This is a genomic window from Bacillus sp. FSL R9-9497 (assembly GCF_038005805.1).
GTDB lineage: Bacteria > Bacillota > Bacilli > Bacillales > Bacillaceae_G > Bacillus_A > Bacillus_A cereus.
Window position 1 is genome coordinate 357672 of sequence record NZ_JBBOTY010000001.1, and the last position, 57671, is coordinate 415342.

A 57671-nucleotide genomic window follows, 5' to 3' on the forward strand; every position below is an offset into this window, starting at 1 on the left:
AATAAGAGCCTGAAATAATGGCACCAGCAACCATTGGAGCTGGGATTCCCATACTTAGGCCAATTCCCATTCCAGCAACACCAATTGTTCCCATTGTAGACCAAGAGCTACCAATTGCTAATGCAACGATAGAACAAATGACGGTAATGGAAACTAAAAATAGTGATGGAGTTAAAAGTTTTAAACCGTAATAAATCATCGTTGCGACGATTCCACCGCCAATCCAAGCACCAATTGTTAAGCCGACAAGAATAATAATGACGATAGCGGGTAATGCAAGACGAATCCCTTTATACATTGCTTCTTCAAGATCATTCCATTTGTAACCGTAACGCCAAGCGACAATAGAAGCAACGGTTGTACCGATAATAAGTGGAACGTGAGGGGTTTGTTTTAATACAACAATTGTAACCATCATAACTGCAACGGTAATGATAATAGGGATAAGCGCTATTCCAAAAGGTATTTCTTTTTTCATAAAGTTCCTCCTTGTTACGTATGTTTGTTTGTATTTTTAGAATTGTCGTAAAATAGACGTTTATTAGGTTATGATAACTAAAAGTTTATGTAAGCGTCAACATAAAAAAACAGAAAATAAAGAATGTTCTAGTTGTTTGTTTAGTTTGTAATATAAGTGCAGAGTAAGGTTTTTAAGTATTTAAAAATAAACAATTGACTTTTTTCTTAAAATTCAATATGTTCATAAAAACATCTGTTTTTCATAAGTATAATTAACCCGAATCGTTTGTAATGTGGGAAGGAGACTGGAACGTTGAAAACATTAGAACTACAAGAGCGCTTAACGGAGATTTTTCAGCATTTACACGAAAACCCTGAAGTAAGTTGGAAAGAATATGAAACGACAGCGTATATTACTGACTTTTTAAAAGAAGAAGGAATTTCATATAGAACATTTGATGATTGTCCAGGTGTAATTGCTGAGATTGGAGGCGGGAATCCAGTTATTGCGATTCGTGCTGATATGGATGCACTTTGGCAAGAAGTAAATGGAGAATTTAAAGCGAACCATTCATGTGGCCATGATGCTCATATGACCATTGTAATGGGACTTATTTTACAATTGAAAAATATGAGATGGAAAAGTGGTACGGTTAGATTTATTTTTCAGCCAGCAGAAGAGAAGGGGAATGGTGCTTTAAAGATGGTGGAGAAAGGTGCTGTAGATGATGCTGATTTCTTATTTGGCGTCCATCTAAGACCAATTGAAGAACTATCTTTGAAACAAGCAGCTCCATCTATTCGTCATGGAGCAGCAGGATTTTTAGAGGGGATGATTCATGGGGAGGATGCACACGGGGCAAGACCACACCAAGGTGTGAATGCAATTGATGTCATTTCTATGATTAATATCGGTTTGAAAAATATTTGGCTGCCACCGCAAAGTTCTTATTCAGTAAAAATGACGAGATGCCAAGCTGGTGGTGATAATTTAAATATTATTCCGGGAAATGGTCATTTCAGTTTAGATGTAAGAGCAGAGAGTAATATACTATTAGAAGAATTAAAGAAAAAGATTGAGCATGTAATAGAATCAGCTGCATCGATGGGGTCGAAAACTTCATACGAATGGATGGATCTTGCACCAGGAGCAGAGGTTTCCGAAGAAGCAGAGCGCTTTATGCGTAAAGGTATTCTCGAAGTGTATGGGGAAGAGAGATGCACAGGGCCTCTCTATACGACAGGAAGCGATGATTTCCATTACTATACAGTGAAAAGACCACATTTAAAAGCTGTCATGCTTGGACTAGGAGCAGACCTACAACCTGGATTACACCATCCGTATATGAGGTTTGATCATAGTTGTATTATGGATGGGGTAGAAATATTGAAACAAACTGTATTGAAAGTGTTAGAAGACAGGGGCTAAAGAGCTCCTGTTTTTTTGTCGTGAATTGTCGGTAAATCGATATATTTGAAAAATCGTTGATATATTTGAAGTTACGATAGATATATTAAGAAAATCGTTAATATAATTTCACATATCTATTAATTTGATGAAAAATGAGCCTCCAGTACATGGTGTATAATAATAAGTACCATTTTTTAATAGGAGAAAACGAATGAACGAACAATATTACGATGCAGTTTTACATATAAAAACAGTCGGTGAGCAAAAAGGATTTAACAAATCTATGCATTATCACCGTTATGAACCGACGCCGTATAGCGGATTAGATGAGTTACTGAATCAATATGAAATAAAAAGTAGTGACCGAATTGTAGACTTTGGGTGCGGAAAAGGGCGATTAAACTTTTATATGCATCATAAATGTGGGGCTTCAGCAGTTGGAATTGAAATGAATGAAGAGTTTTATAAAGAAGCGATCGATAATCGAGATCGTTATGCCCGAAAGGCACGAAACAGTAAGGGGAAAATTCAATTCCAATGTTGTTTAGCGCAGGAATATGAGATTGATCCACATGATAATAGGTTTTATTTCTTTAATCCGTTTTCTGTGCAAGTGTTTATGAATGTAGTAAATAACATTTTGTTTTCAGTAGAAAACACGGGGAGAGAAGTGGATATTATTTTATATTATCCTTCTGAGGACTATATTTTCTTCTTAGAAAATCAGACTGCGTTTGAGCTGAAGAAAGAAGTTAGATTGCCAGGTGCTTATGAGAAGAATGGGAATGAGAGGTTTTTAGTTTATACATTAGGGTAATAAAAAACAGGTGCCAAGGCACCTGTTTTTATTAGTTACGGATTAAGTAATCAAATGCACCTAAAGCTGCGTTTGCACCTGAACCCATAGAGATGATGATTTGTTTGTACGGATTATTTGTACAGTCACCTGCAGCAAACACTCCTGGTACGTTTGTAGCGCCGTGCTTGTCTGTTACGATTTCACCGCGAACGCGTTCAACTGTTTCGCCTAACCAGTCTGTGTTTGGCACAAGACCGATTTGTACGAATACACCTTGTAATTCAACGTGATGAACTTCTTCAGTTTCACGATCGATGTAAGAAATACCATTTACTTTATCAGTACCAGTGATTTCTTTCGTTTGAACGTTTTTCAGAACAGTTACGTTTGGTAAGCTGTTAAGACGCTCTTGTAATACAGCATCAGCTTTTAATTCTGGCATGAATTCAAGAACAGTTACGTGCTTAACGATACCTGCTAAGTCGATAGCTGCTTCAATACCAGAGTTACCTCCGCCGATAACTGCTACGTCTTTTCCAGTGAATAATGGACCGTCACAGTGTGGGCAATATGCTACACCTTTATTTTTGAACTCAGCTTCACCTGGTACGCCAACATTACGCCAGCGAGCACCTGTAGAAACGATTACGCTCTTACTTTTCAGAATAGCGCCGTTTTCAAGTTCCACTTCAATAAGTTCTTTTTTCTCTAAACGTTTCGCACGTTGTAGATTCATTACATCGATGTCGTATTCTTTTACGTGTTCTTCAAGGCTTGCTACTAGCTTAGGACCTTCAGTCTTTTTTACGCTGATGAAGTTCTCAATGCCCATAGTATCCATTACTTGACCACCGAAGCGCTCAGCAACGATACCAGTGCGGATGCCTTTACGTGCTGCGTAAATTGCTGCACTTGCACCAGCAGGGCCCCCACCAACAACAAGAACATCGTATGGATCTTTATCAGAAAGCTCTGATGCATCTGGACCGTTACCCATTTTAGCTAAAATTTCTTCAAGTGTCATACGGCCGCTTCCGAAAGATTCGCCGTTTAGGTAAACAGTTGGTACTGCCATGATGTCTTTGCTTTCTACTTCCTCTTTGAATGCAGCGCCATCAATCATAGTATGTGTAATACCAGGGTTAAGAACGCTCATTACGTTAAGAGCTTGTACAACATCAGGACAGTTATGACAACTTAGGCTGATATAAGATTCAAAATGATATTCGCCTTGAATGTTTTTAATTTGATCGATTAATTTTTGTTCAACTTTTGGAGCGCGTCCACTTACTTGTAGTAAAGCTAACACTAATGATGTAAATTCGTGTCCTAATGGAATACCAGCGAATACGACACCAGTGTCTTCACCAGGGCGGTTTACGCTAAAGCTTGGTGTTCTCTCTAATTCAACTTTTTCTACTGTAATCTTAGATGACATAGTAGCTAATTCGTCTACTAGAGCTAACATATCTTTAGATACGTTATCGTCTCCTGCGCTTACCTTAAGTAAAATATCGTTCTCCATTAATTGAAGGTATTGGGATAGTTGTGTTTTTATATCTGCATCTAGTATCATTTTGATCGAACTCCTTAGATTTTGCCTACAAGGTCAAGGCTTGGTTTAAGTGTTGCAGAACCCTCTTGCCATTTAGCTGGGCAAACTTCACCTGGGTTGTTACGTACGTATTGAGCAGCTTTAATTTTGTTAACAAGAATGCTTGCGTCACGGCCGATACCGTCAGCATTGATTTCCATAGATTGGATAACGCCGTCTGGATCGATGATGAATGTACCACGAGCAGCAAGACCTTCTTCTTCCATTAAAACGTTGAAGTTTGTAGTGATTGTGCGAGTTGGGTCACCAATCATGATGTACTCGATTTTGCCGATAGTTTCTGAGCTATCATGCCATGCTTTGTGAGTGAAGTGAGTGTCTGTAGATACAGAGTATACTTCAACGCCTAAGTCTTTTAGAGTTGCGTATTGGTTTTGTAAGTCTTCAAGTTCAGTTGGGCAAACGAATGTGAAGTCAGCTGGGTAGAAACAAACTACACTCCATTTTCCTTTTAAACTTTCGTCAGTAACTTGGATAAATTCTCCATTATGGTAAGCATTAGCTTTAAACGGTTTTACTTCTGTGCCGATTAATAACATGTTAAAATTCCTCCTAAATGTTGGTTTTGAGCATCAAAAAATAGTGTGCTCATAAAATATATTTTTTAATTAACTATAATAATTCTAATTCGATATTAATTATCATATAGAAGTGGTTATTTTGTCAAGAGAATAAACCAACTTTATACCAATTTAATTAATATTTATTCTCAATTAAGGCTAACAGGGAATGGAAAGGTAACTTTAAGTCTATAAATTTTCAATGATTGTTTGAAAGAGTAGTGTGTATGTTAGAAATATGGTGTAAGTGTAAATTCTTAGGAAGGAAATATTTCTTAGAAGTTATGTATTTGAAAAGGAACTGCTTATTTCTATTTTACAAAGAATTGTGCGATAAATAAAATAAAATGAATCGAAATCTTTTTGAACAATTTTTGTCATCTCAAATATATAATTAGGAAGTATATATTTGAGATGACAGTTAGAAACATTGACTCAAAATGCTAACAAGATATAATAAAACCTAGATATACCTTTCAAAAAGAAGAATACATATTTATAGGATGAAAAAATTCAACCTATTATTTTTTATAGCTTTTGGAAAACGCTTACAATTGGTGTGGAGGGGAAACCATGTCTAAGTTCACAAAGTATTTTTTAATGGAAGCTAGCGATGTGATTGCATATGTGAAAGAGAAATTATCTAAGTTTGAACATGCAAAGGGGCTAAAGTGTAAAGAAATAGGTGATGGCAATTTAAATTATGTGTTCCGCGTTTGGGATGAAAAAGAGAACATGTCTGTCATCGTAAAGCAAGCTGGGGATACAGCTCGCATTTCAGATGAGTTTAAGTTATCGACGAATCGTATTCGTATAGAATCAGATGTTTTGCAGTTAGAGCATGAGTTAGCACCTGGACTTGTTCCTAAGGTGTATTTATTTGATAGTGTGATGAACTGTTGCGTAATGGAAGATTTATCGAATCACACAATATTACGTACAGCACTTATAAATCATCAAATATTTCCGCAGCTTGCTGACGACTTAACTACTTTTATGGTAAATACACTTTTATTAACATCTGATGTTGTAATGAATCATAAAGAGAAGAAGGAACTTGTGAAGAATTATATAAATCCTGAATTATGTGAGATTACAGAGGACCTCGTATATTCAGAACCATTTACAAATCATAATAAGCGTAATGAGTTATTTCCTTTAAATGAGGGATGGATTAGGGAGCGTATTTATAGTGATAAAGAGCTTCGTATGGAAGTAGCGAAACGTAAATTTTCTTTTATGACGAATGCACAGGCATTGCTTCATGGTGATTTACATACTGGTTCTGTTTTTGTAAGAGATGATTCTACAAAGGTTATTGATCCTGAGTTTGCTTTTTATGGACCTATGGGATATGACGTCGGGAATGTAATGGCGAATTTAATGTTTGCTTGGGTGAATGCAGATGCAACGATGCTACCTGGAGCTGAGAAAGATACGTATATGGATTGGTTACAAACTACGATGGTAGAGGTAATTGATTTATTTAAGAAGAAGTTTTTAGATGCTTGGGATATTTATGTGACCGAGATTATGGCGAAGGAAGAAGGCTTTAACGAAGCCTATTTACAATCTGTATTAGAGGATACAGCTGCAGTGACAGGTCTTGAATTAATCCGCCGTATTGTTGGATTAGCGAAAGTAAAAGATATTACTTGTATTGAGAATGAGGAAGCACGTGCTAGAGCGGAGCGAATTTGTCTTCAAGTAGCGAAGAGTTTTATTTTACGAGCGAATCAATATAGAACGGGTACAAGTTTTGTAGCAACGTTAAAAGAACAGTCAATGCACTACGCGGAGTAAGGGGAGAATATGATGGAAGAGCAATTAATACCAATTCAGTGGAAAGATGATGCTTTAGTTTTGTTAGATCAAACGTTATTACCGAATGAAATTGTTTATGAATCTTTTAAAACAGCTGAAAGTGTGTGGGATGCCATTCAAGTAATGAAAGTACGAGGTGCACCAGCGATTGGTGTTTCAGCAGCTTATGGAGTGTATTTAGGGATAAAGGAATTTGCTGAAGGTACGGAAGAAGGATTTATGGATGAAGTAAGAAAGGTATGTACATACTTGGCGACATCAAGACCGACTGCCGTAAATTTATTTTGGGCACTTGAAAGAATGGAAAGTGTAGCGACAGATAATATTCATTTATCAATCTCACAGCTGAAAAATAGATTACTAGAAGAGGCAAAAGAGATTCATAGAGAAGATGAAGAAATTAACCGTCAAATTGGAGAACATGCATTAACATTATTCCATGATGGAATGGGAGTATTAACACATTGTAATGCTGGTGCGTTAGCGACGACTAAGTATGGTACTGCGACGGCTCCAATGTACTTAGCGAAAGAAAAAGGATGGGACTTAAAAATCTTTTCGGATGAAACACGTCCAAGATTACAAGGGTCAACGTTAACGGCATTAGAACTACAGCGAGCGGGAATTGATGTTACTGTCATTACGGATAATATGGCGGCTATGGTCATGTCACAAGGGAAGATTGACGCTGTAATTGTTGGATGCGACCGTGTGGCAGCGAACGGTGATATAGCAAATAAAATTGGAACATTAGGCGTATCTATTTTAGCGAAATACTACAACATTCCGTTTTATGTAGCGGCACCAACGCCGACAATTGATTTAAAGACATCGACAGGAAAAGAAATTCCGATTGAAGAAAGAGATGCTTCTGAAGTGATTAATCGCTTCGGACAATATTCAGCTCCGAAAGAAAGTAAAGTATATAATCCAGCATTTGATGTTACTCCACATGAAAATGTAACAGCGATTATTACAGAAAAAGGGATTGTAAAGGCACCGTTTACGGAGAATTTAAAAAAGCTATTTCAATAAGTAGATAAATGTAAAAGTCAGTCATCATAAGCTTCATACTTAGGGGGATGTATATGTTATTACCAAAAGAAAGAGAAGAAATTGTAGCGTATGGAAAGAAAATGATTTCTAGTGGTTTAACAAAGGGAACGGGCGGTAATATTAGTATCTTTAATCGTGAACAAGGTCTTGTTGCGATTAGCCCAAGTGGTTTAGAGTATTATGAAACAAAGCCTGAAGATGTAGTTATATTAAACTTAGATGGTGAAGTAATAGAAGGAGAGAGAAAACCATCAAGTGAATTAGATATGCACCTTATTTACTATAGGAAGCGTGAAGATATAAATGCGCTTGTGCATACACACTCTCCTTACGCGAAGACGATTGCATCATTAGGATGGGAGCTTCCGGCTGTGTCGTATTTAATTGCTTTCGCAGGACCGAATGTGCGCTGTGCACCGTATGAAACATTTGGTACGAAGCAATTAGCAGAGGCTGCTTTTGAAGGCATGATTGATCGTCGTGCTGTGCTACTTGCAAATCACGGTTTAATTGCTGGTGCAAATAATATAAAAATGGCATTTACTGTTGCAGAAGAGATTGAGTTTTGTGCTCAAATTTATTATCAAACGAAAAGCATTGGGGAACCAAAGCTATTGCCAGAAGATGAGATGGAGAATTTGGCGAAGAAGTTTGAAGGGTATGGGCAGCAGTAGAATGAAACAAAAACACCCTCAAGAAATCTTGAGGGTGTTTTTTAAGCTTTTTTAAGCAACAAATACATAAAGTAAGGAGCGCCAATTAAAGCAACGACAATACCTGCTGGGATGCCATTAGGCTCAACGATGTTTCGTCCGATTGTGTCTGCTAATAGCAATAGCCATCCGCCGATTAAAACGGCGATAGGCATGAAAATTTGATGTCTCGGACCTACTAAAGATTTTGCGATATGAGGAGCCATTAGTCCGATAAAGCTAATTCCTCCTGTTACAGAAACAGCTGCAGCAGCAAGCGCAACGGCTGCAACTAATAAGTATCTGCGTTCTTTTTCAATTTCAATTCCAACGCCGATTGCGACGGGCTCGTTTAATGCTAGAATGTTTAATCGATTTGCTTTATAGAAAACGAACGGAATGAATACGATTAACCATGGGAGCATTGCGAAAACGAAGATCCAGTCATCTCCCCAAATGTTTCCGGCAATCCACTTGGCGATAAAGTCTACTTTCATACGATCAGCGGATGAAATAAGGACAATCATCATTCCAGATAGTGCAAATGAAAAACCGATACCGGTTAATGTTAATCGCACCGGCTGAAGTCCAGTTGATTTACTATATGAAAATACGTAAATTAGAACAGCTGTCAGAAATGCTCCGATAAATCCAACGACAGGTAGTAAGTAAAGAAATGAACCTACATCTATTGGAAAGTATAAAAAGAAAATAGCAACAGCAACACCGGCCCCAGAGTTGATTCCGAGAATACCAGGTTCAGCTAAATCATTTCGGGTAATTCCTTGTAGGATAGCACCTGATAAAGCGAGAGCCATACCAGCTAATAATGTAATGACAATTCTAGGTAGTCGTAAAGAGTATAAAACAAACTCCTCTTTAAAAGTTCCTTGTCCCATTAATGTTGGGAGTAGTCGATCATAAGATAAAGATGCTGAACCAAGTCCCATTCCAACTACAATGGTTGTGATGATTACTATAAGTAAAGCGAGTATAATGAGACGCTGTTTTCTTAAAATAGATTGCATCATGAGAATGTTTTTCCTCCTTTACGTACAATGAATAGGAAGAATGGTAACCCTACAATCGCGACAATTGCCGCAACTGGTGTTTCGTATGGAGCGTTAATAGTACGTCCGATTGTATCTGCAAGTAGCATAAAGGAAGCTCCAGCAATTGCTGACATCGGTATAACAAATCGGTAATCTGGACCGACAATTGGGCGTACCATGTGAGGTACCATTAAGCCGATAAATGCCATATTTCCGACAAGCGCTACAGATGCACCTGCAAGTAAGATAATAATGATAAATAAAATGGTTTTAATAACAATAATTTTTTGACCTAGTCCAATAGCCACTTCCTCACTGAAACTAAGAACTGTCAATTTTTTTGCTAGTAAGATAGCGATAAAGATACTAATTGAAATGACTGGAATAATAATTTTTAATTGGCTCCAAGTTGTTCCGATTACGCCCCCAGCAGTCCAAAGTGATACATCTTGTGAAATTTTAAAGTAAATGCCGATTCCTTCTGAAATTGCGAGTAGAAATGCTGAAACTGCAGCACCCGCTAATACAATTCGAAGAGGAGAAAGGCCGCCTTTTTTCACCATACCAATTCCAAATACCATAATTGCGCCAATTGCAGCACCGATAAAGCAAGCTAATGTTAAGTAAAGATAGCTGATGGAAGGGTTGAAAGCAAGTGTCAGTGCAAGCGCAGCATTTGCTCCACCAGATAGCCCTAATAATCCAGGATCCGCAAGTGGATTTCGTGTTAATCCTTGCATAATTGCTCCAGAAACGGCTAATCCAGCTCCTACAAAAATAGCAGCAACTTCACGTGGTAAACGTATTTCTCGAATAATAGATATTTTGTCTCCTTTAGCGGAGGAAGTGAGTGCTGACCATACATCTTTTATCGAAGTATCTGCAGCACCTAATACCATTGCAACCATAAAAATAAGAAAGAATGCAATTAAGCTTAAAATTAGTTTGTATGTAAAAGCTATAGAACGTGGATTGTCATGATCTTTTGTCATTCGTTTCACATCTTTTCTGTTCATAGAATAAAGGAAGAGGAATTCTTAAATTAAGAATTCCTCATGTTTGTATTATTTACCAAGAAAGCTCTTCTTGAAGAAGTCTAGTTGGAAGTCTAATGTAAGTGGATCATTGAAATAGAATTCCATCATGTTTGCTTCATATACGCGATTATTTTTTACTGCTGGGATGTTTTTATATGATTCTGTCTCTTGGAATGAGTTATCAGTATCTTTGTTTTTACTTACGATTAAGTAATCACCAGCAAACTCAGGTAATACCTCAGTAGATAATGCGTAGTAACCTTCTTTTAACGCTTTTTCTTTTACTTTTTCAGGCATTTTTAATTTCATTTCTTGGTACAGAATTTCTGTTCCACGGCCCCAGTTTTCGCCGTATACATAAAGCTGTTTGTTGAAGTTTTCTACAACAGAAACTGTTGCATCTTCACCGATTTTTGCTTTAATTTCTTTACCAGCGTCTTGTGCACGTTTCTTGAAGTCATCAACCCAAGTTTTTGCTTCTTTTTCTTTGTTTAATAACTTACCGATTTCTAAATGCTGTGTTAAGTAATCAACTTTTCCGTAAGTGTATGTTACAGTAGGAGCGATTTTCTTTAACTTATCAACATTTTTAATATTTGATAAACCAATGATTAAATCTGGGTTTAGCTCAGCGATTTTTTCAACATTTTCATCTGATACTTCAGCAACATCTTTCAATTTGCTATCAAAACGTGGGTTTTGTTTAGACCATGAATCTACCCCAACAAGATTTACTCCTAATGACATTACGTTACCAGCGAATGATGATAAAACTACAACGCGTTTTGGATTTGCAGGCACTTCTACTTTACCATTTTCAGATTGGTATGTAATTGTTTCTGATTTACTACCTTTTGTATCGTTCTTTTTGTCTGTAGAGCCATTGCTACAAGCACTCATAACAAGAACGAAAAGAACTGTTAGTGAAATAAATAACTTTTTCATCGTCTTTCTCCTTTAACATAGATGATATGTGTATACAATAATTTGTTTAACTGTAATCTTTTTGAAAGAGTAGTGGTAATGCAAAATGTTTATTAAAAATCTTGAATGTGAGATTCTACAATATAGTATTAACCATATTAATAAAAGAAGATGTAATCTCAAATTTGCTAATTATTAACAAATTGATAATGATTATCACTATTGATTCATTAAATAATATAATTTTATCTAGTTGTATTGTCAATAGTAATTTTAATTGTAAATTTTGCAGAAACAGGTTATATTTTATTGAGAATGATAATCAATGATTAGTAGCTGAGGAGTGAAGGTTAATGAATAGAGAAGAATTGTTTGATGTAACCGTGATAGGCGGGGGACCTGCAGGGCTTTATTCAGCTTTTTATAGTGGACTCAGAGAGATGAAAACAAAAATAATAGAATTTCAACCACAGTTAGGTGGAAAAATACATGTGTATCCGGAAAAAATGATTTGGGATGTAGGAGGACTATTGCCAGTTACAGGTGATAAGTTAATTGAACAACTTGTACAGCAAGGGTTAACATTTAAGCCAGAAGTTGTATTAGATACAAAAGTGGAATCAATTATTCGTAATCAAGATGGTACTTTTACATTAAAAACAAGTACTGGGGAAGAACACTTTTCAAAAACAGTTATCGTCGCAACAGGAAGTGGTATATTGAAACCGCAAAAGTTATCTATTGAAGGTGCTGAGCGATTTGAAGTATCGAATTTAAATTATACAGTTAAATCTTTAAAGCGTTTCAAAGGTAAAACAGTTATTATTTCCGGTGGAGGCAATTCTGCTGTTGATTGGGCAAATGAATTGGAACCAATTGCGAAAAAAGTGTATGTAACGTATAGAAAAGAAGAATTATCTGGTCATGAAGCACAAGTAAAACAACTTATGAACAGCTCAGCGGAGTGTTTCTTTAATACATCGATTACAAAATTAATTGCTGGTGATAATCATGAAGCAATCGAATATGTAGAATTAACAAATCATGAAACAGGTGAGGTTTCTCATTTACCTATTGATGAAGTTATTATTAATCATGGATATGAACGCGACATTACATTATTAGAAAATAGTGAGTTAGACGTTGCAATTATAGATAATTATTATATTGCAGGTAATGCAAATAGTGAGTCTTCAGTAGATGGATTATATGCTGCTGGAGATATTTTAAAGCACGAAGGGAAACTACACTTAATTGCAGGTGCATTCCAAGATGCGGGAAATGCTGTGAATAAAGCAAAACAATTTATCCAACCAGATGCAAGTGAGTACGGAATGGTTTCTTCTCATAATGAAGTATTTAAGAAGAGAAATCGCGAACTGATTAAGCAGATGATGAAATAATAAGGAACAAGTACACCCCCACGTATTTCTCTATTCAAATGGATGAGAGATGTACGTGGGGGTTTTCCTGTTTACTATATTTTCTATCATTATAATGACACCGGTTTCATCAGTTCATATGATATGAACATTTTATTGGTAAAGCATCCTAGAAAACAATTTAGCTATGTTTTGCTTACGCAGAACATGGCTAAATTACGCTGTCCCTTTAGCGCGTTCATTAGGAAATGGCATATTTAGTATAGAAGCAATATACTGTTTTCCATGCATTCGAGCTAATGATTCTAATATTTGGCGAACACGTTTTGTAAGATGACCTTGTTTTTTGATGGCTTCACAATATGCGTCATAGAAGGCATATTTAGCCCAAAGGAAATCATCTTGTTGGAATAAGAAATGATTTTTGTACCATTCACCAATTGTATGATAACAATTGTTTTCATGTATTGCTGTGCTTTGAGAAAGAAAACGATCAGATAAAGATACATTCAAATGAGAAATTGTGTTTTCTGTTTCAACTTGTAGTGTTTTTTCTAACATTGTAATGATGTGACGAGTAGCCATATGTTAACTCTCCTTTGTGTAAATGGGTAATACCATTCTATATTTAAAAAATTCTTACTATATAATACTATACAATATATGGAATGCATCTACCTGCTTTTTGAACTGCATTTACAAAATCTTTTTTATTTGTTTACAAAAATAAAGTAAGATACAGTATAGATGAAAAAATAATAAAGGAATGAACGCATTGTATATAACAGTAGAAGAGACTGCGGAGTATTTGAATTTACCAAAATCGTATATTGAAGAGTTAATTCAGCAAAAGAAAATTCGTGCGCTATTCGATGGAGAGCAATATTTAGTAAATAAAGAACAATTTAATACACATTTAGAGCAAATGGAGAAATATAAGCAATTAGTGGAAGAAATATTGAACGAACCAATTCCAGAAGATATGGATGTTAAAGACGAAGATTAAACTATGGAAAATCCCTTATGAAGATATGCAGAAATGTATATTCATAAGGGATTTTTTGTTTGAAGATATCAAAAACATAAGGAGTTCTTAGCCTTTCCTCAAATTTTGATAGGTAGTAGTCTACCATGTTAAAAGCATATTTTTTTCTAGCTAGGACAAACATAGAGAACGTAACCTGTACAGATACATATACTATCAGTGCAAAAGCTTATAAATTAATGGAAGGGGTTTTCTCGTGAGTTTATTTCATTGTGATTTTCTGAAAGACTTAATTGGATCTTTTGTGAGAGTAAACAGGGGTGGTCCAGAATCTCAAAAAGGGACAATAGTCGCTGTATGTTCGGATTACTTTGTATTAAAGAATGAAAAAGGAGAGCTCTATTACTATCAGATTCGTCATCTGAAAAGTATTACAAAAAATGCGAAAGATTGTAAAGCAGATGATTGCAGATGGTTGGAATGTGAATGTGAAGATGACTTTGAAAAGTTACTTCAAAGCTTCAAATATTGCTGGGTGAAAATTAATCGTGGTGGCCCAGAGAAAGTTGAAGGTATTTTACAAGATGTTTCTTGTGAATTTGTGACACTAATTGTAAAAGAAGAAGTTATATTAGTTGCAGTATCTCATATTAAGAGTGTAACAGTACCTTGTAGAGAGAGCGAAGAAAGCGAAAGTGAAAGCGAAAGTGAAAGTAATAATTCAGGTCGAGCTCGCGCACAAAGACAGTCAAGAAGAGGAAGATAATAAGAAAGGAGGATATAAATTTGGAAAGTATATTATGCTGTGAACAAATTAAAGGCTTAGTCGGTGAGACTGTAAAAGTAAATCTTCGTGGACCAGAGAGTCGAGTGGGGGTACTTGTATCGTTAGGAAGAGATTACCTTACATTACAACTTCCTCTTGGTGAATTAGTATATTACCAATTGAAACATGTGAAAAGTCTAGTTAAGAAAGTGAAAGAAAGTAAATGTGGCGACGGCTATGTTTCATGTTTCTGCTCTGATGATGATACTTTTGTCGATGTATTATGTGACTTGAAGTATAAGTGGGTAAAGATTAATCGTGGCGGCCCAGAGTGTGTAGAAGGCTTATTAAGTGAAGTGCATGAAGAATGTATTACGCTAGTAAACGGTGATGAAGTTATTTATATCATTAATTATCATATTAAGAGTGTGAGTCAAGTAGTGAAATGTAAAAAGAATGAAGATGAATAATGTTTAATAAATAAGAGGGGCATTATGAGGGAAAGAGAAGAACAATTTCTTATTTCGATAGTATGAAAAGGAATTACTTACTATTAAGACAGAACATTGCCCTGATTTTTTTTTTGAAACGAAAGATAGGAAAGCTGAAATTCATAGGAAGGAGGATATAGATGAATGAGTTAAACAAAAGTATTGGGGAAAATATATATGTTAAATTAATCGGTGAAAAAAGGTTTAAAGGTATATTAATAGACGTAGGAAATGACATTATTGTTCTTTACAATGGACAAGACTATGTATATATATCTTTATATCATGTACAATACTATAAATTTTTAAGACCACATGACGAAGACATACTAAAACCAGATGTTGATTCTGTAATTAAGAGGGAATCCCCTTCAATTTCTTTGAGAAAAGTATTAAGTACTTCTAAAGGGATTTTTACAGAAGTTTATGTAGCAGGAAATGCTCCAATACATGGTTATGTTACAAGTGTGATGAACGACTATATTGTTTTTTATAGTCCGGTTTATAAAACGGTATATATATCTTTAAAGCATTTAAAATGGTTAATTCCGTATAAAGAAAACCAAGTACCGTATGCCCTCAATAAAAATGAACTCCCCGTAAATCCGTTAAATATTACATTAGCTAGAACATTTGAAGAGCAGCTTATTAAAATGACTGGGAAAATTATGGTGTTTGATTTAGGTGAGGAGTCCAATAAAATTGGAAAAATGGCGAAAATTGATGAAGGGCATATTGAAATATCAAAAGCACGTGATGCAAAAATGTATGTGAATATTCAACATGTAAAATCCGTCCATTGTCCGTAGATTAGTTGGAAGGGCTGACTTTTTCTTTTATATGCAGAAGAAAAGGTCGAGCCTATTTGTTTTAGTTTAATTTGAAGATGAGGGGAAAAATGAATTGAATATAAACATAGTATAGTGTGATTTTTTAAAAGGTAACTTTGCACTAACTTATAAAAATTGTGTACGAGCTATCTTTTTATGTATTCAATTTATTTTTTGAGGAGGAGTTGCTCAACTAATTTATTAAAGGGGTTTTGTTTGTGGAGCAGTTTCCGAATTCGTTATCAATTACATTGCTTGGTAGTGCTGGTGGAGCAGCAAAAGCAGTTTTAGCAATTTTAAATCAAGCGATAGCAAATGAAAAAGATCCAATTTATGAAGTATTAAAGAATGCCAAATTTCATTTAGTGGATATAAAACAAAAAGATAGGACTTATTATGATGAGTTGTTTTCGAATTTGAAAGGTCAATTATATTTATATGAGATAAACCTTCAAAATGTAGTGGAATTTAAACAACATTTAAAAGAAAAAAGTACGAGTGTTGTGATTGATGTTTCAGGGGCAGATACAATTAGAGTATTAAGCTGCTGTAATGAATTAGGAATTTGTTATATTAATTCAGCCTTGGAAAATGAAGCAGTAGATCAGGACGACAGCTTAATCGGCTTTCAGCTTACGGAAAGATATACAAGGTTTGAGAAGGAGAAAGAGAAATTTACAAATACAAAAGCGATTATAGGTTCAGGTATGAATCCAGGTGTTGTTCAATGGATGGTTGTTGAGCTTATGAAGGAACGACCAAATGAAAGGCCAAGAGCATGTTATATTGTAGAACATGACACGTCGTTTTTGCATGATACAGCACTTATAAAGCCACATACACTTTATGCTTCATGGGCAGTAGAGCGATTTTTAGATGAAGCAATCTGGAGTTATCCGATGTATATGAGTCATCATCGTCCTCTTTACTTTTATGAAGATGTATATGCTTCAGAGTATAAAGTGAAGTTAGGAGAAAAAGAATTCTATGGTTGTTTAATGCCACATGAGGAAGTATTAATTTTAGGGAAAAACTTCAATATGGAAGTTGGTTTTCTTTACCGAATTAATGAGTATACAACAAATATAATTAGACAGAACTTAGATCAAGTAGAAGATTTATGGAACTGGAATCGTAAAGTGTTTAATCCAGCGGAAGAAGAGGTTGCTGGAGAGGACTTGGTCGGTGTGTTACTCGTTTATGAAAATAGTGAGACATATATGTATAATGTAATGAATAGTAGCCAAGTTTTTCGTAAATATAAAACGAATGCAACGTATTTTCAGGTAGGGTGCGGGATTTATGCGGGCTTGTCTAGTTTACTTTTAGATCAATTTGAACAAGGCGCTTATTACGTCGAGGAGTTGTTATTAAATACAGAAAGTAAGTACGGTGAGTATTTAAATTTATATATGAAGGATTTTGTAATAGGGCATAATAATTTTACTGATGGATTGTTACATGATAGGGTAAGTTGGATATAAGTTGTTACTAAAAGGAAGGAGAGATCTCCTTCCTTTTAGTATTATAAGGTTAAATATTGCCCTGAAAGCAATTTCATACTTATACTTTAAGGAGATAACAATGAAAGTTTTTTGTATCGATCAAGGGGAGTTTTTATATGAACAAATACAAGAGCTTGATTTATGAAGAAAGAAGAGCCTTAAAGGTATTTATATTATTATTTTATATTATATTCTTTTTATATGACGCTATATATTATTTTGTATATCCTGCTATGAATATTAGTGGAACAGCGGTAGGGTGGCCAGAAGGTAGTCTTGGGATAGGTGTGCCTATATTTGTAATAGCATTATTTCCTATTTCTATATATCTTCAAAAAAGAGGGTATGTATATTCTGTAAAATATTTATTTTTATTTGGATACATGTTTATCAATCTTGTTAATAATTTAATGATTTATTTGCGAACGGATAGACCTTTTGAACATGGTAGTATGGTAGAAATGTTGTTAATTTTATTTGCCCCAGTTTTCGTGAATAGAAAATACTTTTATTTAGTTTCCTTTAGTGTAATTGGAAAGTACGTATTTTTCACATTGCTATTACAAGATTTAAAAGTGATAATTCCACTTGTTTTATGTGTATTTTATTTCATTATTTCACATTCTTTATTAAAACGATTTCAATCTTATGTAAGAACAGTGGTTGAAATGATGAACAATATGAAAGAGACGGAAAATTTAGCTGTGATTGGGACTATGTCTACAACAATTGCCCATGAAATTCGAAATCCACTAACAGCGTTAAAAGGGTTTACGCAAATGCAAAAAGAAAGAAATCCAACTGATACGATGAGCTACGACATTATGCTACAAGAAATTGAAAGGGTTAATGGATTTGTTAGTGAATTGATGTTGTTAGGGAAACCAAAACCAACAAATTATGAAAGGTGTAATATACGAGACACCCTTCTATATGTTGTGCATCTAATGGAAAGTTATGCAACGCAATATAGAGTTAAATGTAATTTACAAGTAGATGGAAATTTACCGGCTATAAACGGTGATGATAAGCAATTAAAACAAGTGTTATTAAATATCATTAAAAATGGAATAGAATCAATGCCAGAGGGTGGAGAAATTCATATCCGTGCATATCAAAAAACGCAAGGACATTTGTGTATTTCTGTTGAAGACCAAGGATGCGGTATAGAGAATGAGAAGTTAGAAAAAATCGGCAAGGCGTTTTACACAACAAAGGAGAATGGTACAGGACTTGGATTAATGATTACATATAAAATTATTAAGGAACATCAAGGGAGTATCACGATCCAAAGTAGTCTAGGAGTAGGAACGAAAGTAGAAATTTTTCTGCCGACCGTTTAATGTATTTGAGAAAAGATTTTTCAGAAAAGTGTTCTTGTTGTGTAAATATAAACATTTTATAAAATGTTTCAAGAAGGGTTTTTTTTATAAAATACTTCGTTTATAATGGAGGAAAATATCGACATGAGATTGATTGCTCATGTAACGGTTCAGTAGTGTTATGAAAAGATAAGAAGGGGTGCACGCGCATCCTTTTTTCTATGCAGATATTATGAAAGAGGTGGTATGATGGAATTAACATTAAATTCGACTGTATGTTTACACACGATTCAATTTCGAAAAGAGCAAAAGAATTATACTGTAAAAGACACAATTACAGGAGAAAAATATGAAATGCCGCCACTTTGGATTGATGCATTGGCAATGATGCGTGACGGTTTTTTATTGGGGGAAATTGAGGAGAAATTAAAAGAAGAGTATCCATCCGAAGAAGTGAATATGTTAGCATTCACGAAGCAACTGTTAGAACTAGAACTTGTTGAAATGGTAGATGGGGAAGAAATAGCTTGTACAAAGAAGAAAGAGAAGGATTATTTAGCTTGGTTACGTCCTCATGTTGAGCAATTCTTTCTTAATTTAAATAAAAAAAATAGAAGCAAAGGTCAATGATGATCTTTGCTTTTTTGTATAGTTTGTTTAAAAAATTACAGCAAATGCCCTTGCAAAAGCACCGTCGCTATCTTTAATTTTTAAAGGTGCTGCTGAGAAGAAGAAACGTTTCGTGTGAATGGCATCTAAGTTTGTTAAGTTTTCGATTAAATAAATATTATTCCCAAGTAGTATGTGATGAATTGGTGATGTTTCTGTCGTTACCTCATCAGGAGAAATAAAATCTAAACCGACAGATTTTACTTTTAATTGTACTAGTTCCTCGGCTAATTCTTCAGAAAGATAAAAAGCTTCTTTCTCATACGCCTCTGTGTTCCATTTAGTAGATAGATTGGAATGGAAAATAACAATATCTCCTTCTTTTATATCAGCATCGTGCAGTACTTCTTTAGGTAGTTTTCGTTCTTGTACGTGAGTTACATCAATAATAACAGCTTCACCTACAAATTGATCCAGCGGTAATTGATCGATGGTCGTTGCGCCTGAAATAAAATGCGCAGGAGCATCACAATGCGTGCCAACATGAACGACAGAATGAAAATCTGTAACTTGATAGCCTGATTCTTCAACACTTGTAACAGCTTCTAGTTGTATTTTAGGTGTTCCAGGAAATTGAGACATATTATTTTCAAATGTTTGTGATAAATCAATTACTTTCATTTTACATACCTCCAATATATGTTTTTCAAATAATAAAAAGCTCATCCTTCAGTATCAAGAAAGATGAGCTTTACATGCTAGTTGAGTTTTATCTTCCAAAATGCAATGCATTTTGCAGGAATTAGCACCTATTCAGTTCGTATAAACTGAGGTTGCTGGGCTTCAAAGGGCCGGTCCCTCTGCCTCTCTTGATAAAGAAGTATTCAGTTTTAAAATCTTAATTTTCTGATAGTTAAATTGTAATTCATTTCCTTTTTGTGTGCAATAGAAAATAGGTATTCACCCAAATAAAGCCGCTCGCATATTGTAGCTTATGTAAATAGAATGCTGCGAAGGAGTGAGTGCAGTGACAGGAAATGTATTGAATTATTATGCTGGTGGTAATACAGCTAGGGGATTTCACAATTTATACGAAGAGAATTTAAAAGGATTAGACAGGTTATTTATCTTAAAGGGTGGCCCGGGAACGGGAAAATCTTCTTTAATAAAGGCAATAGGTCGTGAATGGGTTGGAAAAGGATATGATATTGAATTTTTACATTGTTCTTCTGACAATAAATCGGTTGATGGTGTAATTATCCCACAATTAAAAGTAGGAATTGTTGATGGGACATCACCGCATGTTATTGAGCCAAAAATGCCAGGAGTTGTTGAAGAGTATATAAATTTAGGAATTGCTTGGGACTCAGATAAACTAAGAAAGCAGAAGTTAGAAATTGAAAGATTTGTTTCAGAAGCAAGCAAAGCTTTTCAGTCTGCTTACGCACGTTTTAAAGAGGCATTGGTTATACATGATGAGTGGGAGAAGATATATATTGATAATATAGATTTTAATAAAGCAAATGAACTAACCGATCAGCTAATCCAGAAATTATTTGCAGATAAAAGCGGGAGACAATCGCTTGTAAAACATCGTTTTTTAGGAGCTGCAACACCGAAAGGAGCAGTTGACTTTGTTCCTAATTTAACAGAAGGGTTACCACATCGTTATTTTATAAAAGGGCGCCCAGGCTCTGGAAAATCAACGATGCTCAAAAAGTTAGCTAAGGCAGCTGAAGAAAAAGGATTTGAAGTTGAAGTATATCATTGCGGATTTGACCCGCATAGTCTTGATATGGTTATCGTAAGAGAATTAGGCTTTGCAATTTTTGATAGCACCGCACCGCATGAATATTTTCCAAGTCGTGAGGGTGATGAAATTATTGATATGTATGCCCTTATTGTTACGCCAGGGACTGATGAGAAATATGCGAAGGAAATTCGTGATGTTTCCATTCAGTATAAAGCAAAAATGAATGAGGCAATGTCTTTCTTAGCGAAAGCAAAATCGGTTCGTGATAAATTAGAACGAATTTATATTGCTGCTATGGATTTTTCAATAGTAGATGCATATAAAGAGGAGATTCAAAAAGAGTTTGAACGAATTGCTGCTACTGTAATTGAAAAGCAACAATAGAAGTTTTATTAGGCTGTCAGTAATTTCTGACAGTTTTTTTAGTATGTAGTAAAATTAATAGTGTATTGTCGAATTTCCAAGGAAATAATCAAAAAATGGAGATGTTATGAAATGAGAGAGAAAATCGAGTTGGAGTTAGAAAGAATTGAAAAAGAGAATGATGTGAAAATTTTATTTGCGGTGGAATCAGGGAGTCGTGCTTGGGGGTTTCCATCGAAAGATAGCGATTATGATGTTAGGTTTGTTTATATACATCCGGTAGAATGGTATTTATCAATTCATGACAAACGAGATGTAATTGAATATCCAATTAGTGATGATTTAGATATAAGTGGTTGGGATATTAAAAAGGCGTTGCAACTATTCGCGAAGTCGAACCCAGCTTTACTTGAGTGGAATCGATCACCAATTTTTTATTCGAAAAACTCTAATTTTCCAGAACTACTTCAACAGATGAGTGAGAAGAATTTTGATCCAAAAGCAACGATATATCATTATTTACATATGGCGTCGAAAAATTATCGTGAATTTTTGCAAGGTGAGAATGTAAAGCTGAAAAAGTACTTTTATGTATTACGTCCTATTTTAGCTTGTAAGTGGCTAGAAGAGAAAGCAACTTTACCACCTGTAGAATTTGATCGATTGATTACAGAATTACCATTAGAAAGTAGTGTATTAGATGAGATTGAAAAGTTGTTAATAAAGAAAAAAGCAGGTACTGAATTAGATGTTGGATTGAAAATTAAGGTGCTAAATCAATTTTTAGAAGAACAAATTCATTACTATGGGCAATATGTAAAAGGAATTGAAAAGGGATCAGGGATCGATATTGAAATTTTAAATACACTATTTCGAGACATGTTGTTTGAAGCATATGAAAAAGAGCACAAGTAAGTTTGTGCTCTTTTTATTTTGTAGGAACGAAGAAAACAGATATAGCTGCGATAAGACCTGCAAAGGAGAATAAGTAAAAATTCCATGCTAAGTCATATTGCATTGTCATAATAATACCGATGAGAATAGGGCCAGCAATTGCACCAACTCGGCCAAGTCCCAGTCCCCAGCCTAAGGAGGTAGCTCGGATATGTGATGGGAAGTATTGTGTTACATATGCATTTAATATTTGAGTAATACCGACCGATCCAATACCAGCAAGGCCAATTAAAAGATAAATGATTGTAACAGATGGCTTGATTGTTAATAGTCCGATACATATGGCTGCCATAAGATAAGAGATGCTAATAACAATTTTTGCGCCTATACGATCAGCAATTGCTCCAGCGAATACCGCACCAACAGCTGCGGTAATATTTAGCATAAGTAGAAAAGACAGACTAGATCCAAGAGGATATCCCGCCTGGCGCATCATCTGTGGTAACCAAGTATTTAAACCGTATATTAAAAACATTCCCATTATATAAGTGATCCAAAAAAGTAGCGTTGCTTTTATGTATTCTTTTGAGAATAAAGTAAAAAATCCAGTTTTCTTTCGTATAGTAGATGGAGCTTGATGAGTTTTATTTTTTACATGAAATTCAATTTGAAAACGATTAAGAATTTGGTTCACTTCTTCTTGGCGATTACGTGATAATAAAAATTGAATGGACTCAGGTAAATAGCGAATAATGAAAGGAATGAGGAGTAGTGGAATCATTCCGATACCAAACATAATTCTCCATCCGAAATCTTCTAACATAAACATAGACAAAATAGCACCTAATACGATACCTAAAGGATAGCCAGTAAACATAAGAGCATAAATAAAAGATTGCCTTTTTTTTGGTGAATATTCAACAGTAAGTGCTGAAGCCGTTGGGATAACACCGCCTAATCCGATTCCTCCTATAAATCGAGATAATCCAAATAACTCAGGAGAAGAAGCGATAGCCGCTAAACCCATTGTGATAGAAAAAAGTGCTAAACAGCATATAAGCGTCCATTTACGCCCAATTAGATCTGTAATCGCTCCAACTAGAATAGCCCCAATAAACATCCCAAATAAAGCATAGCTTGCAATTGTACCAGCGTGCGCTGGTGATAGCGCCCAGCTTTTGTCTTCTAGGAGCTTTGGTAGAACGGCACCGTAAATACCTAAATCATATCCATCAGCTAAAATGGCTAGCCAACAAATAAAAACAACAAGTTTTGTAATAGAGCTTGAAAAGATAGTTTCTGTAGATTCTAGATGAGGTGGAGCTGAAGGTTGCATAATATTCACCCCTTTTAATTTGTAGATGAATATATTATTTTATTTAATGTTAATATTTCCCTCCCTGTGTCGAAATTTATCTGAAAAGATTTTATAACAAATAAAGAAGTACAACAGTAATTCTGTTGAACTTCTTTATTTGTTTACTCATTATCAACTCGTTTTAACGGTTGATCTGCTGGGCCTTCAAGAACGTCTCCCTCAATTGAAAAACGAGAACCATGGCAAGGGCAATCCCAAGTACAATCACCATTATTCCATTCAACTTCACAGCCGAGATGTGTACAAGTTGTATCGACGATATGTAATTTTCCTTCTTTGTCCTTATAAGCACCTGCTCGTTTACCGTTAACATGTACGACAGATCCTTCACCAACTTCGAGATCTTCTGGCTTACGTAATGCGGTTTCAATCTTTCCTTCAATTAAATGTTTCGCAACATCAATGTTTTGGGAGAGGAACGTTTTTATATCTGGATTTGCATGGAAGCGTGATGGTGCATACAGTTCTTTATAGGGACTGTGGACTTTTAGGATGGAGTCCTTCAGTAGGTGAGCGGCAGCAGTTCCAGTTGTCATGCCCCATTTGCGATATCCAGTTGCAACAAATATATTTGGATTTCTTTCGTTAATATGTCCGATATAAGGAAGCTTATCTAGAGTGATTAAATCTTGTGCTGACCATCTATAAGGAACTTCGTCTATTCCAAAAGTTGCTTCAGCAAAAGAATAAAGTGCTTCATAATGAAGCATCGTATTTATTCCTTGTCCTGTTTTATGACTCTCTCCGCCAATCAAAATTAATTTTTCTCCATTGTTTGTTATATAGCGTAAGGAGCGCTTTGGATCATCAATACTTAAATACATGCCACCTGGATAATCCGTTTTTGCTTTTATTGCAAGAGCGTAGGAGCGTTCTGCGTACATTCGCGTAAAGAAAAAGCTATTCGCATCATAAAAAGGAAAATGTGAACAAGAGACGACATATTCACAAGTGATATGATGGCCCTCTTTTGTAATTATTTGTGGATGATCTCCCTTTTCCACATCCATAGCTGTTGTTTGTTCGTAGAGCTTTCCGCCCATCTCCACAAACTTTTCTAAAAGTGTTTTTAAATAAAGAAGGGGATGGAATTGTGCTTGATTTTTCATTATAAGCGCAGATTGTACTGGAATAGGAATCGATAGAGATTGAACATAGTCACAAGGTATATTTAATTTTTGATAAGCTTCATATTCTTTCGATAAATTTCTTAATCCGTTATCGGTAGTTGTATATAAATATGAATCTTCATTTGAGAAATTACAGTCGATTTTATATGTTTGAACAGTTTCATTTATGAATTGTAGAGCCTGATTATTTGATTCATAGTAAAGCCCGGCCTTTTCTACACCGAAATGGTTTATTAATTCATCATAAATAAGATCATGTTGTGCTGTTACTTTCGCTGTTGTATGCCCAGTCGTTCCGTTTAAAATACGACCAGAATCAATTAAAACAACATCGATGCCTTCTTTTGCAAGTAAATAGGCAGTAGTAATACCTGTAATACCAGCACCGATAATAGCAACTTTCGTCTTTATATTTTCGGATAAACGAGGGAAAGTAGGAAGCTGAGTAGATTCAATCCAATAAGATAGCGGCAGTTGTGGAAATGTATCACTTGTCATTGCGGAAACCTCCTGATTTTAGAACAATTTTCCTTTTAATATTTCCATATTATATGAAATTTATGTGTGTTGTTTTAGAAGTAGTCTATTTTTATTAAAAGAGGTTATAAATTATTTTAATATAATTAATTAGGTGGGGCATTATGAAGTAGTAGGATTTATATAAAACTAAATTCAAGTGATTCTGTTTGTTGATTACATAGGGAGTTATTGAATGAGATAGAGTCTATGGCGTTTAAGAAAATGTCTATATAGAGTGGGTAAATCCTTATGGAATATATACATTTTCTTTAGTGAAATAAAGTATGATTATAAAAATATAACCACCTTTTATTACTAGGTCATAAAAGGTGTTGACAATATAGAAATTCTATTGTTATGATTCATCATGTGGAAAGGTTGATAGAGAGTAAAAAGAGAAATGTTTTTCATTGATAATAAAAGCGAAAAATAAGTGACGATAGAGTGAGTATATTTTCCTTATAATAGATGCTTTTTGGATCATCTAGTAAAATCAATCTGGAAGCAAGAATTGATATATGTAAGTTGCGCAAGGCGCGGCATAAGAAAGGAGCAAAAGGATGAAGGAGCTTCATACGTTTGGGTGGTATGCAGCACGTGTATCACCACATTTGCCGAAAAAAGCATTTAAACCAGTGCCTACTCGTTTATTTGGTGGACTGGCTTATTTGCTTGTGGCATTGGCGGGGTTAATATCGATTGGTGTATTTGAATTGAATGTGTGGGCGAATCTAGGAATTGCGATTGTTCTTGGATTATGTTTTGCTTCACTTGGATTTTTAGGGCATGAAATTTTACATGGAACTGTTGTAAGAAAGGCATGGCTTCGTGATTTCTTAGGCGCGATTGCATTTATGCCATTATCAACAGGGCCAAAGCTTTGGAGAAAGTGGCATAATGCAACGCATCATGTTCATACACAGCATGAAGAGAATGATCCGGATGCATGGCCGACACTTGAGAAACTTAAGAAGAGTAAGTTTTTGAGTTGGGTATATCGTATGCCTTTACATGTACGTTCATTCTTTAGTTTTCTGTCACTAACAATTCAATTTACATTGCATTCGACTCGAATGTTCTTTCATTTTATAAAAGAGTTCAAGTCATCCAATCAAAAATCTGTATGGCTTCAACTTCTTTTGCCTTGGACAGTTTGGATTAGTTTATTGTTTATTATGGGACCTGGAAAATGGTTATTTGCATATGTCATTCCGTTGTTAATTGCTAACTTTATTGTAATGGCATATATCGCAACAAATCACCGCTTAAATCCAATTGTTCCAGTAAATGATCCGTTAGCAAACTGTTTGTCAGTAACAGTGCCGCGCTGGGTAGACGTTTTACATTTCAATTTCTCATATCATACAGAACATCATCTGTTTCCTGCTATGAGTTCTAAATACTATCCGTTAGTAAAAGAGAAGATTAAAGAAATGTGGCCGGAACGCTATCATGAGATGCCGATGACAAAAGCTTTGGCAGCGCTATGGAATACACCACGTGTGTATTATCAAGGAAGTGAATTAGTGGATCCGCATAGAGAGCATTTCTATGGTTCTTTAGGAAATGGACTAGATCCTCATAATATTTCATATCGTGAGGAACATATAGAGGAAGAAAAGAGTATTAAAAAAGTAAATCAGTAAAAATTAATATATTTTTGCAATGAAAAAGCAAGCCATCTCAGGCTTGCTTTTTCTTATAAAGAAACTTCTTTTTTGTTCTTTTTATGGAATTGGACGGAGTTAGTTTCTTTTCGTTGTAGTCGTTTTTCTAAAAGATTAACAAAATAAGTAAATAGAAGAACAAGTACGAGATAGTATACACCAACGATTATGTAAGTATCTAATTGTTGGAAGTTACCTGCTGCAATTGATAAACCTGATCCCCATAATTCGGACAGTCCTACGTAAGCGACAAGTGAAGAGTCTTTTAATCCGATAATAAATTGGTTTCCTAGAGGAGGAAGAGACAGACGAAATGCTTGTGGTAATATAATCCGGCGCATAGCTAAAGGATAAGGCATACCTAAGGAGCGAGCGGCTTCCAATTGTCCCCGGTCGACGGATTGAATGGATCCCCGGAAAATTTCCGTAATATATGCACCGTTATGAATTGCTAAAGCGATTGCTCCTGCCCAAAAAGGGGAGAAAACAATGACAGATGTAATGCCAAAATAGAGAATTGCGATTTGAACGATTAAAGGTGTACCACGAATAATAGCAATATAGATATGAGCAATGCTATTTAAAACTTTGTTATTCGAGATTCGAAAGAAAGCAAATAATAATCCAATTAATGAACCGAGTACTAGGGAGGTTAATGTTAATTGTAATGTGACAATAGTAGCCTTTAAGAGTGTGGGATAGGTAGAGATAAAAATTTCAAACATGCGTTTCACCTCATATTGTATAGATTTTAGTAGAGAATGAAATGCCCCACATGAAATGAACAATTAATCAGTGGGGCACTGTTTATGAATCTTTTGAATGGCTAACTTACTTCGTTTTTTCCTCTTCACCGAGAATATTACGCCCGAACCATTTTTTACTGATCTTTTCATACGTACCATCTTTAATGATTTCATCTAACGCTTTATTTACTTTCTCAACCATTTCTTTATCATCTTTGCGAATAGCAATTCCCATTTCATCAAGATTTAATGGTTTTCCGGCTTCTTTTATATTTGATTTTCCTTCTTTTATCATACGTAGACCAACCATTTGATCCGTAATTACTGCGTCAACACGCCCAGGCTCTAAATCCATAAGAGCAGTAATATCGCTGTCATATTCTGTGATTTGATCTGTATATTTTGCAACAAGATTTTTAAAGGTACTAGCTTTTACAACACCAATTTTCTTACCTTTTAAATCTTCTGGAGAAGAGATAGCGTTATTCTTTTTAGCTACAAAAATTTGGGCGCCGGAGCGATAGTACGGATTTGAGAAACTAACAGCTTTTAAGCGCTCCTCTGTAATTGCCATACTACCCAGTATTACATCATATTTCTTCGCTTGAAGACCTTGAATCAGCGTTTCCCATGGGTTTGTAACTGGCGTAGCCTTCATGTTCATCTTTTTAGCAAGAGCTTCACCGATTTCTACATCAAAACCGACAAGTTTGCCGTCATTTTCTTTATAGTTAAAAGGTTTGTATAATCCACTCATCGCATAGCGAAATTCTTTTTCACCATTTGTTGAAGTAGTAGAGCTTTCTTTGCTACAAGCTCCTAGTATGAAAGATGTACATAGTGTAATGCTAGCAACAATGGTTAATAGTTTTCTTTTCATAAAATCCCTCCTATATATTGATCATACGGATGGTTTTTTAGTATGTTATTGAAATATTTTATTTGGATGATTAGTTGTGCACCGTATGAATGTATTCTTTTTCGTTCGAAACAAAAGTTACATTATAAAACGTTGCGTAAAAATTGTTTTGCCCGTTCATGTGATGGAGCTGAAAAGAATTGTGCTGGCGGAGCATCTTCTACAATCTTTCCATCATCCATAAAGATGACGCGATCAGCTACATCTCTTGCGAAATTCATTTCATGAGTAACAATAACCATTGTCATCCCTTCTTCAGCAAGTTCTTTCATAACTTGCAATACTTCTCCAACAAGTTCAGGGTCTAAAGCTGAGGTAGGCTCATCAAATAGCATAATCTTAGGGCTCATTGCAAGAGCTCGTGCAATGGCAATGCGCTGTTTTTGACCACCTGAAAGAAGATGAGGAGTTACATCTGCTTTATCTTGAAGGCCGACTTTTTGGAGAAGTTGAGTTCCAATATCCTTTGCATTTGCTTTCTCTAATTTTTTTACGTGAATAGGTGCTTCTATGATGTTTTCTAGTGAGGTCATATGAGGAAAGAGGTTAAAGTGCTGAAAAACCATACCGACATTTTCACGGACTTTATTTAAATTTGAATGCTTTGGCTCAATTCGCTCACCTTGTAAGTGAATTTCGCCTTCATCGTACATTTCTAAAAAGTTAAGACAGCGAAGTAATGTACTTTTACCAGAACCACTGGCACCAATTAAAACAACAACTTCTTTTTCTTTTACTTCTAAATCAATTCCTTTTAACACATCAAGTGAACCGAATGATTTTACTAGATTTCGAACTTGAATCATACAAAACCCCCAGTTAAAAATATATTTTACAAATGTTGCCCCTTATTTCTGTTATTAGTCATAAATTGTCAGAATCCTTTATTTTTTTCGTGCAATTTGATATTCAAAGAAATAATATTTTTTGAAATCTCTATATCCTTCTATGATGAAAATATGGATAATAATATATAGGTAGTATTTATATTGCTTATAAAAAGGGGGAAAGGGAAGATGGAAAAAGAAAGGAAAACATTTTCTTTTGGATTACGTACACAACTTATGCTATTCACTACAGTTTTAGCTTTTATTACATATTCAACAAGTATCTTTTTTATTTACGTGATATACGATTATTTTCAAAGTTATGTAAGTCAAACTGTATATAATATTATCGTTATGTTATTAGGGGTAGTATGGTCTGGAATTTTAGCATATGGAGCAGCCGTATTTTTAATTAAACCGCTTCGCAAGTTAGAGGAAGCGGCAAGAAAAGCAGCTGAGGGTGATATTCGTGAAGATGTTCCATTACCGAAGACAGATGATGAAATTAAATCTTTAAGTGTTGCATTTAATATGATGTTAGGAAACTTAAGGGGCATGGTAAAAAATATTGATACAACATTTTCGTATACAAATAATCAAGTACAGCAGATTAGAAAACAAACAGGCGAAGCAACGAGACAAGCGCAAGGTGTATCAGAGACACTTGCAGAAATTTCTTCAGGCGCTGAGCAATCAGCGGCATCAATTCAAGCAATTGTTTCTGCTGTTGATACAACGACTTCTATTGCAAGTGAAGTAGAAGAAAAAGCGAAGCAGTCTGATACATTGTCTTCAGAAATGGTTGAAGCTTTAGGGCATAGTACTCGTGTCTTTACGTCTTTAATTCAAGGTATTCAAACATTGGCAAAAGAAAATGAAGATTCAATGCAAAATGTACAGAAGTTAGAAGAACGAATGAAACAAGTAGAACATATTGTGTCTGTTGTGAGTGCGATTGCTAGCCAAACGAATTTATTAGCACTAAATGCTTCTATTGAGGCAGCTCGCGCAGGAGAGCATGGAAGAGGCTTTGCGGTTGTTGCGGAAGAAGTACGTAAACTTGCTGATGAAAGTGATCATTCTGCAAGAAACATATCGCAGTTATTACGGAATATGCAAGATGAAGTACAACAAGTTGCAATGAAAATGACAGAACAAGTGAAAATAGCTAAAGAAGAGGCGAAACGTGGGGAAGCTACGGAATTAATTTTAAAAGAAATGTCATCAAGTGTTATGGAAGTAGCCGATGCAACTCAGCAAATTAGTAGTTATATGAATGAACAAGTGAGCCACATTCATCAAACAGGAGCACAAACAAAAGCTGTAGCAGCAATTGCTGAAGAAACGTCAGCTGGTTCGCAAGAAGTGGCGCGTGTGACGCTACAACAGTCTAAAAATATGATAGTAATCGATCAATTATTAAAGGATTTAGAGAAGCAAGCAACTGATTTGAAACAAACAATTGAACGATTTTCAATGTAAAAGGAAGAACAGAATGCTGTTCTTCTCTTTTTTATTTAGCTTGATTTAATATTTACAGTTAAACTATGAACGTTTCCGCAACATTCTTTTCTGTCCCTTTCGGATGAAAATTATAGCGAGCTATAATATTAAAAGGGGTGTCTTTTATGAAAAAAGAAAAAAGACAACGGTTAATTAAACAATTTGTAAAGGAGTATGAAATAGATAAGCAAGAAAGATTAGTAGAATTGTTAGCAAAAAAAGATGTATTAGTAACACAAGCTACGGTTTCTCGCGATATTCGTGAGTTAAACTTAACGAAGGTACCTTCTCAAGAAGGATTAATGATATATAAAGTTTTCTCAGAAGAGCATGTACAAACTGATATAAAGTTAAAGAAAAAATTACGAGAAGTTGTTGTAAAAATTGATTGTGTAGATCAATTAATGGTTATTAAAACATTACCTGGTAATGCACATGTTATTGGTGTTTTATTTGATGAGTTAGATTGGAAAGAAAAAATAGGATGTATATGCGGAAATGATACATGCCTTATAATTTCACAGTCGAAATCAGATAGGGAGATTATAGAAGAAAGATTAAATTTAATTATTTAGATGCAAAAATCCTGTTTTTAATAAAATTAAAAACAGGATTTTTGTTTAAATACGGAAGTTAAATATTCAACATATATGCGTAATATATGTATTTTTTATTGAGAAAGCGAGATAGTTTGTTATAAAAATACATATTCGTATGATTTTAAAAAAATAACTTGTTTAATATTTCACAATGATAATGTGGATACTTTCACAAAGATGAAAGTGCAGAGCATTTATTATGTACTTGTAAGACATCAAACATATTTAAAAGGAGGTACAACAAATGAAACATCCGATACATGTTACTTCAGAAATTGGAGAATTACAAACGGTTTTATTAAAACGACCGGGTAAAGAAGTGGAAAACTTGACGCCAGATTATTTGCAGCAATTATTATTTGACGATATTCCATACTTACCAATTATTCAAAAAGAGCATGATTATTTTGCACAAACGTTACGCAATCGGGGTGTTGAAGTTCTTTATTTAGAAAAACTAGCCGCTGAGGCGTTAGTAGATAAAAAACTTCGAGAAGAATTTGTTGATCGTATTTTAAAAGAAGGACAGGCCGACGTAAATGTTGCACATCAAACTTTAAAAGAATATTTACTTTCCTTTTCAAATGAAGAATTAATTCAAAAAATTATGGGCGGTGTACGGAAAAACGAAATTGAAACAAGTAAGAAGACACATTTATATGAATTAATGGAAGATCACTATCCGTTTTACTTAGATCCAATGCCTAATTTATATTTTACTCGTGATCCAGCAGCTAGCGTGGGCGATGGCTTAACGATAAATAAGATGAGAGAACCAGCGCGTAGACGTGAATCATTATTCATGGAGTACATCATTAAATATCATCCAAGATTTGCAAAACATAATGTACCAATCTGGTTAGATCGTGATTATAAATTTCCAATTGAAGGTGGCGACGAGCTAATTTTAAATGAAGAAACAATTGCGATTGGAGTATCTGCTCGTACTTCAGCTAAAGCAATTGAACGTTTAGCTAAAAATCTCTTTAGCCGACAAAATAAAATTAAGAAAGTGTTAGCAATAGAAATTCCAAAATGCCGAGCATTTATGCATTTAGATACAGTATTTACAATGGTTGATTATGACAAGTTTACAATTCATCCAGCCATTCAAGGGCCAAAAGGGAATATGAATATTTATATTTTAGAAAAAGGATCAGATGAGGAAACTCTTAAAATTACACATCGTACTTCTTTAATGGAAGCATTAAAAGAGGTATTAGGCTTAAGTGAATTAGTTCTAATTCCATGTGGAGGAGGAGATGTAATTGCTTCTGCTCGTGAACAATGGAATGATGGCTCGAACACATTAGCAATCGCGCCAGGTGTAGTTGTTACATATGATCGCAACTATGTATCTAATACGTTATTACGGGAACACGGTATAGAAGTGATTGAGGTTCTAAGTTCGGAATTATCTCGTGGTCGTGGGGGTCCACGTTGCATGAGTATGCCAATTGTTCGTAAAGATATTTAGTATAAATAACGGAGAAAGTAGGGATGAATTATGTTAATGACTAGACCAAATTTAAAAGGAAGAAGCTTTCTAGCAGAAAAAGATTTTACACAAGAAGAATTGTTATATTTTCTAGATTTGGCAGCAGAATTAAAAGAGAAAAAGAAAAATGGTATTCCGCATCATTATTTAGAAGGTAAAAATGTAGCGCTCTTATTTGAAAAAACTTCTACTCGTACGCGTTGTGCATTTACAGTAGCATGTACAGATTTAGGGGCAAATCCTGAATATTTAGGGAAAGGTGATATTCAACTTGGGAAAAAAGAATCTGTAGAGGATACAGCAAAAGTGTTAGGGCGTATGTTTGACGGAATTGAGTTTCGTGGATTTAATCATGAAACTGTAGAATCTTTAGCACAAAATTCTGGTGTGCCGGTTTGGAATGGATTAACAGATATGTGGCATCCAACACAAACACTAGCAGATTTATTAACAATTAGAGAACATATAGGGAAATTGAAAAATGTGAAGCTCGTTTACGTTGGCGATGGACGAAATAATGTTGCTAATAGCTTACTAGTTGGTGGAGCAATCGTTGGAATGGATGTATGTATTTGTACACCGGAATCTTTATGGCCTGCACAAGAAGTAATTGATTTAGCAAAAAAATATAATGAACAGGTAATGATAACAAGTAATGTGGAAGAAGCTGTTGCGAATGCAGATGTAATTTATACAGATGTATGGGTGTCTATGGGGGAAGAAGAAAAATTTGCTGAACGTGTCGAGTTATTGAAACCTTATCAAGTAAATATGAAAATGATTAAAGCAACAGGGAATGAAAACGTGATTTTCTTACATTGTTTACCTGCATTTCATGATGTTGAAACGATGTATGGCGAAGAAGTTTATGAGAAATATGGGTTGAAAGAAATGGAGGTAACTGACGAAGTATTCCGCAGTAAACATTCAAAAGTATTTGATCAAGCTGAAAATAGAATGCATACAATTAAAGCGGTTATGGCAGCTACTTTAGGAAACATGGAGTAAAGAAGAAAGGGAGTCTTCCTTTCTTCTTTCTCCTCCTTTAGACACGATCATTCACTATTGCTTTTGTATTGTTATTGCAATTTAAGAGAGGTGAGTGGAATGGGTGAAGATAAGAAATTAGGGTTGTTTACACTAACGGCTCTTGTAGTTGGGTCTATGATTGGCGGTGGAGCCTTTAATTTAGCGAGTGATATGGCAAAAGGTGCTGGTGCTGGAGCCATTATTATTGGCTGGGTTATAACAGGAATTGGGATGATTGCACTTGGATTATCTTTTCAAAATCTAACTGTAAAACGGCCAGATTTAGATGGTGGTATTTTTAGCTATGCAAAAGCAGGATTTGGTAATTTTATGGGATTTAATAGTGCGTGGGGATACTGGCTATCTGCTTGGCTTGGGAATGTAGCTTACGGTACATTATTGTTTTCTTCATTAGGATATTTCTTCCCAATCTTTGAAGGCGGGCAAAATGTAGCGTCCATTATTGGTGCAAGCGTATTATTATGGTGTGTTCACATGTTAATTTTACGTGGAGTTCAATCAGCAGCACTTGTGAATTTAGTAACTACAATCGCAAAATTAGTACCTGTATTTGTATTTATTGTCATAGGAATCTTTGCGTTTCATATTGATACGTTCTTAGATGGATTTTGGGGGCAAACTGGTTCTTTTTCATGGGGAGCAGTTGGCAGCCAAGTTAAAAGTACAATGCTTGTAACTTTATGGGTATTTATTGGGGTAGAAGGGGCTGTTGTTTTATCCAGTCGAGCAAAAAATAGAAGTGATGTAGGGAAAGCAACCGTTATTGGCTTAATTGGTACACTCATCATTTATATTTTAATCACATTATTGTCTCTTGGACTTATGCAGCAAGCAGATATTGCGGGTTTGAAAAATCCGGCTATGGCTTATTTATTTGAAAGTGTTGTTGGAAAATGGGGTGCTATCTTTATTAATTTAGGTTTGGTCATCTCTGTATTAGGTGCTTGGTTAGGTTGGACTTTGCTCGCTTCTGAAATTCCATATTTAGCGGCTAAAGATGGAGTATTTCCAAAATGGTTCGCAAAAGAAAATAAAAATAAGGCTCCAGTAAATTCATTGTGGATAACAAATGGTTTAATACAAATGTTCTTGTTAACATTTGTTGTTTCTGATCAGGCGTATAACTTTGCATTCTCTTTAGCATCTTCAGCTATTTTAATTCCATATGCTTTTTCAGCATTTTATCAACTGAAGCATAGCTTAAATTCTGAAGAAGTAGATCGAAATAAAAATATAGTAATTGGTTTGATAGCCAGTATTTATGGCGTGTGGTTAGTTTATGCAGCTGGTTTAGAGTATTTATTATTAACAATGACTTTATATGCGCCAGGTATTTTTATTTTCTACAATGTTCAAAAGCAAAAGAGTTCGAAGCAAATATTTACTCGAGTGGAATTAGCATCATCCGTAGCAATTGGTGCTTTAGCATTCTTTGCGATTTATGGATTAATTACAGGCAGTATTACTTTATAAAGCGCTGTGAAAGCGAAATCAACTGGAGGGCTGGAATATGGCACGAAGAAAAATTGTAGTTGCACTAGGGGGAAATGCGATACAGTCTGGAGAAGCTACTGCGGGAGCGCAGCAAGAAGCGTTGGAAAAAACGGCAGAACAACTTGTGAAAATAATGGAAAATGATGTGGATATAGTAATTGCGCATGGAAATGGCCCACAAGTGGGGAATATTTTATTACAGCAAAAAGCTGCAGAAACGGAAAAGACACCTGCAATGCCATTAGATACTTGTGGGGCAATGAGTCAAGGGATGATTGGATATTGGATGGAAAATGCGATTGAAAAGGCATTGAAAAAACGGAATATAAAAAAAGACGTAGCAACGGTTATAACACGTGTTGTTGTGGATAAAAAAGATGAGGCATTTAAAAATCCAACTAAACCAATTGGTCCTTTTTATACAGAAGAAGAGGCCAGAAGATTAATGGATGAAACAAAAGCAGTGTTTAAAGAAGATGCTGGTAGAGGGTGGAGACGTGTTGTTCCATCACCGAAGCCTGTAAGTATTCATGAACATAAAGTGATTAATTCTTTGGTCGAAGATGGAAATATAGTGATAGCTGTTGGCGGAGGTGGAATTCCAGTAATTGATTCCGAAGAAGGGTTAAAAGGAACTGAAGCGGTTATCGATAAAGATTTCGCTGCGCAGAAATTAGCAGAATTAGTAGATGCCGATACGCTCGTTATTTTAACTGCAGTTGATCATGTGTATGTAAATTATAATCAACCGAATCAAAAAAAATTAGAGCATGTCACAGTGAATCAATTAGAAGAATATATTGAAGAACAACAATTTGCTGCGGGAAGCATGCTTCCAAAAATTGAAGCTGCTATTAATTTTGTTAATACAAATCCAAAAAGAAAAACAATTATTACGTCTTTAGAAAAAGTATATGAAGCACTAGAAGAAAAAGCCGGTACTATTATTTCAAAACAGAATGTATGCATATATGTTTAAATTATTATGTACGCTACTTATTAGTAAAAAAGAATGAAGTTAGTAACTTCATTCTTTTTATTTATTAATATTTTTTGTACTTATTGTTCATAAAGTTTTCATGATGAAATCTGAATATGTAAGTTAATTATGATAAAATTCAAATTGAATACGCTTTCTTGATTTTTCGCTCCAACATACAGCAAGAGAGAGGGAATTTTATGAATAGACGGAACGTAGTTAAGGACTTAAAGCAGTTCGAATTATTTGCTCATTTAACAGAAAAAAAATTGAAAGGCTTAACAGAGTTTGTTTATTGGCGAACTTATAAAAAAGGTCAATTTTTATTTTTAGAAGGAGATTCAAGGGAAAGAATCTACTTCATGTTAGATGGTTTTGTAAAGTTAGAGCGGGTTAATCAAAATGGGAACTTATTATACGATGACTATGTAAAGCGATATTCTATTTTTCCTTATGGTGGTATGTTTACAGACAGAGGATATAACTATACAGCAGAAGCAATGACGGATGTGGAGGTATATTATATTCCAACGGTAATCTTTGAAGATATGGTAAAATCCAGCAGAACGCAATTGATGTACGTTGTTCAGCAATTATCATCTATATTAAAATTGAACGAAAATCGAGTGCAAAATATTACAATTCCTAATGCACAAGATCGTGTTATCCAAACGTTAAATTATTTAATGCAGGATTTAGGAGAACAGAGTGGGGAAAAGATTGTAATTTCATGTCCACTTACAACAATTGAAATATCCAAAATATCTGGAACATCTCGAGAGACAGTTAGCAGCGTATTAAAACAATTAAAAAATGATAGCATTGTTACAATTTTAGATAAAAAAATTACAATACATGATCCAACATATTTTGAAGAAATTTCAATGTGAAAATTGTATATTGATTTTTTAATTCATAGTGTATATTAATAAGGTTCTTTATATATTTATAAGGAACTTTTTTACGTTATCCTCTATAAAAAGATTGTATAGTATGGTAATAATAGCTAAAATCGATAATAAAATACAAAGTGAAGGGGAGAAAGAATGATTCGTATTGAGTATGATCGATTAGTAGCTATTTGTTACAGTATAGGGGTTTTGTTATTATTAAAAATTCCAAATGATAATGAATTAATTGGGGAAAAACTATTCAATGTCTATAAGGTTCCGATACATACGTATGTCTATATGGATTATAAAGTCTCAAATATATTGATTGTTTCTTTCATACTACATGTAATTGCATTTATATTATTTTTAAAATGGCTAGGAAAAAAGGAGTCTAGTACATTTAGAAAAACGAATAAGATAAAAGTAGTAGGCATTAGTATTTTAATTTTAATGATGCCGTTTATTTTAAATAACATCCTCCAGACATTGAATAAAACATGGTACTATGCAGGAAAAACAGGCGTAGAAGCAATAGAATATAAAAAAGATGATAGCCATTGTAGAATGGAGAAAAATGGAGAGAATATCCAACCGAAGTGCATTGTTACTTTAAAAAATTATCGTAATCATTCACAAGCATTAAAAGTTGTTTTATATGATAATGCAAACGAGAATTCAAAAAGCTATCCAGTATCGAAACCAGTCTATTTACAAAAACATGAGACAAAGCAATTCGAATTTCAAGTTCCTGTTTCTTATAATAGAGGTATTGAAAAAGATAAAGTACCAAATATTAAATTACATTCATTGCATGAAAACGATACGAAATACAATTAATCTATAAGTAAAAGTTTATGAGTAGGAGCAAGAATTTGAAACGATATAGAAAATCAACTTGAATCATCCAACATACTGCGAGGTAACGGTATATTGGGTGATTTTTTTATGTTATCCCCTTTTTTCAAGTATGAAAAGGAGGAATACTTTGTTGGAAATGAAAAACATCACAAGGATCATAAATGATTTTTACTTTACGTAATCTGTGAAAGTTAGAGCCATAATAACTAGTTTGCCAATTTTTAATGTCGATATCGGGCCAGTTCACATAGTCACCTAATGTATAAGGATCTAAGTTTTCTCGTAAACCTTTAACCCAGCGTATATTTCGATTTTCTTCATCATCGCATTTCCAAGAGGTAATGTATTCTTGAGCAATAATTGCTTTACGATGAAAATAAGCCGTTTTATTCGGCGAAATATTTTCAACAGCACCTATGGGCGATTGATGCCAAATACTAGCATCTTTATTTGGTGCATGAGAAAGAAAGTATTGCATGATTTGAATGCCTTTAAGGGGAATAGGCTTATAGACACAGGAACCAGAGCGCTTGAAATTTTCAGGGATGTTACCGCCATTAAAAAATTCAACAGCCTTTATATAAGGAACTTCTTCTATAAAGAGAGAGGGGCTACCAGTTTCAAGAAGAGGGGAAGAATGAGATTTACCTTTGTGAGAAATAAATAAAGCATAAGAATAAAGAATCTACATAGAGTTCAATGAAAACAGTTGCAAACTGTTCATATTTTGTTATGATAGTGTTACGAAAACGTTTGCATAAAATTCCGATGGGATGCAAAAGGAGAGAATGACTATGAATAAGACATGGTGGAAAGAAGCGGTTGCTTATCAAATTTATCCACGAAGCTTTATGGATTCAAATGGTGATGGTATTGGAGATTTACAAGGTATTATTGCAAAACTGGATTATTTAAAAGATTTAGGTATAGATGTAATTTGGATTTGTCCAATGTATAAATCGCCTAATGATGATAATGGTTATGATATTAGTGATTATCAAGATATTATGGATGAGTTTGGTACAATGGCAGACTTTGATGCTTTACTAGATGAAGTTCATAAGCGTGATATGAAGCTTATTATTGATTTAGTTATTAATCATACGAGTGATGAACATCCATGGTTTATTGAATCACGTTCATCTAAAGATAATCCGAAGCGTGATTGGTATATTTGGCATGATGGTAAAGATGGTGCGGAGCCAAACAACTGGGAAAGTATTTTTAATGGTTCGGCATGGGAATATGATGAAGAAACAGAACAATATTATTTACATCTATTCTCACGTAAACAACCAGATTTGAACTGGGAGAATAAAGAAGTTCGCGAAGTATTATACGATACAGTTAATTGGTGGCTTGATAAAGGTATTGATGGTTTCCGCGTTGATGCGATCAGTCATATTAAAAAAGAAGAAGGCCTTAAGGATATGCCAAATCCAAAAGAGTTAAAATATGTGCCATCTTTTGATAAACATATGAATGTGAAAGGTATTCAACCTTTATTAGAAGAGCTAAAAGAAAATACATTCTCTAAGTACGATATTATGACTGTTGGTGAAGCAAATGGCGTTAAGATTGAAGATGCTGAGCTTTGGGTTGGAGAAGAGCAAGGTAAGTTCAATATGGTATTCCAGTTTGAACATTTAAGTTTATGGGATGCAGAGAAGAAGAAAGACCTTGATGTTGTAGGATTGAAAAAAGTATTAACGAAATGGCAAAAAGGATTAGAAAATAAAGGATGGAACGCTTTATATATTGAGAATCACGATAAACCACGTATCGTTTCAACATGGGGAGATGACAAACAATATTGGCGTGAAAGTGCAACAGCTCTAGGAGCGATGTATTTCTTTATGCACGGTACACCGTTTATTTATCAAGGACAAGAAATTGGTATGACAAATGTTCAGTTACCAAATATTGAAGATTACGATGATGTAGCAATTAAAAATTTATATCGCGAGAAAATTGCAGAGGGCGTACCACATCAAGATATGATGGAGATTATATGGGCTTCTTGCCGCGATAATTCACGTACACCTATGCAGTGGAATGATGGGATTAATGCTGGTTTCACAACAAGTACACCTTGGTTTAGCATGAATCCAAATTACAAAGAAATTAATGTTGAGAAGCAAAAAAATGAAGAAAAGTCTATTTTCAATTTCTATAAGAAAATGATTGCCCTGAAAAAAGAGCACGATGTACTGAACTATGGTACGTACGATTTACTTTTAGAAGACGATCCACAAATTTATGCATATACACGTACGTTACAGGATGAAAAAGTCATTGTAATTAGTAATATCTCAAAAGAGGAAGCTGTGTATAATGAGGGTTCATTTGCACTAGAACGCAAACGTTTGCTTTTAAATAACTATGAAGTTGCGGAACATGAAGAAGTAACAACAATTGCTTTAAAACCTTATGAAACAAGGGTTTATCGCATTTCATAATAAAAAAGGATGCTCTTTGAGCATCTTTTTTATGAAAAAAAATAAATTTCTATTGCAAAGTGAAAACGCTTTTATTAAAATAGATTTATGAAAACGGTTGCGTAAAGGGATAAAAATAAAGTAATATAAGGAATCGTTTTCATAAAGGGAACAGAAATTATAATTTAAATCATTATGTTGTTATAAATAAAGGGGAGGAAGAACAGATGAAAATTACGTCTTTTGATTTTTGGCAAAAGTTCGGGAAAGCTTTATTAGTTGTTGTAGCCGTAATGCCAGCAGCTGGTTTAATGATTTCCATCGGTAAGTTAATTGGTATGTCTGCTGGGGATGTTAACGCAGTTCATACAATCGCTCGCGTAATGGAAGACATCGGTTGGGCAATCATTACAAATCTACACATCTTATTCGCAGTAGCAATTGGGGGATCTTGGGCGAAAGACCGCGCGGGTGGTGCATTTGCAGCGCTATTAGCATTCGTCTTAACAAACCGAATTACAGGAGCTATATTTGGCGTAAACGCTGAAATGTTAGCGGATTCAAAAGCGAAAGTTTCTTCAGTAATAGCGGGAGATTTAATTGTAAAAGATTACTTTACTTCTGTACTTGGTGCACCTGCATTAAACATGGGAGTGTTCGTAGGGATCATCACAGGTTTCTTAGGAGCTACTTTATATAACAAATATTATAACTATAATAAACTGCCACAGGCATTAGCATTCTTTAATGGAAAACGATTTGTACCATTCGTTGTAATTCTTTGGTCTACAGTTACTGCGATTGTATTATCACTTCTATGGCCATTCATCCAAAGTGGGTTAAATGAATTTGGTCGCTGGATTGCAGCTTCAAAAGATAGCGCACCAGTTGTTGCACCGTTTGTATATGGAACGTTAGAGCGTTTATTATTACCATTTGGTTTACACCATATGTTAACGATTCCGATGAACTATACAGAGCTAGGCGGAACATATACGATGTTAACTGGTTCAAAAGTTGGACAAGTTGTAGCAGGACAAGATCCATTATGGCTTGCATGGATTACAGATTTAAATAATTTACTAGCAAATGGAGATACGAAGGCATATAACGATTTATTAAATAACGTTGTACCAGCTCGTTTCAAAGCTGGACAAGTTATCGGCTCAACAGCAGCGTTAATGGGGATTGCATTTGCGATGTTCCGTAACGTGGATAAAGAAAAGCGTGCAAAATATAAACCAATGTTTTTATCAGCAGCATTAGCAGTATTCTTAACAGGTGTAACAGAACCAATTGAATTCATGTTCATGTTTATTGCTCCAGTATTATATGTTGTATATGCTATTACAACAGGACTTGCATTCGCGCTAGCTGATTTAATTAACTTACGTGTTCATGCATTTGGATTTATTGAGTTAATTACTCGTACACCAATGATGGTTAACGCAGGTTTAACAAGAGACTTAATCAACTTTGTTATTGTTTCATTAGTGTTCTTCGGTCTTAACTTTACACTATTCAATTTCTTAATTAAAAAATTCAATTTACCAACACCAGGGCGTGCAGGTAACTATATTGATAATGAAGATGAGGCATCAGAAGGAACAGGAAATGTACAAGACGGTTCATTAGCAACAAAAGTTATCGATTTATTAGGTGGAAAAGAAAATATTGCTGACGTAGATGCTTGTATGACACGCTTACGTGTAACAGTAAAAGATTTAGATGTTGTTGCACCAGAAGCACAGTGGAAACAAAATGGTGCTTTAGGGCTTATTGTAAAAGATAAAGGTGTACAAGCGGTATATGGTCCGAAAGCTGACGTATTAAAGTCAGACATTCAAGATATGTTAGGTGCGTAATAATATGAAATTGCTAACTTTAAACTGTCATTCTTGGCAAGAAGAGAATCAAATAGAAAAGATACAATACCTTGCTAAAGTAATTCAAGAAGAAGAGTACGATGTCATCGCATTGCAAGAAGTAAGTCAGTCCATACAAGCTGAAAATGTATGCGGTAACAAGAAAGAAGATAATTTTGGACTTTTACTATTAGAAGAGTTAAAAGCGCTACATGTAAAAGATTACAATATTACTTGGGATTTCTCTCATATTGGTTATGACGTGTATGAAGAAGGATTAGCAATTATAACGAAGCATAATATTATAAAAGAAGATACGTTCTTCATTTCAGAAAACGAGGATACAACGTATTGGAAAACGCGTAAAATTGTAAGTGCAACAATTGCTTATAATGGTAAGGATATAACGTTTTACTCTTGCCATCTCGGTTGGTGGAATGATGAAGAAGAGTCATTCGAAGGTCAAGTCGATCGTTTGATGGAGCGTGTAGATAGCAATAAGCTCGCCTTCTTAATGGGGGATTTTAATAACAATGCTCGGTTGGAAGGCGAAGGTTATGAGTATATGATGCAAAAAGGGTTGTATGACACATATGAATTAGCAATAGAGAAGGATGAAGGAACGACTGTCCAAGGTGAGATTGCTGGTTGGGATGAAAATAAACATAATTTGCGAATCGATCTAATATTGTGTAACCAAAGTAAAAAAGTTCATTCTTCAAAAGTTATTTTTAATGGTACAAACAGAAATGTAATTTCAGATCATTTCGGTGTAGAGGTTCAATTGGATATATAATAGAAGAAATCCTCACAGAGAATAAAAGCTGTGAGGATTTTTTTTAGGAATACAAGTATTTCCAAGAGAAAATACTTGTATTTTTTATGACATTTCATATATATTTGTTATTATTGAATGTAAAACCGATTTGGTCATTTTGTATTCATACTTTGACTCACTTCGTTATATAATGAAGTAAGTGAAAGTTAATGGGAAAAAATAGTACGTTTTTGGTTAATACACGATGTAGAAAGTGATATAATTGCAAAATGCATGTATCATTTTCTAAAGAAGGAAAAATATATAATTAGGTGATAACTTCTATGAAACAAATTTGGCGTATTTATAAGACTGATTTACGGAATGTAGCCAAACATTGGGCTGCAATTGTTATTGTTTTAGGATTAATGATTTTACCATCGTTATATGCATGGTTTAACATTAAAGCTTCTTGGGATCCATATGGAAATACAAAAGAGGTTCCCATTGCAGTTTCTAACCAAGATGCAGGTTCTAATTTAAGAGGGAAAGATATTAATATCGGGAAAGAGATTGTAGACTCCCTTAAGAAAAACAAAAATCTTGGCTGGAAATTTGTAGATGAAAAACAAGCAATTTACGGAGTTGAGCGTGGGGATTATTATGCAAGTATTACGATTCCAAAAGACTTCTCTGAAAAAATCGCAACTGTTCTGGATGAAAATCCGAAAAAACCAGAACTGGATTACTATGTGAATGAAAAAGTAAACGCGATTGCACCGAAGATTACAGCAAAAGGTGCATCAGGTATTACAGAAGAAATTAGTAAAAACTTTGTAAAAACAGCAAACGGTGAGATTTTTAAAATTTTCAATGACCTTGGAATCGATTTAGAAACAAACTTACCAAGTATCGAAAAAGTAAAAGATCTTGTCTTTAAGCTAGAAGCGCAGTTCCCGGAAATGAATACACTTATGGATAAGGCGTTAGATGATGCAACTCGAGCAGAAGATGTTGTGAAAGTAGCGCAGAAAGATTTACCTGTTGTAGAGAGTGTAATAAATGATGGGCAGGAAGCGTTGGCGAATTTAGATAAGTTCTTTGCAAGACAAGATCAAACATTAAAAAATGCTCCAGGGACGATAAGAAATGATTTAGTGGCAGCAAAAGGCGTTATGGATAGTGCAGCTGCATTTACTGACTTTTTAATGAATCCAGGTGTAGAATTAAATATTCCTGATTTGTCTGGAATGAATGGATTACCTGAATTCCCAGCGAGACCAGATCTTTCTAAGTTGAATAGCGATGGGTATAAAGGGATAGCACAAAATATTAATCAAACAGTAAATAATGTTTTAAGCTCATCACGTGCAGGAACAGCTTATGCACAAAGTGTTATGGATGGATTGCAAAATGGAAGCGTTGATCCAGAGATAGCTAAGAAAAATATTTCGACTATATCTAATAATCTTCAAACGCATATTGACAATCTTTCTTATGTAATTGATGTTATGGCTCGTTTAGAGCAAGGGGCTCAAACTGAGTTTGGGCAAAATTTCTTTAAAACAAGAAAAGAGCATTTAACGGATATTAAGAATGGACAACAAGATTTAAATAATCGTTTTAAACGTTTAAACGATTTAATTAGCACAGGTCAGGAAGTTAAACAAGATGTGCGTGATGGAATTAATCAGAAATTAAATGAAACAAATGCTTTAATCGATCGAGCTGAAAAAGATTACAATGAAACGTTTGTAGCTGATTATAAAAAGGCAGTTAGCGCGGTAGATCAAGCTAAAGCTGATGCAAATCAAATATATGATAATGCAAAAGCAGATTATGATAAAGCAAAAAATAGCCTTGAAGGTGCAAAAGCAGATTTACAGAAAGCAAAAGAAGATGTACAAAATAGAGGTATTAACGGTTTAGATTCAACGAAAGTAGCTTTAAATAGCTTAAATGGTCAATTCCAATCTGGAATCGGTTTAATTGATGATATGATTCCAGTTCTAGAAAGTACAAATAAGGTTTTAGCGGATGTAAATAGTGATAAAAACCTTAATAATGGAATCGTAAAATTAAACAAAGCGAAAAGCAGCTTACAAAAAGGTGTAGAGGCAACGAATAAGGGAATTACACTTCTTAACAATGGCCAGAAACCTACAAAAGATGTAATTGAAAGTATTAACAACGCTGCGAAGGGCGGATCAGCTCAATTAACAGATGTATTATCGACGTATGATTCAGAAATTGTACCTAATTTCAATACAGCAATTGCTCGTACAAAAGAGATGTCGAAAAATACAACTCAAATTTTAAATGATGCAGACAAAAAGCTTCCAGATGTTAAAAAATTACTAGAAGATTCATCAAAAGGCTTAGTAGACGGGAAAAAGAAATTAGCAGATATTAAAGCTGAAATGCCGGAGACTGAGAAAAAGATTAAAGAATTAGCAGATAAAATTCGTGATTTTGAATCTGAAGAGGATTTAAAAGACATCATACGCTTATTGAAAAACGATGTTGAAAAGCAAAGTGATTACTTTGCGAATCCAGTAAATTTAAAAGAGAATAAATTATTTGCGATGCCGAACTACGGTTCAGCGATGTCACCATTCTATACAGTGCTTGCATTATGGGTAGGCGCATTATTAATGGTTTCATTATTAACGGTAGAAGTACACGAAGAGGGCGCGAATTATAAGAGCCATGAAATTTACTTCGGACGTTTATTAACATTTTTAACGATAGGTCTTTCACAAGCGTTTATCGTATCGATGGGAGATATATTCTTACTTGGTACGTACGTAGTCGATAAGTTCTGGTTTGTGTTATTTAGTTTATTTATTGGTGGAGTCTTCGTTTGTATCGTATACTCACTCGTTTCTATTTTCGGAAACGTTGGGAAATCGATGGCGATCATTTTACTTGTACTGCAAGTAGCAGGATCGGGCGGAACATTCCCAATCCAAATGACACCAGCGTTCTTCCAAGCGATTTATCCGTTCTTACCATTCACATACGCAATTAGCGCAATTCGTGAAACAGTTGGCGGAATGCTTTGGGATATCGTAACGCGAGATTTACTTGTGTTAAGTGCTTTCGTAGTAGTTATGATCGTTGCTGCGTTATTACTGAAAACACCAATTAACAAATCAAGTGAAAAATTTGTTGAGAATGCAAAAGGAAGTAAAATCATTCACTAAAATAAAAGGTTCCTACCGATAGAGGTAGGAACCTTTTTGTTTAATCAAATTTTAATTTTTTTAATGCTTCTGCGAATGGGGTATTTAATGGTTCTTCTTCTTTTTTCTGTTGTTTCATATATTTTTGAACGTCGCGTTTATCGGCTTTGTTTCCAGATTCTTTTTTACGTCGCTCTTGGAATGTTGATAATTTCTCGCGATAGCCACATTTACATGCGAAAATTTGGCCTGCACCCTCACCACGTAATTCTAGTTTCTTTTTACATTGCGGACAGCGAGCGTTTGTTGTACGAGATACATTTTTACGATGACCACATTCACGATCTTGGCATACGAGCATTTTTCCCTTTTTGCCGTTTACTTCTAGCATTGGTTTACCGCAATCTGGACAAGACTTCGTTGAAATGTTGTCATGTTTATATTTTTTATCACTCGATTTAATTTCAGAAACAATTTCTTTCGTATAGTTCTTCATTTCCGAAATGAATACTTCTTTCTTTAATTTTCCTTTTGCAATTGCTTCAAGTTTTTGTTCCCACTCACCAGTTAGTGTAGGTGATTTTAATTCTTCTGGTACTAAATCAAGTAATTGACGACCTTTTGATGTAATGTGAATATCTTTACCACGTTTTTCAATTAAGAAAGAATTGAAAAGTTTGTCGATAATATCTGCACGTGTCGCTACAGTACCTAATCCACCAGTCGATTTTAACGTATCAGCAAGTTGTTTATTTTGCGTATCCATATATTTTGTAGGATTCTCCATTGCTGAAAGTAAAGTTGCTTCATTAAAGCGTGCAGGTGCTTTCGTTTGACCTGATGTTTGCATAAGTAACTTTACAGTTAATGTATCGCCCTTTTCAATGTGAGGTAGAATCTGCTCTTTTACGTCATCAGTTACATCATCGTCTTCAAATCGATTTTCGTATACTTCCTTCCAACCAGCATGTAAAATCGTTTTTCCGCGTGCAATGAATGTTTCATTACCGACCTTTGTGCGTAACGTTAGTTGTTCGTATTCGAATGCTGGGAATAAAACAGCTAAGAAACGTTTTACAACTAAATCATAAATTTTGCGTTCTTTATCTGTGAATGCTGAGAAATTAACGTATCCTTCTGTTGGAATAATCGCATGATGATCGCTTACTTTACTATCATCAACAAATGATTTGTTAGGTTTGATAGGCTTTTGTAATACTTTATGTGCGAAGGGACGGTATTCTCCAACACCACATGCTTTTAGACGTTCTGGAAGTGTTCCAACGATATCAGATGAAATGTAGCGTGAATCTGTACGAGGGTACGTTAGTACTTTATGCTGTTCATACAATTTTTGCATAATATTTAATGTTTCTTTAGCAGAGTAACCGAACTTTTTATTTGCATCACGTTGCAATTCAGTTAAATCGTAAAGACCAGGAGAGAATGACTTCTTCTGTTTCTTATCAATTTCCACAACAGTAGCATTATGTTTATCTAAACTTTTTACAATACTATCAATTTTTTCTTTATTAAAACTGCGGCTATTGCCATTTGCATCTTGCCAAGTAAGTTTGAGCTTCTCCATTGTTTGAGCTTCGATGCCATAGTAAGTTTGTGCTTTGAAGTTTTTTATTTCATCTTCACGACTAGCAATCATAGCGACAGTAGGCGTTTGTACACGGCCACAATTTAACTGAGCATTAAAGCGAGTTGTTAAAGCGCGAGTTGCGTTAAGACCGATATACCAGTCAGCTTCTGAACGTGCAACTGCTGAAGCGTATAAATTGTCATAGGCTTTACCTGGTTTTAAATTTGCAAAACCATCTTTAATTGCTTTATCGGTTACAGAAGAAATCCATAAACGTTTGATTGGTTTATTTAGCTTAACTTTATCGATAATCCAGCGTGCGACTAATTCCCCTTCACGTCCAGCGTCTGTTGCTACAATAATTTCATTTACATCTTTTCTAAGTAGCTGACTTTTTACAGCATTAAATTGTTTACCAGTTTGTTTAATAACCGTTAATTTCAAACGCTCAGGTAGCATCGGTAAATCTTCTAAATTCCACTTTTTATATTTCACATCATAGCTTTCTGGATCAGCTAATGTAACGAGATGGCCTAAAGCCCAAGTTACAATATATTTACTACCTTCAAGGTAGCCGTTTCCTTTTTTATCACACTTAAGTACACGAGCAATATCTCGTGCAACGGAAGGTTTTTCAGCGATTACAACGCTTTTTGCCATATTAAAAACATCCTTTCAAATTTCCATAAGTTAAATATAGCATACATCTTCTTGAGATTCAGTTTCGCTCCATATTTGAGCTGTTTTTAATGGAGTGAACAAAATCCCAACTGATTAAAGTTTCAATTTATCAGTTGCTCCTATATTAAATAGAAAAGTAAAGAACTTGTTATTTTACTAGAATAAGAGTAGACTTTGAAGTAGATGAATAAGAAACACATGGGAGTTTGTGGATACAAACTGAGAGTATGACTACTAGTCCGTCATTGACCATTTGAACCTGTTGGATAATGCCAGCGTAGGGAGAGTGTAAAAGCACATGTTCAGGCACTTTGCGTACGCGCGAAGTGTCTTTTTGTGTATCTCCCATCATTATAGTTAGGAGATGAAAAGGATGAATATGAAAGAAATTAGTAAAGTAGTGGATTTGGTGAGAGAATCTAATCCGCTCGTTCATAATATTACAAATGTTGTTGTAACAAATTTTACTGCTAACGGTTTGTTGGCACTTGGAGCATCGCCTGTAATGGCGTATGCAAAAGAAGAAGTAGCAGAAATGGCTAGCATTGCTGGAGCGTTAGTATTAAATATGGGGACACTTCGTCCTGAAGAAGTAGAAGCGATGTTACTCGCGGGTAAATCAGCAAATGCGAACAATGTGCCAGTACTATTTGACCCAGTTGGTGCAGGAGCAACTTCGTATCGAACAGAAGTTGCGAGACATATTCCAGCCGAAATAGATTTAGCAATTATCCGCGGAAATGCGGCTGAAATAGCAAATGTTATTAATGAGAAATGGGAAATTAAAGGGGTAGACGCTGGTACTGGAAATGGCAATGTTGTAAGTATTGCAAGGCAGGCAGCAGATGAACTAAATACAGTTGCGGTCATTACTGGAAAAGAAGATGTTGTTACAGATGGAGAGAGAACTATTGTTATTCGAAATGGTCACCCTATTTTAACGAAAGTTACGGGAACAGGTTGTTTACTAACTTCTGTAATAGGAGCATTTGTAGCAGTGGAAAAAGATTATGTAAAAGCAGCAGTAGCCGCATTAACGTTTTATGGTGTAGCTTCGGAACTGGCAGCTGCTAAGGCGGTAGAAAAAGGGCCTGGTAGTTTCCAAATTGAATTTTTAAATCAATTAGCTAATACAACTTCAGGTGATATTGAGAAGTATGGGAAGATTGTGGAGTTAGAGTAAGAGGGAGTGAAAGAAATGGCACGCATTGAAATAGATAAAATGTCTAAGCTATTGCAAGTGTATTTTATTATGGGAAGTAATAACTGCACGAGGGATCCTTTAGCTGTATTGAAAGAAGCGTTAGATGGTGGAGTGACACTTTTTCAGTTTCGCGAGAAGGGGGAAGGTTCTTTAATCGGAGAAGATAGAGTGCGCTTTGCAAAAGAATTGCAGACGCTTTGTAAGGAATATAGTGTTCCTTTCATTGTAAATGATGATGTAGAATTAGCCATTGAATTAGATGCAGATGGTGTTCATGTTGGACAAGATGATGAAGGAATTACATCTGTTCGTGAAAAAATGGGAGATAAAATTATCGGCGTATCTGCTCATACAATTGAAGAAGCACGCTTTGCAATCGAAAATGGAGCAGATTATTTAGGCGTTGGACCTATTTTCCCAACGAGTACGAAAAAAGATACGAAAGCGGTTCAAGGAACGAAAGGATTAGCTTATTTTAGAGAACAAGGAATTACAGTGCCAATCGTTGGTATTGGTGGGATTACAATTGAAAATACAGCGGCAGTTATAGAAGCGGGTGCGGACGGTGTTTCAGTTATTTCAGCAATTAGTTTAGCTGAATCTGCGTATGAAAGTACGAGAAAATTAGCTGAAGAAGTAAAGAGAAGTTTGTAGGGAAGGAAGTGTAGTATTTTAAGTGCTACATGGAGAAATAGACTGCCCAAAAATTTAAACAAACATTTGATTAAAAAAGCACAAACCTTTTTAAATAAAGGTTTGTGCTTTTTCTTTAAAACATAATTGAAATTAAGAGCATTCCAATTCCGATAGAAGTAAATGTTGCAATTAGACCCGGAATCATAAAACTATGATTTAATACGTATTTACCGATACCTGTTGTACCAGTGCGGTCAAAGTTAATGGCAGCAACGATTGTCCCATAGTTTGGAATGAAGAAGTATCCATTTACTGCAGGGAACATCGCAATCAGTAGCGCTGGTGGAATGCCAAGGGATAGTCCAAGTGGCATTAAGGCACGAACTGTTGCTGCTTGGCTGTACAGTAAAATAGATAGAATGAATAGTGCGATGGCAAATAGCCAAGGTGCACTTGTTACTAAATGCTGAATGGATCCTTGAATCATATTTAAGTTTCCATTAAAGAAAGTATCTCCCATCCAAGCGATACCGAAAATAGCAACAACTGCTGTTGCTCCTGCTTTAAAGACGTTACCAGACACAATGCTTTCTACATTTGGTTTACAGAAAATAATAATAAGAGCCGCGATAGTTAACATAACCATCTCAATTGTGTTCGGCATGGAAAGACGAGCTAACTTCCCATCAACTGTCCATCCTGGACGAAGTGCTTCAAATGAACCGAGAAGTACAACAAGGAAGGTTCCTACAAGGAAAAGGATAACTGATAATTTTGCACCCTTTACACCTACAAATTCTTTTTTCTCTTCAAGCTTAGGAATCATTCCTTCTTTTAATCGTTTTAAGTATTCAGGGTCTTCACTTAATTCTTTTCCCATCTTACTAGCAACAAATGCAGCTATCATACAAGCGATGAAAGTAGAAGGGATACTTACTTTTAAAATATCTAATAAGGTGATTTTATAGTCAGCTAACATTGCTAAAAGTGCAACTGTTGCAGCTGATATAGGACTAGCTGTAATTGCTTGTTGGGAAGCAATTACGGCAATTGACATTGGTCGTTCTGGTCTAATTCCCGATTCGCGAGAGACTTCAGCGATAACAGGAAGTACAGAATAAGCAACGTGACCAGTTCCTGCACAAAGTGTAAATAAATAAGTAACAATTGGAGCAAAGAATGTAATGCGTTTTGGATTTTTTCGTAATGCCTTTTCAGCTAGATGAACAAGGTAGTCCATTCCTCCAGCGGCTTGGAGTGCACCAGCAGCTGTAATTACTGCCAAAATCATAAGCATTACATCGATAGGAGGCGCCGTTGGTTGTAAGTGGAAGACAAAAACGAGTATTGCCATACCAACTCCACCCATTACTCCTAAACCAACTCCGCCTAGGCGTGCACCAATAAAAATACAGAGTAACAAGGTAAGAAATTGTAGCCAAAACATGATAAACTACCTCCGAAATTCATTAGTTAAGATATATTCGAATAGTTTAATTTGAATGAAAATTAAATAAATACCCGAAGAAATCCTTGTTATTTATACATTTTTTATTATATAACACAAAAAAAGTAACATTCACGTACTTTTTGAAATTATTTTGAAAAAGCAATGCATTAAAAATTTGTATTTATATCTCTAAATAAGTAGACATTTTGATTTATATGTTGTAATCTTTGAAAGAGAATAAATTAATTCTCATAGAACTCCCATATCGTTCAACTCGTTCAGCGAGAAAGGCAAACTGATGGAAACATGAGGACGCAAAACTACAGGAGCTAAGGTCGAAAGGCTACGCTAGCCAGTTACCGGACGGATAGGGTTGGTCTTGGCCAATGCTTTTACATTGGCTTTTTTTTATTCTCGAACATATTGAGAAACATTTTCAAACAAAATATTCATATATTTTGTTTTTTTGTTTATGTTGATTAAGGAAGGTGGATATTAATGAAAAAATATTGGCATAAGTTATCGTTCCTTCAAAAGAACGTCTTATTAACCGTATTAGTTATTTTGACACTTGTTGGAAGTATGGGTGCATTAAGTTTCAACATGTTTCAAAATAGTATGATGTCTTTATTTGAAAGGCAGTCTATTGAAACAGGAGAAATAGTATTGAAAAAATTGGATGTAGAATTAGTTAGAGACATGGCGAAAGATCCTACAGCCGAAAAAGTGAAAAAAGAAAAGTTAACAGAGAAATTAGATGAAGTGTCAAAAGAATTGAAAAGTGTTGGACAAACGTATGTTACAGGAGCAAAGCCGAATGAAAAGCGAGAATTACAACTCGTTGGTTTGACTACAGAGTTAACAAATGCGTTTCCTATAAAGCCGGGAGATTATTATGAACAACCCGCTCATTGGATGAAGGCATACGATAAAGTGATTGATACGAAAAAGGCCCAAATAACAGAAGTATATGAAGATGAAATAGGTTCGTGGGTGACAATATTAGAACCAATTACAGATGGAGAAAACAATATTGTTGCAATTATTGCGGCTGACTTAGATGCTTCCATTGTTCCTATTACAAAAGAGAAGTTTATGATACAGGGCTTACTCTTTATCATTATTTCATTAGCAATTGCGACTATTACTCAATTCTTTATCGTGCGTCACTCGTTAGCTCCATTAAAAGATTTACGAGAAGGGTTACGTAAAATTGGTGAAGGTGACTTAAGTGTTAAATTAAAAGAAAGACCAGATGATATTGGAATTATTAATGTTTATTTCAATAACACGATTGAAAAATTTAAAGGGATTATAGATAAAGTAAGGCAAACTGCTGAGCAAGTTTCTTCTTCTTCACAAGAATTGTCGGCGAGTACAGAGGAAAACAGCATGGCAGTTCAAGAGATTGCAAGTTCTATTGAAGGTTTAAGAGTAGGGGCACAGTCTCAAAAAACTTCAGTACAACAATGTTTAGGAATTGTACATGGAATGGAAGATAAGGTAGAAGAAATAACTGGGGCTGCAAAACAAGTTGCGGTTGCTTCTGAAGGTATGGAACAACATTCAATTGAAGGTAATGAAGTGATTGGACAAATTATTAATCAAATGAGTTTAATCCAAAATGCAGTACAAGATTTATCTTCCATCATTTATTCGTTAGAAACAAGGTCAAAAGAAATTAGTGATATCGTAACTGTAATTACAGGTATTTCAAATCAAACAAATTTATTAGCTTTAAATGCTTCTATTGAGGCTTCACGTGCTGGAGCAGCTGGAAGAGGGTTTGCAGTTGTTGCTGATGAAGTACGAAAATTAGCAGAACAAACGGAAGCGTCTGCAAAAGATATAGCGAAATTAATTGGTGAAACACAAGCTGAGACAGAAGATGCTGTAGTTTCCATGCAAAAAGGTTCAAGAGAAGTAGAAACTGGAATTTCGCTTGTTCAAAGTAGTGGAGATTTCTTTGAAAAAATCTCAAAATCAGCGCAATCTGTTACAGATCAAGTAAAAGCTGTTTCTGGTAATTCGAGTGACATTTTACAAAATAGCCAGAATATTGTTCAAGTCGTAAATGAATTATCACATATTGCAAATACTTATGCCAACAGCAGTAGTAATGTTGAAGAAAGCATGAAAGAGCAAGAAATATCAGTACAAGATATTGCAGAATTAGCGACTTCTTTAAGTTGGCTTTCTCAGGAATTACAAGAGCTTATTGGTGAGTTTAAAAGCGAATAAGGAGAAAGTTCAATTCTAATCAAGGGAATCCTCCCTTGATTATGAATTGAACTAATCTGCCCTTTAATAAGGGATGAAAAAGGTGTGAATTTTCACACCTTTATTATATTTAAGAGAGGAATTTACATAAATATGAAATTAGCAATTTCTTATAGTGAGATGGTAAAAGAATTTTTAGGAAAAGTAGAAGGAAGTATTAAAATACCTAAAGATGTGCAAGGAACGGAACTTAGGATAAAAAGGAAAACGGAACTGTTTTCAAATTTGACTCACATTGTGGATTTAATAGGAGCGACTACAACGTGGTTATATCATATTTCTAAAGAAAAACATATTGTCGTGCTTTATCATGTAAGAGGAGGTTTATTTCCGATTACTATTGAAGTTTCTAATTTTCTCTCCTATGAAAGTTTAAATTTACAAATTGAAGAGCAACTGGAGCAAATTAAAGAAATGAATGAGGAAGAAATAGAAGAGTTTCAAAACGGTAATACATTATATGAAATGTCACCTATTATTATTGGTGAAACATATTATGAGCTACAAGACATGAATACATTACAATTTGTATTTAGTAAAAATATGAAAAGTGTAGAAATAATATTTAATAGTGTTAATTGGAAAGAGACAACGATTACTCGTTATGCACAACAAATACAAGGTGTTTTAATTGATATATCACAAAATACTAATAAGTATATAAAACGTTTTAATATTATTACAGAGGCCGAGATGGCACTTTATAGTCAAGTGAATGATACGACAGCAGTATATCCTGAGAAAAGTATCGTCGATATGTTCTATAATACTGTTACTCAATTTCCAAATCGTATAGCTTTATCTTCAAGGGAAGGTACTTTAACTTATGAGGAGCTAAATAAAAAAAGTAATCAAATAGCTCATATGTTAATTAAAAACGGCGTCCAATTAGGAGACTATGTTGGAATATTTATGAAACGTAGCATAGACACAGTAGTAAGTATGGTAGCTATATTAAAAGCTGGTGCAGCGTATGTTCCAATTGATCCAGATTATCCCGAAAGTAGAATACAGTACATTATTCAAGATAGCCAAGCGAAAGTTATATTGATGAAAGAGACGCCTATAACATGTGATGGGGTTCAAACAGTTTCAATGTATGATAGTGAAACTTATGAAGATATAGATGTAAAGTTGTCTATTCATTGTGACGATGTAGCTTATATGATTTATACATCTGGTTCAACAGGGAATCCAAAGGGAACGATGTTAGCACATAGAGGCGTTGTTAATCTGTATACTTGGATGAAAAAGCAATATGAATTGACAGAAGAGGATGTATTTGCCCAATTTCCTTCCTTTAGTTTCGATGCCTCTGTATGGGAGTCATTTGCTTCTTTATTCTGCGGAGGAAACTTGTATGTATTACTAGAGGAAGAGCGATTGTCTGTAGAAGCATTTGCAAATGCAATCTATAAAGTGAAAGCAACTTCAATCTTGGCATTAGCAACAATTTTTGTTCGACAAGTAGCAACTTATTTAGCAGAAGAAGATATATATAAGCTAGCTTCCCTAAAAAGAATTGCGATTGGCGGTGAAATGTTGCCTGTAGAGGTTATTAAATTGTGGAGAGAAAGAATAGGTACAAATGTTGAAATTTATAATGTATACGGACCGACAGAATGTACTGTAGTGACGACAACCTATAAAATACCTAGTCAGTTAAATGAGGATGTTGCGAGTATTCCCATTGGTAAACCATGTGCTAATTATCAAGTTATGATTTTGGATGAGAATATGAATCTTTGTCCAATTGGTGTACCTGGTGAATTATATATAGATTCAGTGGGATTAGCAAAAGGGTATTTTAATAAGCCTAATAAAACAATTGAAGCTTTTATTCCGAACCCTTTCAATCCTATAGTCAATATATATAAAACAGGTGATATCGTTAAGTTGCTAGAGGATGGAAATATAGAGTTTTTACATCGGAAAGATGATCAAGTAAAAATTAGAGGACATCGTATTGAACTAGGAGAAATCCAAAGTAAAATTTCTCATAATCATAATATAAAAGAAAATGCTGTTTTTGCTAAGAAGAGTAAGGAAGGTAGCCAATATTTAATCGCGTTCTATACAACTTTAAATAAAAAAGAAATACCAGAATTAGTTTATCAGTTACAAGAGCAATTACCAGATTATATGGTGCCATCTAAACTAATTTATATTAATGAATTACCACTTACACCTAATAAAAAGATTGATGTTAAGAAGTTAGCTCAGTTAGAAGAAAAGTATGAACCGGTTCGTCTACAAGAATATGTTGCACCTTCTAATAAAGCAGAAAAACAAATAGCGAACGCTTGGGCAGAAGTATTAGGAATTTCAAAAGTTGGAGTACATGATGATTTCTTTACAATTGGTGGACATTCATTAAAAGTATTACGAGTCTTAACATTGTTAAAAGAAGATTTCTCACATTTAACAATTCAAGATTTCTTTAAAGAAAGAACGATATATGGATTAGCTCGAATTGAGCGAGAAGTAAAAGTAGAGAAAGAAGAAGTATTTCGTGAATATAAAGTGATTCACGAACCAGATACTATCACGTATGCAAACGTTTTGGAAGAAACCCAGATTTCAAATGTCTTTTTAACAGGAGCTACTGGTTATTTAGGATCACACATATTATATGAATTGTTGAGAGATACATCTGCTACTATTTATTGTTTAGTAAGACCAACGAAAGATGTGCAGCAAAGAATTATAGATACATTAACAGGCTACTTTAATGATATATGTGAAGAATGGTTACAGCGTATACAGGCCGTAGCTGGTGATCTGGGAGAAGAGTATCTTGGGATGAGCGAAGAAGAATTTATGTTCATCAGTTCTAAGATGGATACGATAATTCATTGCGGTGCAGATGTAAGACATTTTGGAGATGTAAAACAATTTGAAAATATAAATGTCCAAGGAACTAGCCGTATGCTAGCATTAGCGGAGAAAGGTGCTACATTCCATTTTATTTCTACAATTGGTATCCCGTTAGAATTAGCGGTAGATCAATGGGATACATACATGAAAACTGGTGATTTTAATTACAGTGTAGACTTAGAGAATGTATATTCAAATAGTAAACTACAAGCGGAAAACATTGTTCGTGAAGCAATGAAAAATGGTTTGCGCGGAAATATTTATCGTGCAGGTAATTTAGCATGTCATTCAGAAACAGGTTCGTTCCAACAAAATATT

46 protein-coding genes, 3 pseudogenes and 3 riboswitches (2 of these 52 cut by a window edge) are annotated in these 57671 nt (G+C 34.8%); of the genes and pseudogenes, 33 read left to right on the plus strand and 16 right to left on the minus strand.

Translation table 11 applies throughout. The annotated features are described in order from the left end of the window. On the minus strand, nucleotides 1-478 hold the 5' end (the start) of the coding sequence (gene nhaC, locus MKY21_RS01925; protein WP_000711529.1) for a Na+/H+ antiporter NhaC. Its footprint begins 944 nt before the window's first position; only the first 478 of its 1422 coding nucleotides appear in the window; it begins with the start codon at nucleotides 476-478; the stop codon falls past the left edge of the window. 294 nt (nucleotides 479-772) lie between these two features. Between nhaC and MKY21_RS01930 the strand changes: the two genes are divergently transcribed. Continuing rightward, nucleotides 773-1888, plus strand: coding sequence for a M20 peptidase aminoacylase family protein (locus tag MKY21_RS01930; RefSeq protein ID WP_000853516.1), 1116 nt, complete (start codon nucleotides 773-775; stop codon nucleotides 1886-1888). A 193-nt stretch (nucleotides 1889-2081) separates the two neighbouring features. Continuing rightward, nucleotides 2082-2687, plus strand: a complete 606-nt coding sequence (locus MKY21_RS01935; protein WP_044584081.1) for an SAM-dependent methyltransferase — start codon at nucleotides 2082-2084, stop codon at nucleotides 2685-2687. Nucleotides 2688-2718: 31 nt separating this feature from the next. Here the strand turns inward: MKY21_RS01935 and ahpF are convergent, their stop codons facing one another. Next, complete coding sequence (ahpF, locus tag MKY21_RS01940; RefSeq protein WP_000599501.1) at nucleotides 2719-4245, minus strand: alkyl hydroperoxide reductase subunit F; 1527 nt, start codon at nucleotides 4243-4245, stop codon at nucleotides 2719-2721. Nucleotides 4246-4259: 14 nt separating this feature from the next. After that, the gene (gene ahpC, locus MKY21_RS01945; protein ID WP_000924420.1) at nucleotides 4260-4823 is read right to left on the minus strand and encodes an alkyl hydroperoxide reductase subunit C; all 564 of its coding nucleotides are present in this window, start codon (nucleotides 4821-4823) and stop codon (nucleotides 4260-4262) included. 594 nt (nucleotides 4824-5417) lie between these two features. Here ahpC and mtnK point away from each other — a divergent pair. The 3 genes from mtnK to MKY21_RS01960 are packed head-to-tail and all read left to right on the plus strand — an operon-like array spanning nucleotide 5418 to nucleotide 8398. Next, nucleotides 5418-6647: an S-methyl-5-thioribose kinase gene (mtnK, locus tag MKY21_RS01950; RefSeq protein ID WP_341075313.1), complete on the plus strand. Its 1230-nt coding sequence runs from the start codon at nucleotides 5418-5420 to the stop codon at nucleotides 6645-6647. 9 nt (nucleotides 6648-6656) lie between these two features. After that, complete coding sequence (gene mtnA / locus MKY21_RS01955; RefSeq protein WP_001998967.1) at nucleotides 6657-7703, plus strand: S-methyl-5-thioribose-1-phosphate isomerase; 1047 nt, start codon at nucleotides 6657-6659, stop codon at nucleotides 7701-7703. A gap of 53 nt (nucleotides 7704-7756) precedes the next feature. Beyond that, nucleotides 7757-8398: an L-fuculose-phosphate aldolase gene (locus MKY21_RS01960; protein WP_000926291.1), complete on the plus strand. Its 642-nt coding sequence runs from the start codon at nucleotides 7757-7759 to the stop codon at nucleotides 8396-8398. Between the two features lie 41 nt (nucleotides 8399-8439). Here MKY21_RS01960 and MKY21_RS01965 read toward each other — a convergent pair whose 3' ends face one another. Genes MKY21_RS01965 through MKY21_RS01975 form a run of 3 tightly spaced genes read right to left on the minus strand, consistent with a single transcriptional unit; the run spans nucleotide 8440 to nucleotide 11450 of the window. After that, nucleotides 8440-9447, minus strand: coding sequence for a FecCD family ABC transporter permease (locus tag MKY21_RS01965; protein WP_044795626.1), 1008 nt, complete (start codon nucleotides 9445-9447; stop codon nucleotides 8440-8442). Further along, nucleotides 9444-10484, minus strand: coding sequence for a FecCD family ABC transporter permease (locus tag MKY21_RS01970; RefSeq protein WP_044795627.1), 1041 nt, complete (start codon nucleotides 10482-10484; stop codon nucleotides 9444-9446). The genes MKY21_RS01965 and MKY21_RS01970 overlap by 4 nt, the downstream gene beginning before the upstream one ends. A gap of 48 nt (nucleotides 10485-10532) precedes the next feature. After that, nucleotides 10533-11450, minus strand: coding sequence for an iron-hydroxamate ABC transporter substrate-binding protein (locus tag MKY21_RS01975; RefSeq protein ID WP_000732587.1), 918 nt, complete (start codon nucleotides 11448-11450; stop codon nucleotides 10533-10535). Nucleotides 11451-11782: 332 nt separating this feature from the next. Between MKY21_RS01975 and MKY21_RS01980 the strand changes: the two genes are divergently transcribed. Continuing rightward, on the plus strand, nucleotides 11783-12832 hold the full coding sequence (locus MKY21_RS01980; protein WP_001078284.1) for an NAD(P)/FAD-dependent oxidoreductase: 1050 nt from the start codon (nucleotides 11783-11785) through the stop codon (nucleotides 12830-12832). Nucleotides 12833-13027: 195 nt separating this feature from the next. Here MKY21_RS01980 and MKY21_RS01985 read toward each other — a convergent pair whose 3' ends face one another. Next, the gene (locus MKY21_RS01985) at nucleotides 13028-13396 is read right to left on the minus strand and encodes a hypothetical protein (RefSeq protein WP_000235475.1); all 369 of its coding nucleotides are present in this window, start codon (nucleotides 13394-13396) and stop codon (nucleotides 13028-13030) included. A 181-nt stretch (nucleotides 13397-13577) separates the two neighbouring features. Here MKY21_RS01985 and MKY21_RS01990 point away from each other — a divergent pair, with 181 nt between their 5' ends. The 7 genes from MKY21_RS01990 (at nucleotide 13578) to MKY21_RS02020 (ending at nucleotide 19340) form a co-directional block, all read left to right on the plus strand. Beyond that, nucleotides 13578-13817 carry a helix-turn-helix domain-containing protein gene (locus tag MKY21_RS01990; protein WP_001998970.1) on the plus strand — a complete coding sequence of 80 codons (240 nt, stop codon included), beginning with the start codon at nucleotides 13578-13580 and terminating at the stop codon, nucleotides 13815-13817. Between the two features lie 235 nt (nucleotides 13818-14052). Next, the gene (locus tag MKY21_RS01995; RefSeq protein ID WP_000051534.1) at nucleotides 14053-14562 is read left to right on the plus strand and encodes a hypothetical protein; all 510 of its coding nucleotides are present in this window, start codon (nucleotides 14053-14055) and stop codon (nucleotides 14560-14562) included. Between the two features lie 20 nt (nucleotides 14563-14582). Beyond that, entirely contained in the window at nucleotides 14583-15032 is a 450-nt protein-coding gene (locus tag MKY21_RS02000) for a hypothetical protein (RefSeq protein ID WP_000443835.1), read from the plus strand. Between the two features lie 161 nt (nucleotides 15033-15193). After that, nucleotides 15194-15862 carry a hypothetical protein gene (locus tag MKY21_RS02005; RefSeq protein WP_001004268.1) on the plus strand — a complete coding sequence of 223 codons (669 nt, stop codon included), beginning with the start codon at nucleotides 15194-15196 and terminating at the stop codon, nucleotides 15860-15862. Between the two features lie 239 nt (nucleotides 15863-16101). Beyond that, nucleotides 16102-17367 carry a hypothetical protein gene (locus tag MKY21_RS02010; protein WP_000434721.1) on the plus strand — a complete coding sequence of 422 codons (1266 nt, stop codon included), beginning with the start codon at nucleotides 16102-16104 and terminating at the stop codon, nucleotides 17365-17367. Nucleotides 17368-17504: 137 nt separating this feature from the next. Beyond that, complete coding sequence (locus tag MKY21_RS02015; protein WP_001046106.1) at nucleotides 17505-18731, plus strand: ATP-binding protein; 1227 nt, start codon at nucleotides 17505-17507, stop codon at nucleotides 18729-18731. A gap of 228 nt (nucleotides 18732-18959) precedes the next feature. Then, nucleotides 18960-19340 (plus strand): hypothetical protein, encoded by a 381-nt coding sequence (locus tag MKY21_RS02020; RefSeq protein WP_000424119.1) that lies wholly within the window; start codon nucleotides 18960-18962, stop codon nucleotides 19338-19340. Between the two features lie 27 nt (nucleotides 19341-19367). On the opposite strand, the gene MKY21_RS02025 is transcribed toward MKY21_RS02020, so the two are convergent. Beyond that, on the minus strand, nucleotides 19368-20000 hold the full coding sequence (locus MKY21_RS02025) for a cyclase family protein (RefSeq protein ID WP_000862975.1): 633 nt from the start codon (nucleotides 19998-20000) through the stop codon (nucleotides 19368-19370). 85 nt (nucleotides 20001-20085) lie between these two features. Further along, nucleotides 20086-20198: riboswitch (SAM riboswitch) on the minus strand. Between the two features lie 148 nt (nucleotides 20199-20346). On the opposite strand from MKY21_RS02025, the gene MKY21_RS02030 reads away from it, so the two are divergent. After that, nucleotides 20347-21456: a PRK06851 family protein gene (locus MKY21_RS02030; protein WP_000147485.1), complete on the plus strand. Its 1110-nt coding sequence runs from the start codon at nucleotides 20347-20349 to the stop codon at nucleotides 21454-21456. A gap of 111 nt (nucleotides 21457-21567) precedes the next feature. Then, entirely contained in the window at nucleotides 21568-22350 is a 783-nt protein-coding gene (locus MKY21_RS02035) for a nucleotidyltransferase domain-containing protein (RefSeq protein WP_341075321.1), read from the plus strand. A gap of 13 nt (nucleotides 22351-22363) precedes the next feature. Here MKY21_RS02035 and MKY21_RS02040 read toward each other — a convergent pair whose 3' ends face one another. Together MKY21_RS02040 and MKY21_RS02045 are read right to left on the minus strand one after the other, a co-directional pair. After that, on the minus strand, nucleotides 22364-23665 hold the full coding sequence (locus MKY21_RS02040) for an MFS transporter (RefSeq protein ID WP_033693073.1): 1302 nt from the start codon (nucleotides 23663-23665) through the stop codon (nucleotides 22364-22366). A 143-nt stretch (nucleotides 23666-23808) separates the two neighbouring features. Next, nucleotides 23809-25335: an FAD-dependent oxidoreductase gene (locus MKY21_RS02045; RefSeq protein WP_000199992.1), complete on the minus strand. Its 1527-nt coding sequence runs from the start codon at nucleotides 25333-25335 to the stop codon at nucleotides 23809-23811. 581 nt (nucleotides 25336-25916) lie between these two features. Here MKY21_RS02045 and MKY21_RS02050 point away from each other — a divergent pair. Beyond that, the gene (locus MKY21_RS02050) at nucleotides 25917-27002 is read left to right on the plus strand and encodes a fatty acid desaturase family protein (protein WP_000661226.1); all 1086 of its coding nucleotides are present in this window, start codon (nucleotides 25917-25919) and stop codon (nucleotides 27000-27002) included. A gap of 53 nt (nucleotides 27003-27055) precedes the next feature. Here MKY21_RS02050 and MKY21_RS02055 read toward each other — a convergent pair whose 3' ends face one another. The 3 genes from MKY21_RS02055 to MKY21_RS02065 all read right to left on the minus strand — a co-directional run bounded on the left by MKY21_RS02055 (nucleotide 27056) and on the right by MKY21_RS02065 (nucleotide 29494). Further along, nucleotides 27056-27811, minus strand: a complete 756-nt coding sequence (locus tag MKY21_RS02055) for an amino acid ABC transporter permease (RefSeq protein WP_115735448.1) — start codon at nucleotides 27809-27811, stop codon at nucleotides 27056-27058. A 43-nt stretch (nucleotides 27812-27854) separates the two neighbouring features. After that, nucleotides 27855-28649, minus strand: coding sequence for an ABC transporter substrate-binding protein (locus MKY21_RS02060; RefSeq protein WP_000823768.1), 795 nt, complete (start codon nucleotides 28647-28649; stop codon nucleotides 27855-27857). Nucleotides 28650-28771: 122 nt separating this feature from the next. Then, complete coding sequence (locus MKY21_RS02065) at nucleotides 28772-29494, minus strand: amino acid ABC transporter ATP-binding protein (RefSeq protein ID WP_000616934.1); 723 nt, start codon at nucleotides 29492-29494, stop codon at nucleotides 28772-28774. 375 nt (nucleotides 29495-29869) lie between these two features. On the opposite strand from MKY21_RS02065, the pseudogene MKY21_RS31100 reads away from it, so the two are divergent. From MKY21_RS31100 to MKY21_RS02105, 9 genes and pseudogenes are all read left to right on the plus strand, one after another. Beyond that, a pseudogene (locus MKY21_RS31100) lies at nucleotides 29870-30055 on the plus strand (HAMP domain-containing protein); the annotation flags it as partial. Between the two features lie 369 nt (nucleotides 30056-30424). Continuing rightward, nucleotides 30425-30997 (plus strand): annotated as a pseudogene (locus MKY21_RS31105) (methyl-accepting chemotaxis protein); the annotation flags it as partial. A 146-nt stretch (nucleotides 30998-31143) separates the two neighbouring features. Then, entirely contained in the window at nucleotides 31144-31593 is a 450-nt protein-coding gene (argR, locus tag MKY21_RS02075; protein WP_000711827.1) for an arginine repressor, read from the plus strand. A 268-nt stretch (nucleotides 31594-31861) separates the two neighbouring features. Beyond that, nucleotides 31862-33094: an arginine deiminase gene (gene arcA, locus MKY21_RS02080; protein ID WP_000682331.1), complete on the plus strand. Its 1233-nt coding sequence runs from the start codon at nucleotides 31862-31864 to the stop codon at nucleotides 33092-33094. Nucleotides 33095-33124: 30 nt separating this feature from the next. Further along, nucleotides 33125-34123: an ornithine carbamoyltransferase gene (gene argF / locus MKY21_RS02085; RefSeq protein ID WP_000930288.1), complete on the plus strand. Its 999-nt coding sequence runs from the start codon at nucleotides 33125-33127 to the stop codon at nucleotides 34121-34123. A 99-nt stretch (nucleotides 34124-34222) separates the two neighbouring features. Beyond that, nucleotides 34223-35638, plus strand: a complete 1416-nt coding sequence (arcD, locus tag MKY21_RS02090) for an arginine-ornithine antiporter (protein ID WP_000503402.1) — start codon at nucleotides 34223-34225, stop codon at nucleotides 35636-35638. Between the two features lie 37 nt (nucleotides 35639-35675). Then, on the plus strand, nucleotides 35676-36638 hold the full coding sequence (gene arcC, locus MKY21_RS02095) for a carbamate kinase (protein ID WP_000113947.1): 963 nt from the start codon (nucleotides 35676-35678) through the stop codon (nucleotides 36636-36638). Nucleotides 36639-36838: 200 nt separating this feature from the next. Beyond that, the gene (locus MKY21_RS02100) at nucleotides 36839-37528 is read left to right on the plus strand and encodes a Crp/Fnr family transcriptional regulator (protein WP_001081905.1); all 690 of its coding nucleotides are present in this window, start codon (nucleotides 36839-36841) and stop codon (nucleotides 37526-37528) included. 156 nt (nucleotides 37529-37684) lie between these two features. Next, on the plus strand, nucleotides 37685-38368 hold the full coding sequence (locus tag MKY21_RS02105; RefSeq protein ID WP_341075324.1) for an ABC transporter permease: 684 nt from the start codon (nucleotides 37685-37687) through the stop codon (nucleotides 38366-38368). A 124-nt stretch (nucleotides 38369-38492) separates the two neighbouring features. Here MKY21_RS02105 and MKY21_RS02110 read toward each other — a convergent pair. Further along, nucleotides 38493-39029 (minus strand): annotated as a pseudogene (locus tag MKY21_RS02110) (BBE domain-containing protein); the annotation flags it as partial. Between the two features lie 154 nt (nucleotides 39030-39183). On the opposite strand from MKY21_RS02110, the gene MKY21_RS02115 reads away from it, so the two are divergent. The 4 genes from MKY21_RS02115 (at nucleotide 39184) to MKY21_RS02130 (ending at nucleotide 46655) form a co-directional block, all read left to right on the plus strand. Beyond that, on the plus strand, nucleotides 39184-40848 hold the full coding sequence (locus tag MKY21_RS02115; protein ID WP_001044705.1) for a glycoside hydrolase family 13 protein: 1665 nt from the start codon (nucleotides 39184-39186) through the stop codon (nucleotides 40846-40848). Nucleotides 40849-41054: 206 nt separating this feature from the next. After that, on the plus strand, nucleotides 41055-42692 hold the full coding sequence (locus MKY21_RS02120) for a PTS transporter subunit IIBC (RefSeq protein WP_000705560.1): 1638 nt from the start codon (nucleotides 41055-41057) through the stop codon (nucleotides 42690-42692). Between the two features lie 4 nt (nucleotides 42693-42696). Then, a complete protein-coding gene (locus MKY21_RS02125; protein WP_000771985.1) occupies nucleotides 42697-43488 on the plus strand; it encodes an endonuclease/exonuclease/phosphatase family protein in 792 nt (263 codons plus the stop codon). Between the two features lie 305 nt (nucleotides 43489-43793). Further along, the gene (locus MKY21_RS02130; protein ID WP_341075327.1) at nucleotides 43794-46655 is read left to right on the plus strand and encodes a YhgE/Pip domain-containing protein; all 2862 of its coding nucleotides are present in this window, start codon (nucleotides 43794-43796) and stop codon (nucleotides 46653-46655) included. Between the two features lie 40 nt (nucleotides 46656-46695). Here the strand turns inward: MKY21_RS02130 and topB are convergent, their stop codons facing one another. Continuing rightward, nucleotides 46696-48885 (minus strand): DNA topoisomerase III, encoded by a 2190-nt coding sequence (topB, locus tag MKY21_RS02135; RefSeq protein WP_341075330.1) that lies wholly within the window; start codon nucleotides 48883-48885, stop codon nucleotides 46696-46698. Between the two features lie 209 nt (nucleotides 48886-49094). After that, nucleotides 49095-49207: riboswitch (TPP riboswitch) on the plus strand. Nucleotides 49208-49279: 72 nt separating this feature from the next. Between topB and thiM the strand changes: the two genes are divergently transcribed. Then, entirely contained in the window at nucleotides 49280-50089 is an 810-nt protein-coding gene (gene thiM, locus MKY21_RS02140; RefSeq protein ID WP_001056095.1) for a hydroxyethylthiazole kinase, read from the plus strand. A gap of 15 nt (nucleotides 50090-50104) precedes the next feature. Then, a complete protein-coding gene (gene thiE, locus MKY21_RS02145; protein WP_000090966.1) occupies nucleotides 50105-50764 on the plus strand; it encodes a thiamine phosphate synthase in 660 nt (219 codons plus the stop codon). Nucleotides 50765-50879: 115 nt separating this feature from the next. Here the strand turns inward: thiE and MKY21_RS02150 are convergent, their stop codons facing one another. Next, nucleotides 50880-52193 (minus strand): anaerobic C4-dicarboxylate transporter family protein, encoded by a 1314-nt coding sequence (locus MKY21_RS02150; protein WP_000498701.1) that lies wholly within the window; start codon nucleotides 52191-52193, stop codon nucleotides 50880-50882. 282 nt (nucleotides 52194-52475) lie between these two features. Beyond that, nucleotides 52476-52560, plus strand: a riboswitch (cyclic di-GMP riboswitch). 134 nt (nucleotides 52561-52694) lie between these two features. On the opposite strand from MKY21_RS02150, the gene MKY21_RS02155 reads away from it, so the two are divergent. Continuing rightward, nucleotides 52695-54437, plus strand: coding sequence for a methyl-accepting chemotaxis protein (locus MKY21_RS02155; protein ID WP_000761078.1), 1743 nt, complete (start codon nucleotides 52695-52697; stop codon nucleotides 54435-54437). Between the two features lie 132 nt (nucleotides 54438-54569). Next, nucleotides 54570-57671, plus strand: partial view of a non-ribosomal peptide synthetase family protein gene (locus MKY21_RS02160; RefSeq protein WP_341075335.1) — the 5' portion only. The gene runs 480 nt beyond the window's last position; 3102 of the gene's 3582 nt are visible here — the first part of the coding sequence; its start codon is at nucleotides 54570-54572; its stop codon lies off the right edge, out of view.

What these genes read in the sequence shown, in the direction of transcription:
- MKY21_RS01970 (WP_044795627.1), bottom strand. Translation starts at nt 10,484, where the DNA reads ATGAACAGAAAAGATGTGAAACGAATGACAAAAGATCATGACAATCCA.
- MKY21_RS02155 (WP_000761078.1), top strand. Translation starts at nt 52,695, where the DNA reads ATGAAAAAATATTGGCATAAGTTATCGTTCCTTCAAAAGAACGTCTTA.
- MKY21_RS02005 (WP_001004268.1), top strand. Translation starts at nt 15,194, where the DNA reads ATGAATGAGTTAAACAAAAGTATTGGGGAAAATATATATGTTAAATTA.
- thiM (WP_001056095.1), top strand. Translation starts at nt 49,280, where the DNA reads ATGAATATGAAAGAAATTAGTAAAGTAGTGGATTTGGTGAGAGAATCT.
- argF (WP_000930288.1), top strand. Translation starts at nt 33,125, where the DNA reads ATGTTAATGACTAGACCAAATTTAAAAGGAAGAAGCTTTCTAGCAGAA.
- arcC (WP_000113947.1), top strand. Translation starts at nt 35,676, where the DNA reads ATGGCACGAAGAAAAATTGTAGTTGCACTAGGGGGAAATGCGATACAG.
- MKY21_RS01965 (WP_044795626.1), bottom strand. Translation starts at nt 9,447, where the DNA reads ATGATGCAATCTATTTTAAGAAAACAGCGTCTCATTATACTCGCTTTA.
- MKY21_RS01975 (WP_000732587.1), bottom strand. Translation starts at nt 11,450, where the DNA reads ATGAAAAAGTTATTTATTTCACTAACAGTTCTTTTCGTTCTTGTTATG.
- mtnK (WP_341075313.1), top strand. Translation starts at nt 5,418, where the DNA reads ATGTCTAAGTTCACAAAGTATTTTTTAATGGAAGCTAGCGATGTGATT.
- MKY21_RS02035 (WP_341075321.1), top strand. Translation starts at nt 21,568, where the DNA reads ATGAGAGAGAAAATCGAGTTGGAGTTAGAAAGAATTGAAAAAGAGAAT.
- thiE (WP_000090966.1), top strand. Translation starts at nt 50,105, where the DNA reads ATGGCACGCATTGAAATAGATAAAATGTCTAAGCTATTGCAAGTGTAT.
- MKY21_RS02115 (WP_001044705.1), top strand. Translation starts at nt 39,184, where the DNA reads ATGAATAAGACATGGTGGAAAGAAGCGGTTGCTTATCAAATTTATCCA.
- MKY21_RS02040 (WP_033693073.1), bottom strand. Translation starts at nt 23,665, where the DNA reads ATGCAACCTTCAGCTCCACCTCATCTAGAATCTACAGAAACTATCTTT.
- ahpC (WP_000924420.1), bottom strand. Translation starts at nt 4,823, where the DNA reads ATGTTATTAATCGGCACAGAAGTAAAACCGTTTAAAGCTAATGCTTAC.
- MKY21_RS02020 (WP_000424119.1), top strand. Translation starts at nt 18,960, where the DNA reads ATGGAATTAACATTAAATTCGACTGTATGTTTACACACGATTCAATTT.
- arcA (WP_000682331.1), top strand. Translation starts at nt 31,862, where the DNA reads ATGAAACATCCGATACATGTTACTTCAGAAATTGGAGAATTACAAACG.
- MKY21_RS02150 (WP_000498701.1), bottom strand. Translation starts at nt 52,193, where the DNA reads ATGTTTTGGCTACAATTTCTTACCTTGTTACTCTGTATTTTTATTGGT.
- MKY21_RS02125 (WP_000771985.1), top strand. Translation starts at nt 42,697, where the DNA reads ATGAAATTGCTAACTTTAAACTGTCATTCTTGGCAAGAAGAGAATCAA.
- MKY21_RS02025 (WP_000862975.1), bottom strand. Translation starts at nt 20,000, where the DNA reads ATGAAAGTAATTGATTTATCACAAACATTTGAAAATAATATGTCTCAA.
- mtnA (WP_001998967.1), top strand. Translation starts at nt 6,657, where the DNA reads ATGATGGAAGAGCAATTAATACCAATTCAGTGGAAAGATGATGCTTTA.
- ahpF (WP_000599501.1), bottom strand. Translation starts at nt 4,245, where the DNA reads ATGATACTAGATGCAGATATAAAAACACAACTATCCCAATACCTTCAA.
- MKY21_RS01985 (WP_000235475.1), bottom strand. Translation starts at nt 13,396, where the DNA reads ATGGCTACTCGTCACATCATTACAATGTTAGAAAAAACACTACAAGTT.
- MKY21_RS02105 (WP_341075324.1), top strand. Translation starts at nt 37,685, where the DNA reads ATGATTCGTATTGAGTATGATCGATTAGTAGCTATTTGTTACAGTATA.
- MKY21_RS02015 (WP_001046106.1), top strand. Translation starts at nt 17,505, where the DNA reads ATGAACAAATACAAGAGCTTGATTTATGAAGAAAGAAGAGCCTTAAAG.
- arcD (WP_000503402.1), top strand. Translation starts at nt 34,223, where the DNA reads ATGGGTGAAGATAAGAAATTAGGGTTGTTTACACTAACGGCTCTTGTA.
- MKY21_RS02060 (WP_000823768.1), bottom strand. Translation starts at nt 28,649, where the DNA reads ATGAAAAGAAAACTATTAACCATTGTTGCTAGCATTACACTATGTACA.
- MKY21_RS02045 (WP_000199992.1), bottom strand. Translation starts at nt 25,335, where the DNA reads ATGACAAGTGATACATTTCCACAACTGCCGCTATCTTATTGGATTGAA.
- MKY21_RS02065 (WP_000616934.1), bottom strand. Translation starts at nt 29,494, where the DNA reads ATGATTCAAGTTCGAAATCTAGTAAAATCATTCGGTTCACTTGATGTG.
- MKY21_RS01960 (WP_000926291.1), top strand. Translation starts at nt 7,757, where the DNA reads ATGTTATTACCAAAAGAAAGAGAAGAAATTGTAGCGTATGGAAAGAAA.
- MKY21_RS02100 (WP_001081905.1), top strand. Translation starts at nt 36,839, where the DNA reads ATGAATAGACGGAACGTAGTTAAGGACTTAAAGCAGTTCGAATTATTT.
- MKY21_RS02130 (WP_341075327.1), top strand. Translation starts at nt 43,794, where the DNA reads ATGAAACAAATTTGGCGTATTTATAAGACTGATTTACGGAATGTAGCC.
- argR (WP_000711827.1), top strand. Translation starts at nt 31,144, where the DNA reads ATGAAAAAAGAAAAAAGACAACGGTTAATTAAACAATTTGTAAAGGAG.
- MKY21_RS02120 (WP_000705560.1), top strand. Translation starts at nt 41,055, where the DNA reads ATGAAAATTACGTCTTTTGATTTTTGGCAAAAGTTCGGGAAAGCTTTA.
- MKY21_RS01980 (WP_001078284.1), top strand. Translation starts at nt 11,783, where the DNA reads ATGAATAGAGAAGAATTGTTTGATGTAACCGTGATAGGCGGGGGACCT.
- MKY21_RS01990 (WP_001998970.1), top strand. Translation starts at nt 13,578, where the DNA reads ATGAACGCATTGTATATAACAGTAGAAGAGACTGCGGAGTATTTGAAT.
- MKY21_RS02050 (WP_000661226.1), top strand. Translation starts at nt 25,917, where the DNA reads ATGAAGGAGCTTCATACGTTTGGGTGGTATGCAGCACGTGTATCACCA.
- MKY21_RS01935 (WP_044584081.1), top strand. Translation starts at nt 2,082, where the DNA reads ATGAACGAACAATATTACGATGCAGTTTTACATATAAAAACAGTCGGT.
- topB (WP_341075330.1), bottom strand. Translation starts at nt 48,885, where the DNA reads ATGGCAAAAAGCGTTGTAATCGCTGAAAAACCTTCCGTTGCACGAGAT.